Annotated in this window: 49 protein-coding genes and 1 riboswitch (1 of these 50 running past the window's edge); of the genes, 32 read left to right on the forward strand and 17 right to left on the reverse strand. The window is 35.3% G+C overall.

Annotated features, from left to right (window positions below):
- Positions 1–191 precede the first annotated feature (191 nt).
- Together H9636_RS11585 and H9636_RS11590 are read right to left on the reverse strand one after the other, a co-directional pair.
- Positions 192–749: a GNAT family N-acetyltransferase gene (locus H9636_RS11585; protein WP_191707744.1), complete on the reverse strand. Its 558-nt coding sequence runs from the start codon at positions 747–749 to the stop codon at positions 192–194.
- A gap of 109 nt (positions 750–858) precedes the next feature.
- Positions 859–1,530, reverse strand: a complete 672-nt coding sequence (locus H9636_RS11590) for a LytR/AlgR family response regulator transcription factor (RefSeq protein WP_191707745.1) — start codon at positions 1,528–1,530, stop codon at positions 859–861.
- Between the two features lie 217 nt (positions 1,531–1,747).
- Here H9636_RS11590 and aceA point away from each other — a divergent pair, with 217 nt between their 5' ends.
- The 3 genes from aceA (at position 1,748) to H9636_RS11605 (ending at position 6,109) form a co-directional block, all read left to right on the forward strand.
- The gene (gene aceA, locus H9636_RS11595; RefSeq protein ID WP_191707746.1) at positions 1,748–3,031 is read left to right on the forward strand and encodes an isocitrate lyase; all 1,284 of its coding nucleotides are present in this window, start codon (positions 1,748–1,750) and stop codon (positions 3,029–3,031) included.
- Positions 3,032–3,120: 89 nt separating this feature from the next.
- Positions 3,121–4,722, forward strand: coding sequence for a malate synthase A (aceB, locus tag H9636_RS11600; protein ID WP_191707804.1), 1,602 nt, complete (start codon positions 3,121–3,123; stop codon positions 4,720–4,722).
- Positions 4,723–4,930: 208 nt separating this feature from the next.
- Positions 4,931–6,109, forward strand: coding sequence for a pyridoxal-phosphate-dependent aminotransferase family protein (locus H9636_RS11605; RefSeq protein ID WP_191707747.1), 1,179 nt, complete (start codon positions 4,931–4,933; stop codon positions 6,107–6,109).
- A gap of 59 nt (positions 6,110–6,168) precedes the next feature.
- Here H9636_RS11605 and H9636_RS11610 read toward each other — a convergent pair whose 3' ends face one another.
- Genes H9636_RS11610 through H9636_RS11620 form a run of 3 tightly spaced genes read right to left on the reverse strand, consistent with a single transcriptional unit; the run spans position 6,169 to position 10,936 of the window.
- Complete coding sequence (locus tag H9636_RS11610; RefSeq protein WP_191707748.1) at positions 6,169–7,974, reverse strand: ABC transporter substrate-binding protein; 1,806 nt, start codon at positions 7,972–7,974, stop codon at positions 6,169–6,171.
- 24 nt (positions 7,975–7,998) lie between these two features.
- Positions 7,999–9,495 carry an ABC transporter permease gene (locus tag H9636_RS11615; protein ID WP_191707749.1) on the reverse strand — a complete coding sequence of 499 codons (1,497 nt, stop codon included), beginning with the start codon at positions 9,493–9,495 and terminating at the stop codon, positions 7,999–8,001.
- A gap of 1 nt (position 9,496) precedes the next feature.
- Complete coding sequence (locus H9636_RS11620; RefSeq protein ID WP_191707750.1) at positions 9,497–10,936, reverse strand: ABC transporter permease; 1,440 nt, start codon at positions 10,934–10,936, stop codon at positions 9,497–9,499.
- Between the two features lie 139 nt (positions 10,937–11,075).
- Here H9636_RS11620 and H9636_RS11625 point away from each other — a divergent pair, with 139 nt between their 5' ends.
- From H9636_RS11625 to H9636_RS11650, 6 genes are all read left to right on the forward strand, one after another.
- Complete coding sequence (locus H9636_RS11625; protein ID WP_191707751.1) at positions 11,076–12,821, forward strand: ABC transporter ATP-binding protein; 1,746 nt, start codon at positions 11,076–11,078, stop codon at positions 12,819–12,821.
- Positions 12,822–12,954: 133 nt separating this feature from the next.
- The gene (gene ade, locus H9636_RS11630) at positions 12,955–14,727 is read left to right on the forward strand and encodes an adenine deaminase (protein WP_225230193.1); all 1,773 of its coding nucleotides are present in this window, start codon (positions 12,955–12,957) and stop codon (positions 14,725–14,727) included.
- 272 nt (positions 14,728–14,999) lie between these two features.
- Positions 15,000–15,395, forward strand: coding sequence for a YkvA family protein (locus H9636_RS11635; protein ID WP_191707752.1), 396 nt, complete (start codon positions 15,000–15,002; stop codon positions 15,393–15,395).
- 45 nt (positions 15,396–15,440) lie between these two features.
- A complete protein-coding gene (locus tag H9636_RS11640; RefSeq protein WP_191707753.1) occupies positions 15,441–16,694 on the forward strand; it encodes a transglutaminase domain-containing protein in 1,254 nt (417 codons plus the stop codon).
- Between the two features lie 178 nt (positions 16,695–16,872).
- Positions 16,873–17,256, forward strand: a complete 384-nt coding sequence (locus tag H9636_RS11645; RefSeq protein ID WP_191707754.1) for a YkvA family protein — start codon at positions 16,873–16,875, stop codon at positions 17,254–17,256.
- 91 nt (positions 17,257–17,347) lie between these two features.
- The gene (locus H9636_RS11650; RefSeq protein WP_191707755.1) at positions 17,348–18,376 is read left to right on the forward strand and encodes a serine hydrolase domain-containing protein; all 1,029 of its coding nucleotides are present in this window, start codon (positions 17,348–17,350) and stop codon (positions 18,374–18,376) included.
- A 68-nt stretch (positions 18,377–18,444) separates the two neighbouring features.
- Here the strand turns inward: H9636_RS11650 and H9636_RS11655 are convergent, their stop codons facing one another.
- Positions 18,445–19,977, reverse strand: coding sequence for a methyl-accepting chemotaxis protein (locus H9636_RS11655; RefSeq protein ID WP_191707756.1), 1,533 nt, complete (start codon positions 19,975–19,977; stop codon positions 18,445–18,447).
- A 256-nt stretch (positions 19,978–20,233) separates the two neighbouring features.
- Positions 20,234–22,228, reverse strand: coding sequence for a methyl-accepting chemotaxis protein (locus tag H9636_RS19385; protein ID WP_191707757.1), 1,995 nt, complete (start codon positions 22,226–22,228; stop codon positions 20,234–20,236).
- A gap of 261 nt (positions 22,229–22,489) precedes the next feature.
- Here H9636_RS19385 and H9636_RS11665 point away from each other — a divergent pair, with 261 nt between their 5' ends.
- Positions 22,490–23,083, forward strand: coding sequence for a GNAT family N-acetyltransferase (locus H9636_RS11665; protein ID WP_191707758.1), 594 nt, complete (start codon positions 22,490–22,492; stop codon positions 23,081–23,083).
- A 54-nt stretch (positions 23,084–23,137) separates the two neighbouring features.
- On the forward strand, positions 23,138–23,446 hold the full coding sequence (locus H9636_RS11670) for a hypothetical protein (protein WP_191707759.1): 309 nt from the start codon (positions 23,138–23,140) through the stop codon (positions 23,444–23,446).
- Between the two features lie 87 nt (positions 23,447–23,533).
- Here the strand turns inward: H9636_RS11670 and H9636_RS11675 are convergent, their stop codons facing one another.
- The 3 genes from H9636_RS11675 to H9636_RS11685 all read right to left on the reverse strand — a co-directional run bounded on the left by H9636_RS11675 (position 23,534) and on the right by H9636_RS11685 (position 27,013).
- Positions 23,534–24,484 (reverse strand): N-acetylglucosamine kinase, encoded by a 951-nt coding sequence (locus H9636_RS11675; RefSeq protein ID WP_191707760.1) that lies wholly within the window; start codon positions 24,482–24,484, stop codon positions 23,534–23,536.
- A complete protein-coding gene (argH, locus tag H9636_RS11680) occupies positions 24,481–26,001 on the reverse strand; it encodes an argininosuccinate lyase (RefSeq protein ID WP_191707761.1) in 1,521 nt (506 codons plus the stop codon). Before argH ends, H9636_RS11675 begins: the two co-directional genes overlap by 4 nt.
- Positions 26,002–26,119: 118 nt before the next feature.
- Positions 26,120–27,013 carry an EamA family transporter gene (locus tag H9636_RS11685; protein ID WP_191707762.1) on the reverse strand — a complete coding sequence of 298 codons (894 nt, stop codon included), beginning with the start codon at positions 27,011–27,013 and terminating at the stop codon, positions 26,120–26,122.
- 340 nt (positions 27,014–27,353) lie between these two features.
- On the opposite strand from H9636_RS11685, the gene H9636_RS11690 reads away from it, so the two are divergent.
- Positions 27,354–28,298: a carbohydrate kinase family protein gene (locus tag H9636_RS11690; RefSeq protein ID WP_191707763.1), complete on the forward strand. Its 945-nt coding sequence runs from the start codon at positions 27,354–27,356 to the stop codon at positions 28,296–28,298.
- 87 nt (positions 28,299–28,385) lie between these two features.
- Here H9636_RS11690 and H9636_RS11695 read toward each other — a convergent pair whose 3' ends face one another.
- On the reverse strand, positions 28,386–29,105 hold the full coding sequence (locus H9636_RS11695; RefSeq protein ID WP_191707764.1) for a DUF421 domain-containing protein: 720 nt from the start codon (positions 29,103–29,105) through the stop codon (positions 28,386–28,388).
- Between the two features lie 134 nt (positions 29,106–29,239).
- Positions 29,240–29,920 carry a universal stress protein gene (locus tag H9636_RS11700; protein WP_191707765.1) on the reverse strand — a complete coding sequence of 227 codons (681 nt, stop codon included), beginning with the start codon at positions 29,918–29,920 and terminating at the stop codon, positions 29,240–29,242.
- Positions 29,921–30,246: 326 nt separating this feature from the next.
- Here H9636_RS11700 and H9636_RS11705 point away from each other — a divergent pair, with 326 nt between their 5' ends.
- The 8 genes from H9636_RS11705 to H9636_RS11740 all read left to right on the forward strand — a co-directional run bounded on the left by H9636_RS11705 (position 30,247) and on the right by H9636_RS11740 (position 37,212).
- Positions 30,247–32,655, forward strand: coding sequence for a Na+/H+ antiporter subunit A (locus H9636_RS11705; RefSeq protein ID WP_191707766.1), 2,409 nt, complete (start codon positions 30,247–30,249; stop codon positions 32,653–32,655).
- Positions 32,645–33,067: a Na(+)/H(+) antiporter subunit B gene (locus H9636_RS11710; RefSeq protein WP_191707767.1), complete on the forward strand. Its 423-nt coding sequence runs from the start codon at positions 32,645–32,647 to the stop codon at positions 33,065–33,067. The genes H9636_RS11705 and H9636_RS11710 overlap by 11 nt, the downstream gene beginning before the upstream one ends.
- A gap of 1 nt (position 33,068) precedes the next feature.
- A complete protein-coding gene (locus H9636_RS11715) occupies positions 33,069–33,407 on the forward strand; it encodes a Na(+)/H(+) antiporter subunit C (protein ID WP_122972699.1) in 339 nt (112 codons plus the stop codon).
- Positions 33,400–34,878, forward strand: coding sequence for a Na+/H+ antiporter subunit D (locus H9636_RS11720; RefSeq protein WP_191707768.1), 1,479 nt, complete (start codon positions 33,400–33,402; stop codon positions 34,876–34,878). Before H9636_RS11715 ends, H9636_RS11720 begins: the two co-directional genes overlap by 8 nt.
- A gap of 5 nt (positions 34,879–34,883) precedes the next feature.
- Entirely contained in the window at positions 34,884–35,366 is a 483-nt protein-coding gene (locus H9636_RS11725) for a Na+/H+ antiporter subunit E (protein WP_122972701.1), read from the forward strand.
- A complete protein-coding gene (locus H9636_RS11730; RefSeq protein WP_191707769.1) occupies positions 35,367–35,651 on the forward strand; it encodes a Na(+)/H(+) antiporter subunit F1 in 285 nt (94 codons plus the stop codon).
- The gene (locus H9636_RS11735) at positions 35,629–36,030 is read left to right on the forward strand and encodes a Na+/H+ antiporter subunit G (protein WP_191707770.1); all 402 of its coding nucleotides are present in this window, start codon (positions 35,629–35,631) and stop codon (positions 36,028–36,030) included. Before H9636_RS11730 ends, H9636_RS11735 begins: the two co-directional genes overlap by 23 nt.
- Before the next feature lie 363 nt (positions 36,031–36,393).
- Positions 36,394–37,212: a metallophosphoesterase gene (locus H9636_RS11740; RefSeq protein ID WP_191707771.1), complete on the forward strand. Its 819-nt coding sequence runs from the start codon at positions 36,394–36,396 to the stop codon at positions 37,210–37,212.
- A gap of 39 nt (positions 37,213–37,251) precedes the next feature.
- Here the strand turns inward: H9636_RS11740 and H9636_RS11745 are convergent, their stop codons facing one another.
- Complete coding sequence (locus tag H9636_RS11745; RefSeq protein WP_191707772.1) at positions 37,252–38,433, reverse strand: alanyl-tRNA editing protein; 1,182 nt, start codon at positions 38,431–38,433, stop codon at positions 37,252–37,254.
- A 223-nt stretch (positions 38,434–38,656) separates the two neighbouring features.
- Here H9636_RS11745 and H9636_RS11750 point away from each other — a divergent pair, with 223 nt between their 5' ends.
- The 5 genes from H9636_RS11750 (at position 38,657) to H9636_RS11770 (ending at position 43,925) form a co-directional block, all read left to right on the forward strand.
- A complete protein-coding gene (locus H9636_RS11750) occupies positions 38,657–39,634 on the forward strand; it encodes a BMP family lipoprotein (protein WP_191707773.1) in 978 nt (325 codons plus the stop codon).
- 13 nt (positions 39,635–39,647) lie between these two features.
- The gene (locus H9636_RS11755; protein ID WP_191707774.1) at positions 39,648–41,294 is read left to right on the forward strand and encodes a methyl-accepting chemotaxis protein; all 1,647 of its coding nucleotides are present in this window, start codon (positions 39,648–39,650) and stop codon (positions 41,292–41,294) included.
- A gap of 88 nt (positions 41,295–41,382) precedes the next feature.
- Positions 41,383–41,682: a DUF6509 family protein gene (locus H9636_RS11760; protein ID WP_191707775.1), complete on the forward strand. Its 300-nt coding sequence runs from the start codon at positions 41,383–41,385 to the stop codon at positions 41,680–41,682.
- A 273-nt stretch (positions 41,683–41,955) separates the two neighbouring features.
- The gene (locus tag H9636_RS11765) at positions 41,956–43,140 is read left to right on the forward strand and encodes a CaiB/BaiF CoA transferase family protein (RefSeq protein ID WP_191707776.1); all 1,185 of its coding nucleotides are present in this window, start codon (positions 41,956–41,958) and stop codon (positions 43,138–43,140) included.
- A 215-nt stretch (positions 43,141–43,355) separates the two neighbouring features.
- Complete coding sequence (locus H9636_RS11770) at positions 43,356–43,925, forward strand: hypothetical protein (protein WP_191707777.1); 570 nt, start codon at positions 43,356–43,358, stop codon at positions 43,923–43,925.
- Here the strand turns inward: H9636_RS11770 and H9636_RS11775 are convergent.
- On the reverse strand, positions 43,915–45,372 hold the full coding sequence (locus H9636_RS11775; protein ID WP_191707778.1) for a hypothetical protein: 1,458 nt from the start codon (positions 45,370–45,372) through the stop codon (positions 43,915–43,917). The genes H9636_RS11770 and H9636_RS11775 overlap by 11 nt on opposite strands.
- A gap of 512 nt (positions 45,373–45,884) precedes the next feature.
- Here H9636_RS11775 and H9636_RS11780 point away from each other — a divergent pair.
- Positions 45,885–46,814, forward strand: a complete 930-nt coding sequence (locus tag H9636_RS11780) for an AEC family transporter (protein WP_191707779.1) — start codon at positions 45,885–45,887, stop codon at positions 46,812–46,814.
- 111 nt (positions 46,815–46,925) lie between these two features.
- Here the strand turns inward: H9636_RS11780 and H9636_RS11785 are convergent, their stop codons facing one another.
- Positions 46,926–48,422, reverse strand: a complete 1,497-nt coding sequence (locus H9636_RS11785; protein WP_191707780.1) for a catalase — start codon at positions 48,420–48,422, stop codon at positions 46,926–46,928.
- 569 nt (positions 48,423–48,991) lie between these two features.
- On the opposite strand from H9636_RS11785, the gene H9636_RS11790 reads away from it, so the two are divergent.
- Entirely contained in the window at positions 48,992–50,065 is a 1,074-nt protein-coding gene (locus H9636_RS11790; protein WP_191707781.1) for a nitric oxide synthase oxygenase, read from the forward strand.
- 261 nt (positions 50,066–50,326) lie between these two features.
- A complete protein-coding gene (locus H9636_RS11795) occupies positions 50,327–51,049 on the forward strand; it encodes a cytochrome c biogenesis CcdA family protein (RefSeq protein ID WP_191707782.1) in 723 nt (240 codons plus the stop codon).
- A 115-nt stretch (positions 51,050–51,164) separates the two neighbouring features.
- Here the strand turns inward: H9636_RS11795 and H9636_RS11800 are convergent, their stop codons facing one another.
- Positions 51,165–51,722 carry a restriction endonuclease gene (locus H9636_RS11800; RefSeq protein ID WP_191707783.1) on the reverse strand — a complete coding sequence of 186 codons (558 nt, stop codon included), beginning with the start codon at positions 51,720–51,722 and terminating at the stop codon, positions 51,165–51,167.
- Between the two features lie 72 nt (positions 51,723–51,794).
- Complete coding sequence (locus H9636_RS11805; RefSeq protein ID WP_191707784.1) at positions 51,795–53,015, reverse strand: CynX/NimT family MFS transporter; 1,221 nt, start codon at positions 53,013–53,015, stop codon at positions 51,795–51,797.
- Positions 53,016–53,250: 235 nt separating this feature from the next.
- Between H9636_RS11805 and H9636_RS11810 the strand changes: the two genes are divergently transcribed.
- The 4 genes from H9636_RS11810 to H9636_RS11825 all read left to right on the forward strand — a co-directional run.
- Complete coding sequence (locus H9636_RS11810; RefSeq protein WP_191707785.1) at positions 53,251–54,699, forward strand: amino acid permease; 1,449 nt, start codon at positions 53,251–53,253, stop codon at positions 54,697–54,699.
- A gap of 143 nt (positions 54,700–54,842) precedes the next feature.
- A complete protein-coding gene (locus H9636_RS11815) occupies positions 54,843–55,523 on the forward strand; it encodes a hypothetical protein (protein ID WP_191707786.1) in 681 nt (226 codons plus the stop codon).
- Positions 55,524–55,707: 184 nt separating this feature from the next.
- Positions 55,708–55,809, forward strand: a riboswitch (purine riboswitch).
- A gap of 135 nt (positions 55,810–55,944) precedes the next feature.
- Positions 55,945–56,517: a xanthine phosphoribosyltransferase gene (locus H9636_RS11820; protein ID WP_191707787.1), complete on the forward strand. Its 573-nt coding sequence runs from the start codon at positions 55,945–55,947 to the stop codon at positions 56,515–56,517.
- A 35-nt stretch (positions 56,518–56,552) separates the two neighbouring features.
- Positions 56,553–57,671, forward strand: the 5' portion of a protein-coding gene (locus H9636_RS11825; protein ID WP_191707788.1) for a nucleobase:cation symporter-2 family protein. Its footprint extends 183 nt past the window's final position; only the first 1,119 of its 1,302 coding nucleotides appear in the window; its start codon is at positions 56,553–56,555; the stop codon falls past the right edge of the window.

A 57,671-nucleotide genomic window follows, 5' to 3' on the forward strand; every position in this document is an offset into this window, starting at 1 on the left:
GGAATCAAGGAGGCCCGAAGCGCAGTGTACTTCGTACATGAGCATCGGACCGACGCAGATGACGCAGTTTTCCGACGTGTCATCGCGCTTCGAGAAAGCATCGATGGTAGTTGAGGGCTGCCCCTGTGAGAGTAGGACATCGCTAGGCATTAAAAGACCACTGAATTTCAGTAGTGTTTTAATACATTTAGTTAATGTTCCTCTTTTAAAATGGAGTAAACTTTTAAATCTCTATGCTCACCTATAACAAACATAGATTTTCTTAGAACTCCTTCAAAGGTCATGCCACATTTTTGCATAACCCGCTCTGAGCCGATATTATCAACAAAACATCGTGCTTGAATACGAGTAAGGTCCATATGTTCAAAGCCAAATGAAATTATTCGTTTTGCAGCTTCCGTCATCACGCCTTTTCCCCAATATTCATGAGAAAGGGCATAGCCGATTTCAGCCGTTTTATGTTTCGTGTCCCATGTAATGAAATCAATGGTTCCAATGAAATTTCCATTTCCTTTGTCTTCGATACCCCAAGGAGATAGTTGATGAGTTTCATATCTTTCTAATGAAAAGTCGATAAAAGCCTTCGTATCATCAATCGATTTGTGTGTATCCCACACTAAATATTTTGTAACTTCATCATTAGAACAGTAATGAAACATATCATCCATATCATTGACTGTTATTTTTCGAAGAATTAGACGATCTGTTTCTAGTGTAGGGAGATTACTATAAATATCTTCTATTTTCATTACTTCACCTCATACTCCGTTTAAGATATCTGTAATTATAAACGACTCGGTACTCCCTAAAAAGATAGTTTTTACTAATATTTTACAAATCCATATTGATGGTAAAACCTCAAAACTCCAGTGCCCTTCTTAAGTCATGAATGTATGACTGGCTAACGGGTAATTCTGTTCCTGTTTTTAGTTCAACAACAAAGTTTGAGGATAAGTCTCGAGAAATTTTTTTTATATAGTAAATGTTTAATATATAAGATCGATGAATACGTAAGAAATACTCTGGAAGTTTAGTTTGGAGTTCCTTTAATGTCATGTTTGACTTATATTGTTCATTGTCCGTGTAAAACCACGTTTTCTTTTGCAAGCTTTCAATATAGGATATTTCTTTAATAGGAATTGGCGTCCAATCTTCATCTCCTTTTCCAGTTAAAAATTTATATGGCTGTTGTTTTTCCGGAAAATAAGTAGATGGCAAAATGATAATTAAGGCAGCATTTTGTTGATCAATCGTAATCGGATATCCCATTGTATAATAAGGTGCTCCAAGTGTAGATGTATCTAATATCAATTCAGTTTTTTTACGGTACTTCAATACCTGTGCAGCAATGCTTTCCGGATGAACAGATTCCCCTGTTTTTAAATGAATATGATGGATGCTAGGGCAATAGTAAATATACGTATTGTCTAAAGCAATAGCTAAAGATGCATCCTTTGGTATCCAGTCTTCTAAAATAAGTTTGAATTGCTCTAACCCCTCTTTAGATACATTCAAATTTCCTATTTCCATATTTAGAATCCCCCTAAGTGTAATTACAAAATCTAAATACTTCATCATGAAATAATACCAATCCATCCCAAATTTTTAATATTTCGTCAGAAAATAATGAAAAATAAAATACCCTGTTATATATTAATTTACAGTAAATACTTCTGTTATGGAACAGTAAATTAAAAAAATTTTTTTAACAGAGTGTATTTAAACAAAGGGGAAGGTGTGAACATTCATGTCAACAAGACAAGAAAAAATCAAAGCTATAAAGAAGGATTGGGCAGAAAACCCGCGTTGGAAAGGAATTGAAAGAACATATACAGCTGAAGAAGTTGTAAAATTACAAGGTTCTGTAGTAGTTGAGCAAACTTTAGCAAAAAGAGGTGCAGCACGTCTTTGGAAATCATTACATGAAGAAGACTTTGTTAATGCATTAGGAGCGTTAACTGGGAACCAAGCGGTACAGCAAGTGAAGGCAGGTTTGAAAGCGATTTATTTATCTGGTTGGCAAGTAGCTGCGGATGCAAACCTTGCTGGCCAAATGTATCCTGACCAATCATTATATCCTGCCAATTCGGTACCTCAAGTTATCAAACGTATTAATCAAGCACTACAAAGAGCAGACCAAATTGATCATGCGGAAGGTCGAAATGATAATTTTGACTGGTTTGCACCAATTGTTGCTGATGCAGAAGCTGGATTTGGCGGACCATTAAATGTGTTTGAACTTGTAAAATCAATGGTTGAAGCAGGTGCTGCAGGCGTTCACTTAGAAGATCAGCTTGCTTCGGAGAAAAAATGTGGTCACCTTGGAGGAAAAGTATTACTACCTACTCAAAACGCTGTTCGTAATCTAATCGCTGCTCGTCTTGCAATGGACGTAATGGGAGTAGATACTATTTTAATTGCTCGAACAGATGCCGATGCTGCAGATATGGTAACAAGTGATATTGACCCTCGAGATGCGGAATTTATTACAGGGGAACGCACGCCGGAAGGATTCTTCCGTACGAAAGCAGGCATTAAACAAGCAATTGCCCGCGGTTTAGCGTACGCACCGTATGCGGATTTAATTTGGTGTGAAACTTCTAATCCGTCCTTAGAAGAAGCGCGTCAATTTGCAGAAGGGATTCATGCGAAATTCCCAGGCAAAATGTTAGCTTACAACTGTTCACCGTCCTTTAACTGGAAAGCGAAATTATCGGATAAAGAAATTGCGGAATTCCAACGAGAAATTGCGAAAATGGGCTATAAATTCCAATTCGTCACATTGGCAGGCTTCCATTCACTTAATAAATCGATGTTTGAACTTGCAGTAGACTATAAAGATAATGGTATGGCTGCTTACTCGAAACTTCAACAGGCCGAATTTGATTTAGAAGCAAAAGGTTATACAGCTACTAAACATCAACGTGAAGTAGGTACTGGTTACTTTGATGAAGTGTCACAAACCATTTCTGGAGGTACATCGTCTACAACAGCGATGGCAGGGTCTACAGAAGCAGAACAATTCGTATAATTTTAAATGTAACGGTAATAGATCACCTCAAATTAGAGGTTTTGCCTAGGCGAAAATTGGCAATTTAAATAAGGGTGGGGATTATGAAAATGGAACAGGCAACATCACAAAAGCTTAAAATTGTTGGGGACCTAACAGAACAAGCAAAGGAAATATTAACGCCTGAAGCTCTTGAATTCATTGTTTCACTTCATGATAAGTTTGATGGGCGACGTAAGGATTTATTAGAAAAACGGAATGAAAAACAAAAACGACTTGATGAGGGAGAGCAACTAAACTTTTTACGAGAAACAGAGGAAATTCGTAAAGGTGATTGGACAATTGCTCCCCTTCCAAAAGATCTACAAGACCGTCGTGTAGAAATTACTGGTCCGGCAGTAGACCGTAAAATGGTGATCAATGCATTAAACTCTGGTGCTAAAATGTTTATGGCATGTTTTGAGGATGCATCGACACCAACATGGGAAAATATGATTGCTGGTCAAATAAATATGCGAGATTCTGTTCGTCGTACTATTGCGTTTACCCAAGAATCGAATGGGAAAACGTATAAACTTAATGAACAAACTGCTGTCCTTTTAGTTCGCCCGCGTGGTTTGCATTTACTTGAAAAAAATGTGCTTGTAAATGGAGAGCCTATGTCAGGAAGCTTCTTTGACTTCGGCTTGTATTTCTTCCATAACGTAAAAGAATTATTAGCCAATGGTTCCGGTCCATACTTCTATTTACCGAAGCTTGAAAGTCATTTAGAGGCTAGACTTTGGAATGATGTATTTGTTTTTGCCCAAGATTATTTAAATATTCCACAAGGCACAATTAAAGCAACTGTATTAATTGAAACAATCGTTGCTGCCTTTGAAATGGATGAAATTTTATATGAATTACGTGAGCATTCAGCGGGTCTAAATTGTGGTCGTTGGGATTATATTTTCAGCTTTATTAAACGACTACGAAATCAGCCGGATGTTGTTTTACCAGATCGTGGTCAAGTAACGATGACCGTTCCGTTTATGAAAGCTTATACATCTTTATGTATTCAAACTTGCCATAAACGGAATGCCCCTGCGATGGGTGGTATGGCAGCCCAAATACCAGTGAAAAATGACGAAGAGGCGAACAAACTAGCCTTTGCAAAAGTTGCGGAAGATAAACGTCGTGAAGCAACGGACGGTCATGATGGTACTTGGGTTGCTCACCCAGGATTAGTTCCAGTTGCGATGGAACAATTTGATGCGATTATGAAAACACCAAATCAAATTGATAAAAAACGTGAAGATGTAAAAGTAACGGCTGATGATCTCGTTGCTGTTCCAGAAGGGACGATTACAGAAGAAGGTCTTCGTATCAATTGTAGTGTAGGTGTTCAATATATTGCATCCTGGTTACGAGGAAATGGTGCCGCACCGATTAATAACTTAATGGAAGATGCGGCTACTGCCGAGATTTCCCGTACTCAAGTATGGCAATGGATTCGTCATGAAAAGGGAATTTTAGATGATGGTCGTAAAGTGACATTGGAGTTAACGCTAGAAGTCTTAGATGAAGAGCTTGCAAAAATTAAAGAAGCTGTTGGGGAACAGGCTTATAACAGTGGTCGATATGTAGAGGCGGCTGAACTGTTTAAAACTTTAATTGAGCAAGACAAGTTTATTGAATTCTTAACTTTACCGGGTTATGAAAAAATAAGCTAATAAACATAGGAATGAAGGTTGCCTCCTTTATATATTCCTTCGTTTAACTAAGGGGTTTATTTAATAAATATTTGTTCGACATGGGGATGGATGTCTTACTAGTTGTAATGAGCTAGTAAGACATTCTTTTTGTTTGAAAAGAGGGAAATCATCGACTATTGGAGAAAACATTAATTAAAGAAAACGTACATAAAGGGGAAGGTGTCACATGAAAAATAAAGAAATGCTTTTAGTACCTGGACCAACGCCGGTTATGGATGAAATTTATGATGCTTTAGCGAGTGAAACAAGAGGGCATACGGATCCACGGTTTGTAGCAATTTATCGAAATGCCATTGAACAGACGAAACAACTGCTACAAACGGATGGGGAGGTATTCGTTGTTGCGGGTTCCGGAACATTGGCAATGGAAATGGCGATTGTTAATACCGTTGGAAAAGGAGAAAGTCTTCTTGTTATAAGCCACGGTTATTTTGGTGATCGATTCAAACCTCTGGCAAAAGCTTATGGAATTGAAGTAGATATATTGCAAGCGGAGTGGGGCAAGCAAGTGGACCCATTACTAGTTGAGGAAACTTTAGCGCAAAAAGAGTATAAAGCGGTAACGATTACCCATGCAGATACTTCGACGGGTGTTATGTCAGATTTAGATACCCTCGTACCATTGATTAAGAAAACAGGTGCCCTAGTTATTTTAGATGGAGTTGTTGCTACAGCAGCCCTCGAAGAAAATATGAGTAAGTCATATGGAGGAAATGTGGATTATAAGATTGATATTGTATTAACCGGTTCCCAAAAAGCAATCGGAATTCCACCAGGGCTTGCGATTATTGCTTTTAACGAAACAGCTTTAAAAGCTAGGGATGCATTAGGTGATATTGCAGCCTATTACTGTGATATAAAAAATTGGCTCCCTATTATGCGGGATCCTTCAAAATACTTCGCAACACCACCAGTAAATTTAATTTATGCCTATCATAAGGCAATGGATATAGTATTAGAAGAAGGAATACAACACAGGGAACAACGTCATATCGCTTTTGGACGTGGAATACGTGCTGCCCTACGTACGTTCGGTATGGAACCTTTAGCCAGTGAAGAAGTGTCAGCTCCTACTTTAAGTTGTATGTTATATCCAGAAGGAGTAGATGATGCAGCTTTTCGAAAGTTGCTTTCTCATAAAGGAGTCATTGTCGCTGGAGCATTAGCCCACTTAGCAGGTAAAGCTTTCCGCATTGGTCATATGGGGAATACAACAGTGGAAATGTTAGAACAAGCAATTCGTAATATTGGTGAAGTGTTGCATGAACTAGGGTTAGAAGTGAATCAAGAACTGGCTCTACAAGCATTTAAAGAGGAAATATTAATGACTGGACAAACCCGTTAAAAATAAAAACTCGAGTATGTTGACATACTCGAGTTTTTTATATTGGTTAAAGGTGAATGTTATTTACTTTCATTATAGGCTTTTAAGAATTCCGTAACTTTTTCTTTATCTGCTTCAAGTTTTAAGCCAGTATCAATTAATGGCGATACTGTTGAAACGGCTGGACGCTTATTCCCTTGATAGTAAGTAATGAATTCTTCTTGGTTTATTGAGTAAAGAATAGCTTTACGTAAGTCAGCTGAATCTGAAACTTCACGACCTGATGTGTTGAACTGTAAGTAAGATACTGCATTGCTATCAGCTTGGTTTAAAGTTAAGTTTTTGTCCGATGTAACGACATCATATTTCGTTTCCGGTACAGATTGAAGTACATGAATTTCTCCATTACGTAATGCGGATAATGCACTGTCGTTATCATCAATAAAACGTACAGAAATATTCTTAATCTTTGGTTCATATTCGCTACCTACACGGTAAGCAGGGTTTTTCACGAATGTTGCTTCATAATCATTCTTTTTCACTAAAATGTATGGTCCACTTGCATATAAATGGTTGTTATAAGTGTTACCTTCTGTCACGGTTGCTTGGTCACCGTAGGCAACATCTTTATTTGGATCATAGTTTGCTACGTCATAAGTATTAATACTTGAAACTTGTTTTTCAGAAACGATACCACCGGATTGGTGAGCTAAATAGTTTAATACTTGTGGGAATGGGTTAGGCGTTGTAATTTTAACCACTTGGTATTTCCCAGAAGCATTATCAACATCCTCTTTCGAATCAACTAATTCTGTCACTGGTGCTGGTAAACCTTTTGATAAAGCATCTAAAATTGTTTCATCAGAACCTGCAACTTTTCCATTTTGTAATTCAGCTATATCCGTCACAATTTCTACTGTTTCAATATTTTCATGAATACTGTATGTGCGGTGATCTGGAACTGAATTTGGATCTTTTGCGCGGTTTAAAGAGAATACAACATCTTCCGCGGATACAAGCTCTTTCGTGTCAACTGCTGTATCGTTTTCCACTTTTGCAAAGTTAATATCATCACGTAAAATGAAGTAAAATTCAGAATTACCGTCCGCCATTACGTGGTTATAAGATAATGAACCGTCTGAAACGACTTTATCATCATCCGTTAAGTTTACTAAACGTACATACATGTTTGTATTTAATGTATTGATAGAACCGTCATTCCCTTTAATAGGATCAAGGGAAGTAAGCGTCGAAATTGCCTGATGTAATACAAGCGTTTCGCTTTCGTTTAGAGACTCATCATTAAAAGAAATGGATTCCCATACTTGTGCACGGGATTTAGGAAGACGAACCGTTTTAGGATTTACTTCCGCTGAATAAATACCTTGTGCTTTATTCGAAATATATAGGGGGGCAATATAAGCTTGATCAAATACTAAAAGTTGTTCAAGCTCTTTATAAGCTTCTTTTGCTTCATCGCCAGTTAATGTACTTGCTTTATCGATTAATTCATCTAATTTTGAATCACTAACAACACTGTAGTCACCGCCTGTTTTGAATAAACCACGCACAGCATAGTCAGGGTTACCTGTTACTGTAGTCCAACTAGATAGAGCGACATCGTAGTTACCAGCGTCTTTTTGAGCTGAAAAAGAACCATAATCTGGTTGAATATTTAACACTACATCAAAGCCGTTTTTCGTTAATTGGTCACGTAAAATATTTAAATCATTTTCGTTTGAAGCCATTCCTAAAATTTCAACAGACGGTTTTTCACCAGAAGTCGATGTATCAGCATCTCCTCCACCTTCTACATCCTTTTTCGTTTGTACACAGCCTGCAAGAGCGAGAACTGCTACAAGTAAAAGGGCAAATAGTCTTTTCATATTAATCCTCCAAAATATAGTTTTTTAGTTTGTTTTAGGGTCTAATGCATCACGTAAACCATCACCAAAGAAGTTAAATGATAGTACGAGTAACATAATGCAAAGCCCAGGGAAAATTGCTAAATATGAATGGGTTTCAAGGTAAGTACTACCGATTTTTAAAATATTCCCCCATTCGGGAATATGTGGTTCTACTCCTAAGCCGAGGAAACTTAAGCTGCTCGTTGAAATGACAGCTCCACCTATTGTTAAAGTTGCTTTTACAATCATCGGTGCTAACGAGTTAGGTACGATATGTTTAAAAATAATCGAACTATCGGAAGCTCCTAACGCTCTAGCGGATTCTACAAACTCATAGTTAGAGATTTGCATCACGGTTGCACGCATTGTACGTGCATAAGTAGGGATCGAACCAACGCTAAGGGCGATAATTAAATTCACCGTATTTGCACCGAACGCAGCGATAATGGCAATCGCTAATAAAATTCCAGGGATAGCATATAAAATATCTAGCAAACGCATGATGATGTTATCCGTTTTCTTTCCATAATAACCTGAAAGAGCGCCAAGTGTTCCTCCGATAACGGAAGGGATAACGGTAGCGGAAAAACCAACAATTAATGAAATTTGAGCTCCAAATACAATCCTTGAAAATAAATCACGACCGAAGTCATCAGTTCCAAGGGGATATTCAAGGGTAGGTGTTTGCAAAATAGCACTATAATTATTTTCAGTTGCAAAATCATAGTCAAAGGTCCAAGGACTTATAACGGATAATGAAAACATAAAAATAATAAAAAACAGACCAAATACAGCCATAGAATTACTTAAAATTTTTCGCCACATTTTTTGCCATTTTTCAATGGAAGAAGCATCTTTATTACGTGCTTTTTTGATTAGTCCAAATCCTAATAGAAAGGAAAATAAGTTCCCAGTTAGTAAAGGGAATAATAGAACAATCCCAATAGGTAACATCCATTTAGGAGCAAAGGTTGAACTTACAAGGTTGGCAACGAGTACAAGCATAACTCCATAGAAAATCGTTAGGGCAATAAATAGACTAATAGCTAATAAAAATGAATCAACGACATAAGGTTTAAATAGATTAAGACCGGAAATGCCAATAATCAGAATTTGAGTTAAAAAAGCGTAAATGGCAAAAATATATTCCGGCGTCTTATTTTTTGTTATAAGAGTAAATCCGTAGCTACTCGAAAAAATATTCCCTACAAGTATTGTGAATATTAAAGGGATACCGAGTAAGCGGGTACGCTTTTGGATTTCTCTACTAGTTGCTAAGTCTCTTTTTATCTGTTTCGAAATAAACCAAACATATAAAGTGGTTAAGAGATAAATAAGGAATAGCGTTAAAACAATAGGTCGAACGGTTTGGCTATTAAAATTAAAACTGTAAAGAAGAAACAAGAATGAAAAAATAGCAGAAAAGGATAATGTAAAATGAGCATTTCCATATTCCTGTGTTATTTTTAAAAGCAGTTTTCCATTTGAGATGACCTTCACATTACCCCTCCTTTTTCATTTTTGAGCGAATTCGTGGATCAAAGAATGCATAAGTAATGTCAATGATTAAGTTAACGATGGATATCGTAATAGCTATATAAACAACACCTCCTAAAATGGCAGGGATGTCTGGGATGAATTGTTTATCAACGATATAGCTTCCAATCCCACTAATATTAAAGACTTTCTCTGTTACGGAAGCACCGCCTAGCATTCCTCCAAACAATAGTCCAATAACAGTAATAATCGGAATCATCGCATTTCGAATCGCGTGTTGGAAAACGACTTTTCGTTCATTTAATCCTTTTGCTTTTGCTGTAATAATGTAATCTTCATGTATGACTTCTAGCATTGAAGAACGCGTCATTCGAGCGATGGACGCTGTTAAGGATGTTCCAAGAACAACGACTGGCAATACAAGTGATAACCAGTTTTGTGGATTATACGTTGCAGGGAACCAATTAAGCTCTAAAGAGAACGTTAAAATAAATATCAATCCTTGCCAAAAAGCAGGGATAGAAAGCCCAATTAACGCCAAAATCATAAAAGAATAATCTAAAAATGAGTTTGGACGGATAGCCGAAATGATACCAACTGGTATGGCAATGATAATGGCCATCAAAAGTGAAAATACAGCAATTTCGAGTGTGACAGGAAACTTATTTGCAATACTAGCCATAATATCTTCTTTTCCTGCAAAGGAAGTTCCTAAGTCGAAAGTAAATAGTCCAGAAAGGGAATGCCATAATTGAACGAAATAAGGTTGATCTAAGCCATAAAGTTGATTAAAGTTTTCAATTTGTTCTGGAGTTGCTTCGACCCCAAGAATATTTCGAGCTGGATCTAATGGTGAAATATAAAGAATCGTAAAAACAAGTGTTGCTACACCTAATATAACGAAAAGAGTTTGGATGACCCGTTCAAAAATGAATTGTACGAACGGATTACTATAAAGAAGTAAAAAACTATACATCAATAGCCCAGGTATAGCAGAAACAATTAAAAACTTTTTATTTTGTAAGAGATGGATAAAGAAATTTTGATACGTATATTCCTCTAATCCTAATAAGTCCACTTGTTTTTCTACTTCTTTTTGAAGCTTCTCTTGTACAAGCAGATCAACGTTCTTATTTATTTGTTCCTTTGATAAAGATTCATGAAAGAAGGAAGCTTTTCTATTTTCCTGTTCCAAAAATTGTTGCTTCCATGCTTCAACGTATCCCTTAGAAACAATTTCCTGTTTACTGTTTTCATAAGCTTTTCTGTAAGGCTGTTGGTATTGTTCTTTTTTCAAAAGGAATAGGATGAACGTTACGATATGTACTGGCAGCCCGAGTATAAATAAAAGCATCATATAGCTTCTTCTATTCGATAGTTTTTTAAAGGTACTGTCAAAAATGGATGTTGTTTTGGAAGAATGGGTAATTCCCTTTTGATTCATTGAAGTCCTCCTTTCTCGAAGAATATAAATATCTTTATCTTGAAATAAACGAATTACCATATTAAACTATTCCTAGTGGTATAGTATGATATGAGTAAATGATTGTCAATAAAATTTATTTTTATAAAGGAAGATAAAAATGAACAATACAATATTAGAGGTGAATAATCTCCGTGTTTCATTTATCGTCGACGATAAGGAGTTTGAAGCGGTTAAAGGCGTAAGTTTTCATGTCAATAAAGGAGAGACAGTCGGAATCGTAGGTGAGTCTGGAAGTGGAAAAAGTGTTACGGCTCGCTCTATTATGCGCTTACTTCCATCCCCACCTAGTTTCTTAAAGTCTGGTGAAATCCATTTCCGAGGAAAAGATTTAGTTGAACAGACCGAAAAGGAAATGGAATCTGTTCGAGGTCAACATATTAGTATGATTTTTCAAGACCCGATGACGTCTTTAAACCCAACTATTCGAATCGGTGAACAAATTTCAGAAAGTTTAAAAAAACACCAACAAGTCTCTAAAAATGAAGCATATAAAAAAACAATTGAATTGTTAGAGCTAGTAGGAATTAAAAATAGTGAAAAACGCTACATGCAATATCCTCATGAGTTTTCTGGAGGGATGAGACAACGGGCAATGATTGCGATGGCATTAGCATGTAATCCTTCATTGCTTATTGCAGATGAACCAACAACCGCATTAGACGTTACAATCCAAGCGCAAATCTTATCACTAATGAAAAGTATGCAGGAGCGTTTAGGTACGTCTATTATCTTAATTACTCATGATCTAGGTGTAGTAGCTGGAATGTGCGACCGAGTGATTGTAATGAAGGAAGGAGCAATTGTTGAAGAGGGAACGACTGAAGAAATTTTCAACAATCCTAAACATCCCTATACACAGCGTTTATTGAATGCACTTCCAAAACTCCATGAAAAAAAGGAACCAAAAAAAGCACCATTAAATAATATGGACTTTAATTTTTCTGAGCCTCTTCTCGAAATACAATCATTAAAAAAACATTTTGATCTTGGCCAAGGAGAAATATTAAAAGCGGTAGATGATTTATCCTTTGAAATTTATCCTGGGGAAACGTTAGGGTTAGTAGGAGAATCCGGTTCTGGAAAATCAACAACAGGGCGTACTATTCTGCAATTGCATGAACCGACTGATGGAGATGTTTTATATAAAGGAATTCCGATTACACGTTTGTCAAAAAAACAATTAAAAACAATGAGAAGACATATGCAAATTATTTTCCAAGACCCATACTCTTCCTTAAATCCACGGAAAAAAGTGTTGGATATTATAGGAGAAGCGTTAGATCTTCACGGGCTTGTGAAAAATAAAGAAGAGCGGAGAGCACGGGTTGAGGAGTTACTTGAACTCGTAGGTTTAAATAAAGCGCATGCTAGCCGTTATCCCCATGAGTTTTCCGGTGGTCAACGACAACGTATTGGGATTGCTAGAGCTTTAGCAGTGGAGCCAGACTTTATCGTCTGCGATGAACCATTATCTGCCCTCGATGTATCGATTCAAAAGCAAATTGTTGATTTATTAAAAGATTTACAGCATCGATTAGGATTAACATATTTATTTATTGCCCATGATTTATCAATGGTCAAACATATAAGTGATCGAGTGGCAGTTATGTATGGTGGTAAAATTGTCGAGTTAGCGGAAAGTGAAGAGTTGTATTCGAATCCTCAGCACCCTTACACAAAGAGCCTTTTACAATCGATACCGATTCCGGATCCAGCTATTGAAAAGAAAAAGAAGCGTCTTTTAGATAAAGAGTCGAGTGCAAATAAATACGATGTCCAAAATACTGTATTAAAAGAAATAGTTCCGAGTCATTGGGTAGCAGTGCCTCGACATGAATTATAAAAATAGAAATCTCTTTGAACGTGAGTTTGTTCAAAGGGATTTTTCATTTCTTCGGCAGTTATAATACGAAATTTATAAAAATATATTGTATGATAGTAAGAATAAATATTTCCATAGGGAAAGGGCTGTTAAAATGAGCGACCAAACGATGAAAAAATCCATCCAAATTTCTCAAAAGAAAATGGAAGCAGATTTTATTTTAAGAAATGCCTATGTAGCCGATGTCTTTTCTCTATGTTGGAGAAGGGCGAATATCGTTGTGGCAGAAGGGAAAATTATTGCCCTCGATGAAAAGGACGAGTTTACGGCAACCGTTGTAGAAGACGCAGAGGGGAAATACGTTATTCCTGGATTAATTGATGCACACATTCATATCGAATCTTCAATGTTAACTCCAACTCAGTTTAGTGAAATTTTATTACCCCATGGAATTACATCTGTTATTACAGATCCACACGAAATCGTCAATGTTTCAGGCTCTAAAGGAATGAAATACATGTTAGAGGATGCAGAAAATGCGGAAATGGACATTTATTTTATGTTGCCTTCTAGTGTTCCGAGTACTTCCTTTGAAAATTCTGGAGCCGTCATGAAAGCAAAGGATTTAGCACCCTTTTTGCAACATGAACGAGTCCTTGGATTAGCGGAAGTTATGGACTTTCCAGCCGTGCTAGAAACAGATTCGGAAATGTTAGATAAGTTAACCCTTGTTCAAAAAGTAAATAAACTTATCGATGGACATGGTGCTGGTTTAACTAAAGAACAACTTCGTGGCTATCGCGCTGCAGGTATTCAAACCGACCATGAATGTGTAACGGCAGAAGAGGCTCGAGAACGAATTAAACAAGGTATGTATGTATTGATGAGAGAAGGTTCGGCTGCAAAAAATTTAGTGGATTTATTGCCGGCTGTCACACCTGCCAATGCGCGGCGTTTTGCCTTTTGTACAGATGATAAACATTTAGATGAATTAATGGAAGAAGGCAGTATTAATTTTGCTGTTGCTCTTGCAATTAAACATGGTATGAATCCATTACAAGCGATTCAAATTGCAACATTAAATGCAGCAGAATGTTATCGTCTATATGATAGAGGAGCTATTGCAGAAGGATATGTTGCTGACTTTGTCATGCTCGATGATTTACAGACAATGAAAATTGCTACCGTATGGAAAAATGGGGTGAAGGTCGCTGAAAAAGGACAAATTCTTCAAAGTGAAAAACGAAAAACCCCGGTCGATCAAACAATCCTTCATTCTGTTCATATGGCAAAATTAACTGAAAAAGACTTGGCAATAACATTTAGTAAAGGGAATAGAGCAAATGTTATTGAAATTATACCAAATCAAATTATAACGAAACATATCGAAAAAGAAGTAGATATAGAAAATGGATATTTTGTTCCTTCTGTTGAAAAGGACTTATTAAAAATTGCGGTCATCGAGCGTCATCATTCTCTCGGTACAAAGGGATTAGCCATTGTTCATGGTTTCGGTTTGCAAAAGGGAGCCGTTGCAACAACTGTTGCCCATGATTCTCATAACGCTATTGTTGTTGGAACAAATGATCAAGATATGCTTGTAGCCCTTGAAGCATTACAAACGATACAAGGTGGGCTTGTTGTGGTAGATGAGGGGAAAGTAATCGGATCGCTAGCGTTACCTATAGCTGGTCTTATGACAACATTAAGTGCAGAAGAGGCAGTAAAAAAGCTGGAGGAAATACATAAGGCGCTGCACAGTATTCATTCAGATTTACATTTCCATTTCTTTTTAACTTTGTCTTTCCTGAGTTTACCGGTTATTCCAGAGCTGAAATTAACTGATACAGGATTATTTGACGTGAAAAATTTCCGACATATTCCGATTGAAGTACCGAAGCAGAACATGTCGAAAAAACTTGTTTAATTAGAGGTTATGTCTTTTAGGTAGCAATCTTTTACACGTCTAGGACAAGATACTATAATAGATATGTAACCATTCCTTCCTTTTAATAAAGGATCCAATAATTATTAAAACTTTAACTTTAGAACATTTTATGTACTAACGGATTAGTACTACAAAAGGAACTACTATTTTTTATAGGGAGTATTCTTTTATGTAGTACTTTTTTAATTAATTGGTAATGATAGTACTATGGAAAAAACAATAGGTTATCGTTTTTTAGAGGAGGAAGTTAAATGGAGGAAAACTTACAGTTAGAAACGACCATTAGAGGAAAAGAAAAACACTATTCACCAGATAATCTTTTAGTTAAAGTTAAAAAATACGGTATGAATTTGGGATTTAGAGCATTATATGGAGTTGCGATATTATATTGCGCTTTAAAAAGTCCAAATATGCCTAAAGAGCACAAACTTATGATATTAGGGGTGCTTGGATACTTTATCTTACCTATTGACCTTATTGCAGATATTTTACCAACTGTAGGTTTAGCTGACGATATTGTCATTATTACAAAGGCGATTTCCGTAATTTATTCTTCCATTACAGATGAAATGAAAGAAGAGGCCCATGAATTATTAAAGAAAATTTTTGGGGAGAAATATGAACCTAGTATTGAATATGAAATTTAACATTTAGTAATGCTAAAAGTCGAAATCATGTAGAGGTGATGTACTTTGTTAAAACGAATAACATTTCTCGTCATAGCCATCGTACTAATTAAGCCGATATATGATTTCGGCTCCAGATGGTACGATGATGTAATGCAATTTTTAAATGATCATGAAGTCAAAATAGAAGATGCAAGTTCCGATGTTTTATCTTCGGTTTCTTCTGCTAAAGAAACCCTTGTGAATACAGCGGCTAATACGCTTACTACGGTAGACGTTCAATTGCCCGACAGTGTTCAAACGACTGAGGAGTTAGCTGATAGTTTTTATTATTATTTAAGTCGTTGGGAAACAAATTTTGAAATTCATTATGTTGGTAGTACGACAGATATTGAAAACGTCATTCAAAAAGCAGTTGATGATGCTGCAAGCCGTGATCAATATATTTTCGGTCATTTAGCAGAGCGAACGATTGAATATGAATATAGTAGACTTGATGCCAAAATAAAAGTACATCAAACTTATTTAACGAATCCAGCCCAAGAGGAAATCGTCAATGAAAAGGTTGCAAGTATTCTTTCAACTGCCGATACAGAATCGATGTCGGATTTCCAAAAGGTGAAATTTGTTAATGATTATATTGTGAAAAATACGGAATATAGTACAAATACAACAGCAAGTCCCCATAGTGCATACGCAGTAATACAAGAAAATAAAGGGGTTTGCCAAGGATATGCCCTGTTAGCTTTAAAAATGTTACAAGCATTAGGGGTTGAAACAAAGTATGTAGTAGGTGAAGTATATACGGGAGGACATGCATGGAATTTAGTGAAGGTCGATGGTGAATGGTACCACCTAGATACAACGTGGAATGACCCGACACCAGATCGGAAAAATATCGTTCGTTACGAATATTTTTTAGTAAACGATGATAAGTTAAAGCTAGACCATACATGGATTCACTCCGATTACCCAGAAGCAAACAGTACCAAGTTTGAATTTATGGCTCAAATTGATCATGCCTATGAGCAGGATGGGGTTATATATTATAGTAATGTAGATGACAATAATTTGTTGTACCGAATGGATTTAAATACAGGTAAGGCGACACCACTAACAGATAGTCGTGCTCAATATATTGTAGGAGCAGGTGAATGGTTATATTTTAGTAACTATTCGAATGGAGCTTATTTAACGAAAATCCGAACGGACGGCTCGGATGAATCTACTTTATACCGAGGAGAAGTCGATAATTTATTTGTGGAGGATGGTTACCTATATTTTTCTACAGAAGAAGGCTTGAAGAAATTAGAGTTATAAAAAGTGAAGGCGACTACTAGTGGCGCCTTCTTTTTTATTTGGGTTAATGATTCAATCTGACAGTTTTTATATCCATATTTAATGAATACTTTAGGAAAGAAGGAATTAAGGAAGTTTATATTGAAATGATGATTTGGATTATTATATAGAAAAATTAATAGAAATGGATAAAGTAAAAATGTTTAAAAATATAAAAGCATGGGCGAAAAATTTAAAAAAACAAATATTTATTCTTTATTTTGCTTGTAAAGATCAAAGAGTACCTTGGTATGCAAAAACATTTACTATTTGCATTGTTGCTTATGCATTTAGCCCAATTGACTTTATACCAGACTTCATTCCAATTCTTGGCTATTTAGATGATGTAATACTTCTTCCACTAGGGATATTTTTAGCATTAAAAATGATACCGAAAAACATATTATTAGAAAGTGAAGTTCAAGCAGAAAAATGGATGAACAATGATAAACCGAAAAATTGGGTGGCAGCTTCAATCATCCTATTTATTTGGGCATTTATTGTGATTTGGGCTATTCTTAAAATTTATCGCTATTTCAATTAACGAAGGCATTAATCTCTGAAGGATTAATGCCTTTTTTGTGTAATTTATGCTATAGGTTGTCATTTTACAATCATCACTGGAGGTATTCATTTTGATTCTTACATATAAGTCGAAAAAGGATTTTCAACCCGTGTTAGCCCATGTGAAAAATACGTTTGAAAACGTCATTTGCTCAGGAGCGTCTGTTTTTGTCATCCATAATGATTCCATCGTATTAGAGGAGTATATTGGAAAGCAGTCTAATCATCCAATGGCGAGAGGGGTACAGAAAGATACACAATTTCATGTAGCATCTGTTAGAAAAAGTTATATTGGTTTTGCAGTAGCATACGCCATATATAATGGGTACATTCAAAGTGTTGATGATGAAGTATTATCCTATTTACCGGAGCTTGATGAGAGAATTTGGAAGGGGACGACAATTAGACATTTATTAACCCATACCCATGGATTAAATCAAAAGGGGAACAGTATATACCGAGAATATCCCGTAGGAGAAAATTGGACGTACAAACAAGTTGGAATCGAAGCGTTAACTAAAATTGTAAAGCGTACGACTAACAAATCGATATCCCAAATTTTGCATGACCAAGTTTTTACCCCTCTAAGCTTCTCTGAATCCGACTGGTATGCCGAAAAAAACGAAAAACTTGCAGCTGTTATTCTTCGACAGGAGGACGATGAACAGTGGAGAACGAGTAAGAGTACAGATGGAGATAAAATGAATATGTATGTGTCAGCACGAGAATTAGCGTATTGGGGTTACTTCCATCTGAAAGAAGGGAAATGGAATGGACAACATATAGTGCCAAAGGAAATCATACAGTTAGCTACTTCATTACACAGTCCTAATACGTTAGATAAAGATCTTCCCCAAAATGGTTTTCTATGGTTTGTAAAAGACCTCCCGGCAAAAAAGTCTGAGATTGGCATTACGGTTCCAAAAGGTTCATACCAAATACTGGGTTATACGGGAGTTACTCTATTAGTCATTCCACAAGAAAATGTTGTGGCGGTCCGTATGTTTAATAGTTTCGGCTCTCCTGAAGGGTATGATTATTTAGCAGATGTACAATCTTTCGGGGATACAGTAATGGCTTGTTTAGAAAATAGTGAATGAACTTATAAGAAGACGTCAGCCAGGAAATCTGGCTGACGTTTAAATTGTAAGGTTAGAGTCGTTAAATCCTAATCTTTTAAAGTTTCGATTACTTCCTCTAATTCATTAGTTAGGTCTTTTAAAATTTGGGCGATTTGAGCTACTTCATTAATATAAGTGAATTGTTCATTTGAACTTTTCACTACATTAGTAGTATTTCGCGATGCAGATGTGGCAATGTTCATACCCTCTAAAATAGAGTCAGAAATGTCATTCACCCGTTTACTAATATCAGTTATAGCAACGGATACACCCTTAACTTTTTCTTCGACATTAATTGTGGAATGAATGATTTCTTTAAAGGATTGATCTGCTTCCTTTAAATATTGAACGCCTACATTAAATCCGTCCTTTACTTCTGCCATTTTTGTCACTGTATGCTCAATGCCGGAAGATAAGTTAGAAACAATTTCTTTAATTTTATCAGTTGATTGTTTCGACTGGTCTGCTAACTTACGAACTTCATTGGCCACAACAGCAAACCCTTTACCGTGTTCTCCAGCTCTAGCCGATTCAATGGATGCGTTTAACGATAATAAATTTGTCTGTTCTGCTATAGCAGAAATCATTGTTAAGATTTGACTAATTGTTTTCGAATGAAGATGCAAATCATGAATAATTTGAACGGATTCATCGATTTTTTCGCTCGTTTTGGACATTTGCCTATTTAGATTAAAGATAGAATGAGAGCCATCTTTTGCTTGTAGTGAAGAATCTATACTTGCCTTGTCGACTTCTAAAGATAAGTTAGCGATATCTTCGACTAACTTCCTTACCTCTGATACTCTAACCACATTCTCTTGATATTTATAAAGTTGCTGTTGTGCACCTTCTGAAACTTCTTGAACATAGTTCGAAACATTGCGACTAATTCCTAATGTTTGTTCATTTTCCGCCACGAGTTGCTTGGATGTTTCTGCTAGACTGGACATCGTTGATGAAATACGTTGAATAATCCCTTGTGTCACCTGTTGTTTTTGACGTTCTTTTTCTATTTCTATTTCTTTTTCATACTTCTGAGAATTATAGATTTGCCATATGACTACACCTGAAGTTAAAACTAAAAATACGGCATGAACGATTACCATCGTTAGTGGATATTCCATTACGCCAAAGACAAAGAGGGGCGCAAATAGTAAACCAATTATATGCTGTAGCGTAAAAATAACCGTCATTATGATTACAAGGTGAATTTTTTGATAGTAAGCTAATATTGCTACTACCATAAAGATAGAAAAATGGAATTCTGACATACCACCAGAACCAGAAATTAAGGCAATGCTCCCAAAAGTTAATGTTAATGTGTTTAATAATGGTATCGCTTTGTGAATTCCTCCACTCAATTTGTATAAAATAAGAGATGTTATACATAGGAGTGTAGGTATAGCAACTAAAGTAATGATTCCAACATTGTAAATAGTGCTATTTGTCAATAACCCCAGACCGCATACTGAATTTCCAGACATTTTAAATGCATTCGTATACTTTCCTAACAATGTCACAGCAATAGACATGAACACTATTCCTAAAGCGATCTGGGTCATAGTTTGGTTCTTTTTCATAAGTCCCTTCTTTCCTAAAATGAAAACAAATTACTCCTTAAAAAGGAGTATCTGATTTACACATTTAATTGTATATTATTACCTATACATTAAGTGTTAATTTATGTCAATAAATAGTTTGTTTTGCCCTGCAATAAATGTTTCTTTCGACCTATAAAGGGGGTGTGTAATCACGAAATGAGAAAACAAAGAATAGTGTAACATTCTTGGTTTCCAATTATTAAACCGCATTTTTCTTCGTAAACAGAAAGGAAGTTTAGTTTATTTTAAATTTACTAATTGTAGTCGCTAGTTCGGTGCTTAAATGATTTAATTGCTCTGATGCTTCTGCAACAGATTGAATGGCAGTAAGTTGTTCATCACTAGAGGCACTTACTTCTTCGCATGCGGCTGCTGTTGATTGGGCTGTAAGGGACATTTCCTCAATCGTTTGAACTACCCGATCTTTAAAGGAGATAATTCCTTCCATTTCAGAGATAACATTTTTAAAGGTACCTTCCATATTTTCAATGAGAGAAGATAGATTTTTAAATAGGGAACCTGTATCTTCTACAACTGCTCCTTGATTATCAAAAGTGTTTTGTATTTCTTTCATTTGATTGGTCACTTGTAGTGATTCCGATTGTAATTCTTGAATCGTCGACTTTACTTGTTCTGTTGCAGATGCAGATTGTTCTGCTAATTTCCTTACTTCCTCTGCTACAACCGCAAAGCCTTTACCATGTTCACCTGCTCGGGCAGCTTCAATACTTGCATTTAAGGCAAGTAAATTTGTTTGAGCTGAAATCTCAGAAATCGTGTTCATAACTGTGCCAATTGCACCAACTTTATTTTCTAAATTGTTAATTGCATGGACCATATTTGTTAATTCAGATTTAGAATGATCAAAGGAGCCAAGTAAGTTTTCCATTTTTTCATGGCCGATAATATTTAATTGATCTGCTTCAGTTGCAATATCATGAAGAGAGTTTGTCTGGACCTTCATGCTATTTATTTTTTCGCCTAATTGGCCAGTTGTTTCGGTTACTAAATCGGCATTCTCAGAAGAAGTCGTTGCACCGATTGCAATGTCATTAACAGCTTTTGATACTTCCATACTAGAAGCACTTGTTTCTTCAGCTAAGGCACTTAAATGTTGAGATTGCTCTTCAACATGGCTTGATGATTCTTGAATCACCATAATAATTTTTTTCATATTTTTAATCATTGAATTAAAGTGTTGGGATAAGATACCAATTTCATCTTTCGATTTTATATCGATATTAACTGATAAATCTCCTTTTGATACTTCTTCCATAAGGTTACCTAATTGGTGAATAGGTTTTAAAGTGCGAGTAATGAAGAAGTATAAGACAACTAAAGTGATAATTACGATGCCAATAGCCACAACGATAATTACTTTTTGAAGACTATTTGATAATGCGTGAATATTATCCTTTTCATAAACTGCTGCAACTGTCCACCCAACCTCAGGTATTTTACTGTAAACGGTGATAGATTCTTCTCCATCAATTAAACTATGTAAATTGTTTAGTTCTTTCTTATCAGATTGAATTGTTTGAACAAATTTTTCTTCACTTAAATCTTCTCCCATTTTTGTAGGGTGAACGATAGCTACCCCTGTATTATCTAAAATGAATGGATAACCCTCATACCCTAATTCGATAGAAGATAGCATATCTGTTAATTGGGATAATAAAATGTCTACACCTAAAACCCCAATGACATCATCTCCATTTTTAACAGCAACTGAACCCGTAATCGCATACTCACCAGACACGCTATCTAGGTAAGGGGATGACCATACAAATTGATCCGGATGTTCAATGGCATTTGTATACCAAGGACGGGATTTAATATCTAAATCTGCTATACCTTCAAAATGCGGTTCAATAATCGTGTAATCTCCATCTGAAAAGTAGATACCTGATGCTGCATCATAGATAGATAAATAGTCAGCTAAATCTGTACGATAAAGGCGGTCAGCATGATCGTTATATACTTTAGAATTAGAGTGGAAGTTTTGCACGTCTGGAGAAGAGGCTAGTTTCAATATACTCTTCTCATAAGTAGATAAAAACGTCGTAATAGTTGAAGATAGTCCTTTAACAACAACTTCACTTTGTTGTACCGTGCTATCTTCGGTTTTGGAAGTAATTAATATAGAACTTATGGTAGATAATGTTCCTAAACCTAAAATAATGATAACTAGGACTATAGAAATAATCCGCCATCTAATTGAGTTCTTCACAGTAAAATCCTCCTAATATAAATTAATATAAAATTATTACTATAATACAAATAAATTTTCCGAATTGCACTAAAAATTTGTCTATTTTAGTAAGAAAAAACTTTTAAAAGAACTAATCGTAATAGATAAAGATTGATATGCTATTAGTTTCAAGCTGTTCAATGGGATGAAAAGATGGGAGTACAGGAAGGAGAAATCATTTCATCAATCGAATCATCCATATGTGAGACTATTTTCACTGTGAAGGAGATACATACAAAAATGAAAATAAAGAGTGAAATATTTTTAGAAGGAAATTCAATTGTTCTTATTCCCTTTGAAATGAAATATAAAGAACAATTGTTTGAGGCACTAAAAAGTCCGAAAGTATGGGAATATACTTGGCGAGAGGTTAAAACATTCGATGATTTTGAGCAAATTTTTATGGCTGCTATTCAAAATAAGCTGGATGGTGAACAAATTCCTTTTGTCATTCAAGATAAAGCTACTGCAGACGTAATCGGAACCACTCGAATTGGAGACATAGACCGTATTAATCGGAATGTAGAAATCGGTTGGACATGGCTTTCCCCTTCGTATTGGAGGACAGGGGTGAATACTGAATGTAAGCTTTTATTACTGCAATATTGTTTCGAAGAGTTACAAGTTATGCGAGTTCAATTTTCGGTTAGTGGACAAAATGTGCGTTCACAACAAGCGATTGAACGAATAGGGGCTACAAAAGAAGGAATCTTTCGTAAACATCGTATAAAGGCTGATGGGACAGTTCATGATAATGTATTTTACAGCATTCTTGACGATGAATGGAAAAGGGTAAAAGGTAATTTAATGGAATTAGTAAAAAGGAAATACTAATTTGAGTAGAAAAAATAGTTAAATTTTTTCTGAAACGTTTGAAAGGATGATTATGTGAAGAAAGTATTTGGACTTTGTTTTATATTAGCAGCGATACTCGTAATGTTTATTCAATCTGAAATGAAATGGAATGTAAAAGAAAAGGGGATAGAAGAGGTTCTAAGTGATTCTCTATTTGAAGACGCGGCAACGAAGTTTGGTTTACATGCTATGGGAGTATCCATGGAAGAACAAATTTTAACTGTGAGAATAGATAATGTCCAACATAAAGAGGACACATACGATTACTTTAAAGAACAACTAGATTCTAACGGTATAGCAGATTATAGAGTTGAAGTATTTGTTGATCAAATCGATTTATAGTTTGAATCGATTTAATAAATGATAATAGCAAATTTTGCAACAAAAAACCTGATTAGTATACTACTAATCAGGTTTTTACAAGTCGTTTTAAATTCCATTATCCATTAGACAATGGGTGGCTCTTTTTACAATATATTCAATCGGTTCTTCGTTACATAGTTCAATCGAAACAAAAGGAAAGGATTGGAGAATCGATTGCTTGAACAGGTTTAAAATCTTTGGATGATGTTTTAAAACGCCGCCATTTACATATAATGGCATTATTTCGTTTTGATAATGAATTTTATGCAAAATTGCGCTTACTAATAAAAAAAGCTCATAGGCGGCATTTTGTGCAATCATTATGGCGTGCTCATCACCGATGGATACAGCTTTTGGTAATATTGAGCTAATGCTAGCTAATTGAGCGTTTGTATAACTAGGGTGGTAGAGCCATGACATAAGCTCCCCCATCGATTTAATTTGTAGTTTCTCGAAGACAAGCTCTTTCAAAATCGTTGGTCCGTCAAGTAGACCATCTTCTATACGAAAAAGGGTGTTGACTATTTTTTGACCAATCCAGTAACCGCTACCCTCATCGCTTGCCCGGTGTCCCCAACCGCCTGTACGAACAACCTTCCCATTCCCATTAGTAGCAAAGGCAACAGAGCCGGTTCCCGAGATAACCAATGCTCCAGGATGATTTCCCACTAAACCAAGTAATGTGGCGTGGACATCATTTTCTACAATGATGTTTTCCGCACGAAATGGGGTTTTTTTCAAGCTTCGTTTTATAATGTCTCTTATAATCGCCAAATCTATTTCTGTATCCAATCCAGCAATAGCAAAGGCCGCAACATCTATTTGTTTTAAATTTATAGAACGATAGGCCTCAGAAAGTAATTTACTCAATACTTGTATGGCGACATCTTCTCCTACCGTTTGATAGTTAGAGCCCTTTGCTGTTTGTTCAAATAACTTTTTCCCTTTTGAGGATCGTACCGTTAAAGTCGTTTTCGTTGCACCGCCGTCGACAGCTAAAATGATTGATTCTTTCATTCTTTATTCCAACCTTCTAAAAACTGGCGCAGTTGCTCTTCACATCGTAAAATTTGTTCTTCCTTTTCCTTTACCCAATTTTCTAATAGTGGTGAAATCGCTTGTGCTTGGAGAAGGGAATTACGCATCGTTTCCGGTGCTGGACCGCCTTTAAGTGTACGAACTTTAACGAAGAAATCTGGTTTTAATGCATTATAAAATTGATCTTTTGAAATCTTTAAAGGTCTGCCTACTACTTCAAGGGATTTTTCATTAGCTAACTCCCAAGTTAAACTTTGAAGGGAATCCTTCTTCGCCTCTAATAAAGTTTTCACGCAACTACTAACAATACGATGGGATTGTCTAAACGAAATCTTCTCTGAACGAACGAGGGAGTCAGCCAACTCGGTAACGTTGGCAAAGCTATTTTCTGCCCGTTTTAATAGTTTCTCTTTATTAACATCCATGGTGACAACTAAACTACCAAAAAGTTTATAGATTCCACATAATTTTTCCACAGCGCGCCACAAGTAAGGTTGCATATCATCCTCGGTATCCACAATATCTCCAAAAGGTGTATTATGAATCATTTGTAAAACCGTTGAAGCATCACCTACAACTGAAGATAGTAGAGAACGTGTATGTTCAATAGATACTGGATTTCGTTTTTGAGGCATAATGGAACTTACTTGGACATAAGGGCTTGCAAGGCTAAAAGCGTTAAACTCTTGGGTTGCCCATTGTAAGAAATCTTGTGAAGTACGCCCAAGGTTCAAAGCAGCAAGTTGCACGACACTGGCAGCTTCAGCAATATAATCTGCACCTGCAACAGCATCCCACGCATTTTCGATTAATCCATCAAACCCAAGTAACACTTTCATCCGTTCCCGATTAATTTTAAATCCTGTTGTTGTAAGAGCTGCTGCTCCCATACTGCTTTGGTTAATCGTTTGAAAGGCTGCTTGCATCCGTTTGAAATCCCGTGTTAGTTGATCAATCACTGCTTTTAAATAATGGGCAAACGTTGTCGGCTGTGCTTGTTGTGTATGTGTGTAGCCTAACATAATGGTATCGATATGCTCCTCTGCAAAGACAATTAAAGAAGAGCGGAGAGCAAGCAATTCATTCATCAGTGAAAGTAATTTTTTTCGTAATGTCATGCGATAAATGGCTATTCCCATGTCATTACGACTTCTACCTATATGCAAATTACCAGCTACATCACCGGCAAGTTCAATTAATTTATTTTCTATGCGGAAAAACAAATCTTCAAATTGTGGATTGTAATCTCGATGTTCAAAGTAATTCAAATCAAGCTTCGCGATAGCCTGCCCGATTTGTTTTGCCTCATTTTTTGTAATCAGTTGCTGTTCTTCAAGCATTTTTAAATGAGCAATATGTATGTGGACCATCGCTCTTAAAAAGTGCTTTTTCGCTTCATCGTATGCAGGTTGAAGTACCATTTGACGATAACTATTAGAAGGAAAATGACTGCCCTCAATTTCTTTAATTCGGCTTTTATAATCTTGAAACATCATAGAATCGCCTCCGCAAAAATACCTTTCCAATTCTTATTCACATTATTTAAAAGATTACCTTTCAATTGGTACTCTTTTAACAAGAGGTCAAGAAGAAATGACTTATACTTATTAAATGTTAAGCTGTATTTTTTAATTGGGCTAGGACAGTTGGTAGTATCATTCCAATAAGTACTAATACAATACCGGAAATTTGTATGATAGATAATGTTTCATGTAATACAATAACGGACGCAATGACTGCTACAGGTAATTCCATCGCACTTAAAATTGATGAAAGTGCCCCACCTACCTTAGGTGCTGCAATGGAAAATAGGAAAATTGGTAAAATGATTCCGAAAATACCTAAAACAATCCCGAATATCCATAACTCTGTGCTAAATAATTTTCCGCTCCAAATTACCTCAGGTGCTGAAAAGATACAAATCGTAATGAAGGCTACGATGGACATAAAGAGGGTCCGAGTAACTGTTGTAATCCCTTCTACTTTTTTAGAATTAATTTGAATAAAAATCGCAAAACTAGTAGCTGCTATTAGACCATATGCCCATCCTTGCCAAGGGATTGCAGAAAGATCCGTATCCATCACTCCGGCAGCTAAAATAGTACCTGAAAATAAAAACAATAACGACATTGTTTCAAACCGATTTGGCCATCTTTTATGCAGTAAACAGTCAATCAATAGACCTATCCAAGTAAACTGGAAAAACAATACGACTGCCAGGGATGCCGTAATGTATTCTAAAGCATGTCCATAAACAATCCCTGTCGTCGCTGTGAAAATACCAGCTGAAAGAATTGTAATAAACCCTGAGAAGTTTAACTTAGGCATACTTCTTTGTGTCATGATAAATAATAGTAAAGCGATTAAAAACCCCATAAAATACTGGCTTGTTACTGCTTCGGGAGATGTGAATCCATAACCCATTGCCACTTTAATAATGGTAGATAATATGCCATAACTACTAGATGCGATGACGATAGATAATGGATAATAGAGTTGTAATTTCATGTTGTAATAACCTACATTTCTAGTTTCAATTTATTTTTCTTCATCATATGATAGAATGATTTATTTTAATTGTCCAAAGAGCTGATAAGAAAATTAAAAATATCCCCCTAAAATGATAGTTTTGTATTATATTACCACTAATGACGAGTAGAGGCCTTCTTTATAAGCGGTTTCCAAAAAATCTCTGTTATTTCCAACTTTAGTCTATACACAGGAAAAATTATAACAAATTATTGAAGGAAGATATGACCTTTTCACTGTCTGAATAGTTTTAAAGTTTCGATGTGGGTCAATTTTATGATACCCTTATTAAAGCAAATATTCGGAGGTCTAACTACTCATGGGTGAGTCAAATAAAGATTTCGTATTAGTTTACGGAGATGCTTTTGTTGATTTTATAGCGGATGATATAACGAACAAATCGTTTACAACATATTTAGGTGGAGCAACAGTTAATGTTGCAGCGGGAATTAGTAGAATCGGAGCACCGTCAGCTCTAATTACCATTACAGGTGATGATCGTACGTCGCAATTTGTGCAAACAGAACTTAATAAAGAAGGCGTGAATTTGGATTACGCAATCATGTTACCGGAGAAGCGAGTAAGTGGCGTTTACGTGCATTTAACAGCGGAATGTGAACGTATTTTCAAAGATTACGTGGACGAGACACCTGATTTACAAGTAACACCAGAGCAATTGAATGAAGAGGCTTTCAAAAGAGCTTCAGTATTTAATGTTTGTTCCGGTACAATGTTTCATCCAACAGCTCTTGCAACGACAAGAAAAGGTGTAGAAATGGCAAAAGAAAAAGGTGCAATCATTGCCATTGATGCAAACATTCGTCCGTTACGGTGGGGTAGTGAAGAAATTTGTCGTGAAACGATTATTTCATTTTTTGAAGATGCCCATATCCTTAAATTAACAGATGAAGAATTATTCTTTTTAACCGAAACGAATGATTTACATGAGGGTATTGCAAAGTTAAACCAATATTTAGTACCCATTGTATTAATTACAGTAGGGGCAAACGGAGCATATGCTGTCTTAAATGGTGAAACAATTCATGTTCCGACTGATAAAGTAAACGCAGTAGATACAACAGGATCTGGAGACGCCTTTATGGCCGGTGTATTACGTTTTGTTCACTTTAATGGCTTACCGACAACAAATGAAGATTTATTTAAATGCGTAAAATTTGGAAATAAGTTAGGAGCGTTGGCTGCTACTAAGCCAGGAGCACTAACGGCGCTTCCTCATTTTGATGATATAAAAGAGTGGTTATAAAAAAGGGTCGTCTCAAATGTAGAGACGACCTTTTACTGTTTATGGAATCATATCTAACTATGGAAATGAATATTTTAAAATAACGTATTATGTTTCCTTTTTTTCAGCTTGTTTATTCAGGCTAATATAAAGTGAACCATTTTCAAGATATTGGGCAAAATAAACGTTTTTAATATCTTTTACGTTTTTCTTTTTTAATTTATTTAATAGCCATTCCTCCGTTAAATTCAATTCATCTAAATTACTCTTATTTATTTTCCCATCTGAAATAAGTTCTGTAGGCATATGTGGAGGTAAAGAAACGTCAGCCTTTACATCTTGTTTAGTTGCTGTACTATTTGCCGGTTTTTTTAACACACTTAGTTCTCCGTTTGTTTCAAATACAGCATAGTGTACTTCATCAAAGGAGAAAATGCCTTGTTCTCTTAAAAGCATACCAAGTTCATCTATGTGGAGTCGTGCCTTTTTCATGCCACTTTTAATAATTGTTCCATTTTGGATTAAAATCGTTGGCCTGTCATCTACTAGCACGCGTATTCTAGAGGATTTTAGTGAAATAAAACTAATAAAAAGGGTAAGGAGTGCCCACCATATTAAAGAGGTAAACCCGTCCCAAAAATCTGTTCGATGTTGTGTAGAAACTTCAGCTGCAATCGATCCAATTGTAATCCCGGTGATGTAATGGAAAAAAGTTAATTGACTTAATTGTTTTTTTCCAATAACTCTTGCAACAATTAGGATAGTGGCAAAAGCCAAAGTGGATCGTAAAATCATTTCAAAAAAGTGAATATGTTCAAAAGCATGCATATGAATACTCCTTTCGTTCTAGTATTAAGATGAGCGAAAGATAAAAACTATATGCAGACTTTTCAAGAAGGAACAAAAAACAGCATCGCAATAGTTAGCAAATTTCTAACCATTGGGATGCTGTTTTAAAATATTTACTTATTTGAAATACCGTAAATGGAATGAATAAGGTGCGGATTACTAACGAATCCTTCTTTTATTTTCACTTCATGCATTCGATTTTCAAAGGAGAATTTGAAAATCCCGTTATCGAAATCTGTACCAATTTCTTTAAAGAAAATACCTTCAATGGACGGAAACTTAGGACATGTAAAAACAATTTTATAGTTTTCAAAGTCTTGAATGACATAAGCGCGTACGCCTTTTTCAAAAGTACCAGAAGCTTCATCTTCGATGGGACGTTTAACGGCCACGATATGGAAGTCAACGAAGGGTACTTCTTTTAGTAAAACATTTAAAAACGATCCCTTTGTAATTTCTTCCCATCTACTTTGGGCACTTTGCCCAACGATAATTTGTGTTACATTATTTTCCCTTGCAACTTCAGCAATAATTTTTTGAATAGGACGTTTTTCATTATCTTTAATAATAAATTTTTCTACTTCTAGTTCTTCTGCAAGTGCAGTCCATCTTTCAATGTAACCAGATTTTTCAGCATCAAACGCATCAAGGGGTTTTGTATCAACTGTTAATATATAAAGTGGACAGTCGAGTAACGTCGCAAGTTTATGGCCTCTACGAATAAGACGCTCACCATTTAGTCCGTAATAGACACATACTAAAATACTTTCATCCATTCTTTTAACATGCTTCATCGTAGTTTGCTCCTCTTAAAATTTGTTCATTATCAAAATATTAAAATTGCAAGTTTTTAGCGAAAAACCGTATAAAAAAGCTAAAGTGAATGCGAATTGAGTGCATCTAAGCCATTCTTACTGTATACTTAGTATTGTTATGTTTATTATTGTTTGATCAAATTATTATCAAAACTAACATTTTTGCAAAATAGTATAAATTGGAAATTCGTGCTTTATCTATATGACACATTATTATAAGTGAGTATTTTTGGAAGTCAAGTAGATATACTAATTCTAATTTTTAAATTTGCATGATGTTACAAAGAAGTAGGAGGTATTAGCTTGTGACAATTGATATTGCCATCATACTAACTCCGTTTATTATGGCAGCACTTATTCCCATTTTTTATAGGCGACTGAGGAAAAACATGATCGGTTGGGTCGTTCTTATAATTCCTGTTAGTTTATTCCTTTTATTAACTACGTATATCCCTCGTGTTGCAAAAGGTGAAGTTTATTCACATACATATGAGTGGATCCCCTCGTTTAATTTAAACTTTACGACTTACATAGACGGTTTAAGCTTAATTTTTAGTTTATTAATAACCGGTGTCGGAAGTTTAGTCATTTTGTATTCCATTTTTTATTTATCAGTGAAGGAATCCCTTCATCATTTTTACTGCTATTTATTGCTTTTTATGGGAGCGATGCTTGGTGTCGTTTTCTCAGATAATTTAATGGTTTTATACGCGTTTTGGGAGTTAACAAGTGTTTCATCCTTTTTATTAATTGCTTTCTGGCATCATCGAAAAGCCTCAAGAGCGGGTGCACGAAAATCAATGACGATTACGGTTTCCGGTGGCGTTGCCATGCTTGTAGGTTTTTTAATGTTGTATGCTATGTCGGGAACATTTAGTATTCGGGAAATTATAAATAATATTGATGTTATAAGTGGTCATGTATTGTTTATTCCTGCGCTATTATTAGTTCTTTTCGGTGCTTTTACAAAGTCTGCACAGTTCCCATTCCATATTTGGCTTCCTGATGCGATGGAAGCGCCAACCCCTGTAAGTAGTTACCTACACTCCGCTACGATGGTTAAAGCGGGAATTTATTTAGTGGCGCGTTTTACACCCATATTTGGTGGTGAAATGGTGTGGTTTTGGACTATCACTGGAGTAGGGTTAATTACCTTATTTTGGGGATCCTTTAATGCCGTTCGACAAGTAGATTTAAAAGCTATATTAGCCTATTCAACGGTAAGCCAGCTTGGACTAATTATGAGTTTGCTCGGATTAGGATCTGTTGCCGTCTATTTAGGTTACTCCACGGAAACCGTTATGTATACTCAAGCAACATTTGCTGCACTTTTTCATTTAATTAATCATTCAACATTTAAAGGTGCTTTGTTTATGATGGTTGGGATTGTTGACCATGAAATCGGAACAAGGGATATTCGACGTTTAGGTGGGTTAATGGCCATTTTACCTTTTACGTTCACCATTGCCATAATCGGTTGTTTTTCAATGGCAGGATTACCACCATTTAATGGTTTTTTAAGTAAAGAGATGTTCTTTACTGCAGTTTTAAACATTACTGAATTAAATATTTTCTCTATACACAATATTGGACTATTAATCCCAATCGTAGCATGGGTCGCTAGTGTTTTTACCTTTGTTTATTGCCTCATTATCGTAAGTAAAACATTTTTAGGGAGCATGAAGCCAGATATTGTAGAGAAAAATCCACATGAAGCACCCTTTGGAATGTTACTTCCTCCGTTTATTTTAATCGGTCTTGTTATTACGATTTTCTTCTTCCCCAATCTATTAGGGGAGTATATTTTGAAACCTGCTATGTTAAGTGTCTATCCGACATTTCCATCTGCCGAAGAAATGACACCCCATATTTCTGCGTGGCATAGGATTAACACGGAATTATTAATGACATTAGGAGTAGTCGTTTTAGGTATTATTTTATATCGTTTCTTAAAATACTGGTCAAAAATTTATCGTCTATTCCCGAAACAATGGACACTGAATGCTATTTACGAGAAAGTCATTACTTCCAGTGAAAATATATCAGAAAGTATTACGAAACGATATATGAGTGGACATTTAACGCATTACTTTGTCTATATATATGTGAGCTTTGTCGCAATTGTTGCGGGCACTTTTATTGCCCTTGATGCCTTTGAATGGAATCCCACTAACGATGCAGTGATTGAAAACTATGAATTAATTTTAGTATTTGTCATGATTTTTGCGGCAGTAGCAATTTTGTTTGCGAAATCTCGCATTACAACAGTTTTATTAAACGGTGTCCTCGGTTACTCCGTAGCCTTTTTCTTTGTTATTTTTAGAGCGCCAGATTTAGCTCTTACCCAACTTGTTGTTGAATCGGTCACAACCGCATTGTATCTAATTTGTTTTAAATTCCTTGCAGAGTTGAAACCAGAGCGATCTACGAAACGAGTTAAAATATCCAATGGGTTAATTTCTGTTTTTGTAGGAGCTACGGTTACGTTAATCGGTTTAACAGTAGTGAATTATGATAAGTTCAAATCGATTTCCTCCTATTTCGAGGATTCCTATAACCTTGCTGGGGGCAAAAATATTGTTAATACGATTTTAGGAGATTTCCGTGCCTTCGATACGATGCTGGAAGTTGTCGTTCTCTTTATAGCTGGCTTAGGAGTATTCGCACTCATTAAGCTAAAAGCAAAGAAAGGGGATGTAGATATTGAAAATTAATGATGTCATTTTAAGAACGGTTGTAAAAGGCGTTATTTTTATTATTTTAACCTTAGGTGTCTATCTCTTCTTTTCTGGTCATAATGCTCCAGGGGGAGGCTTTATAGGAGGACTTGTCCTAGGTTCAGGACTTGTTCTGCTATATATTACGTACGATTTGGAAACCGTGCATAAAAAAATGCCCTTCGATTTTAAGAAAGTTGCTGGTTTAGGAGTATTATTAGCAACTGGATCAGCCATTGGTTCTATCTTTTTTGATGCACCCTTTTTATCTCAAACGGATACGTACTTTACCTTTCCCATATTAGGAGAGAAACATTTAACTACTGTGACAGTTTTTGAAGCAGGGGTTGCTTTAACTGTTATTGGTACGCTTGTTACGATTATTTTAAGTATTAGTGAGGATGAGTAGAATGGAATCTTTAATGATGATATTAATTGGAATTCTTGTTGCTGTTGCGACCTATTTAGTCCTCTCAAGAAATATGATTCGAATCATTTTAGGGACTGCCTTGTTATCTCATGCTGTTCATTTGCTTATTTTAACAGTGGGTGGCTTAAAAAAAGGTGATGTTCCATTACTTAGTCAATCTGAGGGACCTTTCACCGATGCCTTGCCACAAGCTTTAATATTAACAGCTATTGTCATTAGTTTCGCAACAACCGCATTTCTACTTGTTTTGGCCTATCGGACATATAAAACGAATGGTTCGGATGATTTGCAAGAATTGAGAGGAATGCCTGATGAATAATTTACTTGTATTACCGCTAATAATTCCGATCATTACAGCAGTGGTTCTTGTATTTTTAAAGGACCATATTGTTCTCCAAAGAATTATTAGTTTTATTACGATGCTTTTTGTTACTGTACTTTCGTTCATTTTATTAAACATTGTTCAAACAGAAGGAATATTACGATTAGATTTCAGTGGATGGTTACCACCATTCGGCATTCTTTTTGTTGCAGATTCCTTTGCCATGATCCTCGTTTTAACAGCTAGTGTTGTGACGACGATTTGTCTACTTTATGCGTTTTCAACAATCGGAAATCGCCACGAAAAAATGTTTTTTTATCCCTTTGTTTTATTTTTAATTGCAGGGGTAAATGGCTCCTTTTTGACAGGTGACATTTTTAACTTATTTGTTTGTTTTGAAGTAATGTTACTTGCCTCTTATGTCTTGATTGCCCTTGGTGGGGAAAAGAGACAGTTAAGGGAGTCTTTAAAATATGTATTAATCAATGTTGTTGCCTCATGGATGTTTCTTGTGGCTCTTGCCTTTTTATATGGAACAGTAAAAACGTTAAATATGGCTCATATTGCAGTACGTGTTGCAGAGGCAGGACAGGACCCGTTACTTACAACAGTATCTATTCTCTTTTTAATTGTCTTTAGTTTAAAGGCAGGATTACTATTGTTCTTTTGGTTGCCAGGTTCCTACAGTGTGCCACCGACCGTAGTGCAGGCTTTATTTGCAGCTCTCCTAACGAAGGTTGGTATATATGCTCTTATTCGTACGTTTACTCTGATGTTCCCACTTCAACAGGATGTAACTCATACCATTATTGGAATTATGGCGGGCGTGACGATCATAGCAGGCTGTATGGGGGCATTATCAGGGCGTGATATATATACGATAGCAACATATAACGTCATTATTGGTGTTGGTTTCATCTTAATAGGTTTAGCTGTAGGAACAGAAACTGCTATGACAGGAGCTATTTATTATTTGATACACGACATGTTAGCGAAAGCTTTATTATTCCTATTAGTCGGAATGATGTTTTATATAACAGGAGAATCTGTTGTAAAGAAAATGAGTGGGCTTATTAAAAACTATCCTATTTTTGGGTGGATTTTCTTTATAGTTATGCTTGCACTAGCAGGTATACCTCCGTTAAGTGGATTCGTTGGAAAAGTGTTAATCGGACAAGGTGCAATTGAAGCAGGTTCTTACATTTTACTTGCCCTTGGTTTTGCCTCGAGTATTATCGTTTTATATTCATTACTGCGGATATTCCTAGCATCCTTTTTTGGTGAAACTACTATTAGTTTGGAAGATAGTAAGCCAATTCCTAAAGGCGCCTATTGGTCTTTTATTTTGTTTACTATATCGATTGTCTTTGTCGGTATGGGAGCCGAATCATTGGCGGTTTATGTAAAGGATGCAGCGGAAACATTAATGAATCCTTCAATTTATATTGATGCTATTTTAAAGGGGTGAGGTAAATGTTCGGGCAGTTTTTACTCAATTTATTCATAGCACTACTATGGCTGTTATTAGTCGATGAACCAACCCCTCAATTAACGACCTTCTTTACTGGATTTATTGTTGGGATCGGTATTTTGTATGTGATGCATAGATTCTTTGGTACCCAATTTTACTTAAGAAAATTATTTAAAGTACTTTATTTAATATTGCTCTTTATTAAAGAATTAATCATATCCAGCTTTTCAGTGATGAGACAAATATTATTTCCGAAATTACAAATCAAGCCGGGTATTTTTACGTACAAAACAAATTTAAAAGGAGAATGGGAAGTGACAACGTTAGCCCTTCTTCTAACGCTTACACCTGGATCTGTCGTAATGGAAGTTTCAGAAAGTGGAGATGTGTTTTATATTCATGCGATGGATATAGAAGAATCTAAGGAGTCGGTTATTCGATCGATTGGCAAGTTTGAAAAAGCAATTATGGAGGTGACGCGGTAGATGAAAGAAACAATACTCTTACTAGCGTTAATACTATTTATGGTGGCCATAGCATTAGTACTTTATCGTGTAATTGTAGGGCCTACAATGCCAGACCGTGCCATCGCTTTAGATACAATTGGAGTGAATTTGATTTCTTCCATAGCAATTGTTTCGATTATTCTAAGTACGACCGCATTTTTAGAGGCCATTTTAATTTTAGGAATTTTAGCGTTTATCGGGACAATTGCCTTTTCGAAATATATCGAAAGGGGTGTCATTGTTGAGCGTAAAGGAGATTCTTGAGTGGGTTGCGGTTTTACTTATATTATTTGGCTCAATCGTAAGCGTTATTAGCGCATTAGGATTAATTAAATTACCGGATGTTTATACAAGGTCGCACGCTGCATCAAAAAGTTCCACATTTGCCGTTTTAGCTTGTTTATTAGGAGCGTTTATTTACTTTTGGGTAGTGGATGGCTATGTAAGTATTCGGTTAATTTTAGGGATTATTTTCGTCTTTATTACATCTCCAGTTGCGGGACATTTAATTTGCCGTGCAGCATATCGTGCCAATGTACCGTTAGCTGAAGGTTCAGGAGAAGATGAATTAAAGCCAGTTCTATTTGGTGGAGAAGGTGTAGTAGGTTCCTCTGTTGATTTGGAAGAAGGTACTGAAAAATAAGTTATCCACATAACGTTACCATTCGCTTTTTATAAAAGTGAATGGTTTTTTTAATTTGTGAATAACTTTTTTCATTTTCGATTGGAAACGAAAAATAATGTGTGGACAAATGGTGTAACTGAGGATAAAGCTGTGGAGAAACTGTAATAAGTGGATAGCTTTATTAATCATTGTGGATAATTATTAGTAAGAAATACAGTGGAGGAAAACTCCTAACTTACTAGTATTTTTATATAGAGGAAAATATATCTGTTTATTAGTTTAACGATTCTCTACTTGAATGTGCCAAACCATGTTAATATTATTGATGAAGGTGATTTAATCATTTACCCATCAACTTATTAACGAATCGAGCGAAATGTTTTGAAAAGAATTTTAAAATTATTTTTATTTATTATCGGAATCTATTTATTTTTATATATAAATAACCATTGGATTGTGACAACTGAACATGTTTATGAATCGGAAAAAGTTCCTGAAAACTTTGATGGTTTTCGTATTACCCAAGTATCGGATTTACACGATGCCGTCTTTGGTGATAACCAGCACAATTTAGTAAAGGAAGTACAAAATACAGATCCAGATGTCATTTTCATTACAGGTGATGTCATTGATAGCAATCGTTATGATTTAGAGCAAAGTTTAGATGCTGTCCGTCAGTTCGTAAAGATTGCCGAAGTTTATTATGTTATTGGAAATCATGAAGTAGCTACGAACAAAGTAAATGAAATTTATGAGGCTTTAAATGCGCTAGGAGTTCATGTTATGCCTAATACGTCTGTAACTCTTAAAAGAGAAGGGCAAAGCATTACTGTTGCAGGAATTGAAGATCCGTTAAACGGATATGATACACAAAGTATGTTGAACCAAGCATTGTCGTCTGTAAATCGAGAGAATCTAACGATTTTATTAGCCCATCGTCCTGAACAATTTACTACTTATGTTGAAAATAATATTGATCTTGTTTTCTCTGGCCACGCCCATGGAGGTCAAGTACGGATACCGGGTATTGGTGGACTGGCTGCACCTGGCCAAGGTTTCTTCCCAAAATATACAGCGGGAACCTATGAAGCCGATGAAACTGTTATGAATGTCAGTCGTGGGTTAGGAAATAGTGGTTTTCCATTCCGTATTTTCAATTTACCTGAAATAGTTATCGTTGATCTTAAATCGAAATCATAAACAGTAATAATGGCGAGCCGTATATGCTCGCCATTTCCGTTATATGTTTTTTTTCATTTCTTCCAGTAAATCTTGGGCGGAAATACTTTTTTCTCCACCGCCTTGAACAAAGGTGTCATTCCCACCACCTTTACCATTGATTAAGGGTAAAATGGCAGTGGAAATTTCTTTCATACTTTTTTTCACGTTAACCCCACGGGCTGCAATAAATTGGAGTTTATCTTCGTTGTTTGCAACGAAAAGGCAAATTAATTCACTATGTTGACTTACTACAGCGCGGCCAAGCTTTTGTAATGTTTGAACAGTACGGTTTTCGAAGGTGCAAGCAACGATGTTATTTGTACGATTTGCTACAAGCTCTTTAGCTTCATATTCTATTAAATGATTTTGAGCATCTTCTAAAGCTTTTTCAGTCGCTTTTACCTCATTTAATACTTTCTTAAGAGCTGTTGCGGCCGTCTCTTCCGGTACACTTAATTGTCTTGCCACATCCGATAAAACATTTTTTCGCATAGCGAGCTGTTTTAGCACACGATTCCCACAAACAAAGGATACACGAGTATTCTTTTTCATTTTTTCGGTTCCCAAAATTTTAATGGCATTTACTTGCCCTGTAGACGTAGGGTGAGTACCGCCGCAGCCGTTATAATCATAGTCGGGGATAATGACTAAACGAATATCTTCATCAACGGAAACGTCTTTACGTAATGGGTAATTAGGAATCTCTTCTTTTGTAATCCATTTTGTTTCAACCGGGCGATTTTCAAGAATGATTTCATTTGCTCTTTTTTCCACAAGGGCAAGCTGTTCGTCGGTTACTTGTTCCGTTGCTAAATCGATTGTTACAAGCTCACTTCCTAAATGGAAACTAACTGTTGGGATATCCATTAGTTCTACAAAGGCAGCGGTTAAAATATGTTGACCACAATGTTGCTGCATATGATCGAATCTTCTTTCCCAATCTAAGACGCCTACTACCTCTTCCTTAAGAGAATTAATATTCCCTTCAATATAATGATGGATTTCATCATCTATTTTTTCCACATCAATGACCCGAAGGTTTTCAATAAAACCTGTATCATGAGGTTGTCCCCCGCCTGTTGGATAGAAAGCTGTATTAGAAAGGACTACATATGGTCTTTCCCCGTTGATTCCAGTCCGGATAACTTTAGCTCTGAACTGCTTCATCATGGAATCTTGATAATAGAATAATTCCTTCATGATTATTAACTCCTTTTTTGTTTCCAGTTAAAACTATTTTTACATATATATTAGAAAGTGTCACTTAATGGCGAACTTTATCTTTTTTATTACTATTTTTACATTTTCAATGTTTTCATTGTGAGTATAGTATTGTAAACTAATAGAGCATAAAATAGTAAATTTATACGTATTTAGCCAAAAAATAATAATTAAATAAGGTACAAAAGTAGGGGTGTTGAAAATGAAAAGAATTATCTTTTTGGTATCTTTTATCATTTGTTGTCTAGTGCTAACTGCATGTTCGAACGATGAGAAAAGCACTAAAAATGAACAAATAAAGGTTGGAATTATGTTATCTGATGCAGGGCTAGGCGATCAATCCTTTTCAGATATGGGCTTTATGGGGCTTGAAAAGGCTCGAGATGAACTCGGAATTTCATTTGATTATCGTGAATTGAAAGATACGGAAACGTATGAAAAAGGACTTGAACAATTAGTTCAAGAAGGAAACGATTTAATCATTGGACTTGGTTTTTCCATTCAAGAAGACTTGGAAAAGGTTGCAAAGAAATATCCGGATAGTTCTTTTTTAATTATTGACTCCCAATCAGAGCTACCGAATGTTAATTCCATTACCTTTAAAGAAGAAGAAGGTTCATTTTTAATTGGAGTAGTAGCAGGAATGAAAACCAAGAGTGATACGGTTGGATTTGTTGGTGGAGAAGAAGCTGAACTTATTAAAAAATTTGAAAAAGGATTTGTTGAAGGTGTAAAAGCTGTAAATCCAGATGCAAAAATTCTCTCAAAATATTCGGGTACCTTTGGTGATGATAAATTAGGAGAAAGTATAGCGAGAGAAATGATTGCTTCAGGGGCAGATTACATTTATCCAGCTGCAGGCTTTACTGGGGTAGGCGTCATTTTAGAAGCGCAACGCCAAGGAGTATATTCCTTTGGAGTCGATAGCGACCAGTTTTATCTGGCCGAAAAATCGGTTGTTTCTTCAATGGTTAAACAAGTAGATGTAGCTATTTATGATACGGTAAAAGAGTTAGTAGAAACAGGGGAAATTGCAGAAAAGGATAAACAACTTGGGCTAAAAGAAAATGGAGTGGCTATTGCACCGATTCGCGCCATTGAACTTATCCCTTCAGAACAAACAAAGATTGATCAATTTATTGAAGACATTTCAAACGGTAAAATCACCGTTTTAGAGTAGGAGCGATATAAAGATGAAGTTGAAACCAAAAATATTACTATTAGCTATTGTTCCTTTAGTGTTTTCTACTTGTATTATTGGGTTTAATATTAGTCAGTTAATTACGTTGAAGTCTTCTACTGAAGAAGTTGTGGATTCGCTTATCACAGTTGAGGAGTTAAATAGTTCTGCTAAAGGTCTTCAAAAATCTTTAAGTGGATATGCTCTGAATGTATCTGAAAGTAATAAAAATGATATTAAGCAAGATTTGGAATCGATTCAAACGATATTTAATGAATTAGTACCTATGTTAAATAAAGAGCAACAAACATACTCAGAAAAAATTAAAAGTAAATATGAAGAAGTTTTAGGTGAATCGACGAAGGCAGTAAATGAAAACAACTTAGCGGAAATTAAAAGACAATCGATTCGTACAAAAGGTTTAATTAATGATGTGATTGAATTGAAACGAAATATTTCAACTCAATATACAAACATGCAAGAAGATTTACAACAAAATATAAACCAAATTATTTGGATTTCCGTTATTTTATTAACTTTACTTTTAATTGAAACGATTGTAGGTTCCTACATAGCAGTTAATCGACTAGTTAAACGTATTTACAAAGTTATTCATAATGCAGAAGAAATTGCGAGTGGCAATTTAGGGATTGAAATAGAGGACAATAAAAATAAAGATGAGATTGATTTTTTACAAACTGCATTTAAGAAAATGACCAACAACTTGAGAGAATTCCTTACCCATGTACAAGATAGTTCTAGTCAAGTAGCAGCTTCTGCAGAAGAGTTGATGGCAAGTGCAGATGAAACGATGAAAGGTGCAGAATTAATTTCTGCATCGATTCAAGAAGTATCAAGCGGGGCAGAAAAGCAGTCAATGATGTCCATTGAGTCCACACAATCAGCGGAAGATAGCTTAGTGGCGGTGAAGGAAATTTCCCAAAAGGCCACTTTAGCACAACAATTATCCATTTCAACAGGCGAGAGAACAAAGCAAGGTTCGAACTATGTGAAAGAGACTGTTTTACAAATGGAGAGAATCAATCAATCTGTTGAAGAGACAGATGGCGCTTTAATTACGTTAAACAATCAAACAAAAGAAATTGTGCAAGTATTGTCTAAAATTACAGAAGTAGCTGATCAGACAAACTTACTTTCTTTAAATGCATCGATTGAGGCAGCTAGAGCTGGAGAAGCAGGAAAAGGTTTTGCTGTTGTAGCGGATGAAGTGAAAAAGTTGGCAGAACAAACAAGAAGTTTAGTATCAAGTATTACAGAAATTGCAAAACAAATTGATGTAGATACAGAGAAAACAGTTAGTTCTATTAATGATGTGAAAGAAAGGGTCAATACAGGATTAAAAATTGCCTCTGATACGCAAACTACTTTTGATGAAATTTTATTAGCGGTGCAAGACGTTCAAACGCAAGTAAATCATATTACAGTGGTAACAAATGAAATTGAACAGGGTGTTTCAAAAGTATCCAATCATTCAAAAGTAATGTCTGAAGTGTCAAAAGCAACTTCAGATAATTCCTCTTCTGTAGCAGCAACGTCTGAGGAGCAACTGGCATCGATGGAAGAAATTACGGGAGCTGCCGTTTCTTTAGCTCATCTCGCAGAAGAATTACAAAAGCAGTTGTCTAAATTTACAATTTAATGAGAGTACGTGTATGATAAAATAAACTAGCCAAAGAAGCAGGTATAATGATGCTTTAGGAGCTTTAAATAGTAAGGGAGTATCGTTTATGGAAATTACACAATTCTCACTGGAAGAAATAAAGGATCCAACGAATATCATCGAAGGAAGACGTTTTGAATTTTTACTGGACGTTGAAGTAGATGAGGAAGATGAGCTTTATTCTGAAGCAGGTATTGAGGTTCGTGTTTTGATTGGACAAAAGTCAGAAGGCGAAACGTATTTACTAAATTATTTTATCAAAGATAAAGGGAAAAACGACTATTTGGACTTTGCACTAGAAGAAGATGAGGAAGCTATTATTTTGGAATTCTGTAAAGAACAATTGTTAAATGAAGAAGTAGAATAAGGAGAAAAGGGGCACAAAATTCATTGTGCCTCTTTTTTTTCGGTATTAAAAGACCTTTCTTTTTCTTTTCGATAAGCATATTCCTCTATTTTGCTCCATATAATTCTCAGATAATTTTAATAAATCTAATGAAAATGTATAATTTTAAGAAAAATACTGTTATAATACTGATATTATTTATTTAATCTGTATTAAAACAGATTTTAATTTGTTGTAACAAAAAAGATGGAACGTTTGTGTAATACTGATTTTCCAATTAAAGGGGATGGGAAAATGACAGTTTTGAAAGGGTTAAAAATTCTCGATTTTTCACCAATGTTACCAGGGTCATTTACAACGATGATGTTTGCCGATTTTGGGGCGGATATTATTCACGTTGAATCATCAAGAAGGGTGGATTTAATGCGAATAATGCCACCCTACAACGAGCAAAAAGAATCGTATATACATCAACATTTAAATCGTTCTAAGAAATCGCTTACATTAAATTTAAAAACAGAAGAAGCTGTTGAGATTATTAAATCGTTAATTCGTGAGTATGACATTATTATTGAAGGATTCCGACCTGGTGTGATGAAACGGTTAGGTTTGGATTACGAATCACTTAAAACAGTAAATCCGAAAATCATTTATTGTTCGATAACTGGATATGGCCAAACGGGACCTTATAAACATCGACCTGGACATGATAATAATTATTTATCTATAGCAGGTGTTCTAGATCATTCACGTTTGAAAGGCAAAAAGCCTGTAGCTATGGGAATACAAATTGCGGATATTGCTGGAGGGACTTTACATGCAGCGGTAGGGGTGCTAGCTGCAGCTTTACACAGAGAACAAACCGGAGAAGGAAAATATGTTGATGTTTCAATGACTGATGCAGCATTCACCTTCAATGCTTTATACGGTACTTCTTTTTTAGCAAGTGGGCATTTACCAAAACCGGAGGAAGAAATACTAAATGGAGGCACATTCTATGATTATTATCAAACAAAGGATGGCCGTTATTTTTCAGTGGGCAGCTTAGAACCACAATTTAGAAAGTTACTTTGTGAAGCGCTAGAAATTCCAGAATTAATTCAAAGTACTTTCAATGATTCCTCCTATACACAAAAACGGTTTAAAGAAGCGGTGAAAGATGCCTTTTTAACCAAAACATTTAATGAATGGTTAGAAGTATTTAGTGAAGAGTTTGAGGGTTGTGTAGAACCTGTTTTAAACTTCGAAGAGGCATGTTATCATCCACAAATTCAAGCTCGTAATATGATTGTTGAAGTTCCGGAAAAGGACGGGAAAATGCAAAAGCAGATTGGTACGGCGATTAAATTTAGTGAAGTTGAACCAACGTATCAATTTGTAGGGACAAAACTTGGGGAACATACTGAAGAAATTTTAGTACAACTTGGATATTCAAAAGAACAGATTCAACGTTTTAAAGAAAAGGGAGTTCTGGAATAATTCATCATTAAATGGCGGATTTATGAAAAGAGTTGTCTCATTTTTTAAGAGATGACTCTTTTTTTGAAACCTTTCCAAATTAGAAACGTATTTCCATATAAGTAGGTCTATAGATTTAAGGAATTCTTAATAATTTTCAGTAAGAATTCTTCATAATTATTTACTAGTATAAATAATACTAGAACATGGTTTTTGGCTTTTAGGAGGTACGCACAATGGATAAAGTAGTTTATATTGTTTTGACCGAAACGAAAACTCTTTTATCAAGGGCTATTCATTTATATACACAGCATAATTTTACTCATGTTTCTATCTCATTCGATTCGGAGCTACAAGAAATGTATAGCTTTGGAAGGAAAAGAGAAAATAATCCGTTTATAGGGGGATTTGTTCATGAAAATCCTTCGTCTAATTTATTAGGCGAAGCAAACTGTGCTATTTATGCTTGCACTGTTACAAATGAACAATACACAACGTTAAAAAATAGTATTCAATACTATAAACAGTTTAAGGATGCCTATAAATATAATTTTATCGGATTGTTTGGAGTCGTTTGTCGATTAAAATTAAAAAGGGAAAACGCCTTTTTTTGTTCCCAGTTTATTGCAACGTTGTTTGAACAAGTAGGGCTTTCCCTATGTGGTCGATGTCCGTTCTTTATAAAGCCGAATGATTTTATGGACTTTCCATATTTATCATTAGTTTATGAAGGAAAAATTAAAAATTATATTTGTGATAACGAAAGAAACTCAAAACAAATCTCGTTTCCTTATTTTATTGCTTAATTTGTACATATTGAGAGACAAAGTCTCTTAAGTCATCAAAATGGGGAATGATTTTCAAATATTTATTATAAATTTCCATTAACTTCTCAAAAAGCTCGTATTGTTCTGTTGCAAAAAGTGCCTTTAATAAATTGCATAAATGTCTAGACGTCATCTCCGAAATCTCATAATATGGACCTTCCTTATTTTGGTAATGTTGTAACCAAACTTCAATCGAATGCCATACATATTGAGGGGAGTTATGGACAATGTAGGCAAGATCCCTTTGAACAGTTGCTTCAATTTTAAATAATGATTCTTGTTTCATTTCAGGTATATTGAAATACTCATAAATGCTTGTACAAGATGCAATTTCATGCTGTTGAATTAATTGGACTACTTCATTAAATTGTTTATTTTGAACAAGGGCATCAATTAATATAAAAAAGATATGTTCCAAATAGTTTTTGTCATATCGTTTTACAAGTGTTGATGGCTCAGGCTTTAAGCTGGGCAATACATCACTATATTCCAATAATAATTCAATAGCATGGTTAATTAACCGGTCTTTTGTAATTAAATATTTCCCATATTCAATTACTTTTTCTACATGACTTTGTTTGTAAGCGGTAATCGCTTGTATATAGATTAGAAGCGTATACTCCTTTTCAGATAAAGCCCATTTTCCTTTTCCCCAATTAATAATAATCTCTTCAATCATTGTATTTAATTTACGAAAATGTCTTTTTCCTCCGTTATAATGAACGATCAAATTAAACAAATGAAACTCTTTTAATTGGTAGGAACGAATATTTTCATTATCAATATAGGATATTAGTTGATTTATAATAATTACCGATTGATTTAAAGTGTGAAATTGTTCCAGCAAAGACTTGAATTGCTTCAATAATTGAGTCGCATTTTGAATGTCTTCTACTGGCGTTTGCATAAAGATCGAATAAATTTTTTTCGCAAACAACATATTCCAAAATGGGGAACGGTCATTGTATATAATATGTAAAAAATACTTTTTTCCAATTTTATATAAATGAATTTGTCTTAATCCACCTACGGACTTTGAAAGTTTAACCTCTTTTCCGAATACTAGACTAATGAGGTTTTCAAATTCCATTGTATTATGTACTAACAAATAATCAAAAAGGGCTTTTGTTCCTTGTGGTGAAGAGAAGTAGGAGATTAGCCGCTGATTTGCATTTTCAAGATCAAGTGATGTTTTTTGTAAAGTTGCATGTAAAAATAAATCAACTTCTCCCCAATGTTTTTGAGCTATGGATACGACAAGATCTTTAGCTTTTTCAAAGTTGACTAATAGAGGTTCTGTAGGGAGTATAGCACCGAAAATGTCGACATCGATTTCTTTTGACTGAAAGTTAAAAATAGCGTCTTCAAGAGGTTGTCCTATTAACCCCTTTGATTCATTGAGGAGTTGCTCATCAATTTTTAGCATACTTATCTTCCTTCCAATGAAAAATCTTAACTAAAATATATCAAATATTTATATATCGTTATTGAAAAAATCTAAAGTATCTAAAAACTTCAAGGGGGTAGGGTCGTTTAAGGCAATTACCTTACTTTTTAGAGCTGTTCATTAATGTCATAGCTGATAATATTGTTGCAATGTAAATGACACAGTAAAAATCGCGTTTCCCACTGGTAATTCGCCTGTAGCTGAATACGTTCTAATCAAATTAATGGTGAAGAGTACCGAGATAAAAAGACAGATGTAAAAGTGTCTTTTATTTTTACGTTCTTTCATTTATGGACCCCTTTTATTTCAAATATTTACTTTGATGGTAACAAGCAAAATGAATCGTGGCAATTGATTCGTCTTTTTATCTACAATATTTGTAAAGAAAGTTGTAGAATAAAATTAACATTTTCTGTTATGGAAAAGTAGAACGAACGAGTAAATTTCTACATCAAGTTAGAAAAGAGTAAATCGAGAGGATTTGAAGATCAATGAATTATTTATCTATGATATTCTTCCAAATTGTAGCTCCTATTCTTTTATTGTTAGCAGTAGGGGTAGGATTACAGAAGAAATTTAACTTTAATTTAAAAGCGATGTCCCAATTAATTACCTATTGTTTTATGCCTATAGCGGTTTTTCTTAATATCTATGAAACTTTTATTCAAATGTCGGTACTAGGACATGTAGCATTATTTATTTGTCTTTTCATTGGTAGTCAAATGCTGTTAGGTCATTTTATAGCAAAGGTATTGAAGTTAAATCGAATGGAATCTGCTGTTTTTAAAAATAGTGTCGTCTTAATTAATTCTGGTAATTACGGTATTCCTGTTGCGCAAATGGTGTTTGCGACACAACCAATCGGGGTTGCTATACAAGTGATCCTCGTTATTTTTCAAAATATGGCTACCTATACATATGGATTATACAATTTAATTTCTACAACGAAATCGGGTGCTGCAATCGTAAAAGATTTTCTTAAAATGCCGATTGTCCATGCCCTTGTGATTGGTGTTCTTTTAAATGTATTGAATATTGAAATTCCCCAATCTATTCGCATACCCCTTGACCATATAGCAGAAGGCTTTGTTGCCTTAGCTCTTATTACCCTCGGAGCCCAGTTATCACAAATCGAAGTGAAAACCATTTTCCGTAAATCAATATTAATTAGCTGTTTTACGAGATTAATAATTGGCCCAGCGGTGGCATTGCTAATTATTTATCTTTTAAAAATTGATGGGGTAGTAGCCCAATCTCTGTTAATAGCAAGTTCCTTTCCAACGTCTCGGAATAGCTCGAGTCTCGCCCTTGAATACGATATTGAGTCCAATACAGCTGCGCAAACCGTTTTATTTTCTACAATCGTCAGTTGTTTAACAGTAACTTTTGTCATTTATCTATCTACAATGTTATTTGGATAAAATAAAAGCTTCGTAATTCGATATATCGAATTACGAAGCTTTTTTGGTTGGATTGGATATCAATGAAAAAGTGGGTCTGAATAGGAAACTTAAAGTTACCTATACGGACAATTATTGACCTACTTTAGTTAAATATGGATTTGAAAGGTCCATACCGTCTAAAGTTAGACCAAGAGCTTTTGCAACACCTTCACCGTAAGCTGGATCAGCTAAGTAGCAGTGTAAGATGTGGCGACGTTGAATGAATTCTTCAACACCTTGTAGGTTAGCAGCAGTGTTTTCGAATAAACGTTGTTGCTCTTCTGCTGTCATTAAGTTGAATAATTTACCTGGTTGTTCGAAGTAGTTGTTATCATCTTCACGGAAATCATAAATATCAGCTGCACCATCTAAAGCTAAAGCTGGATCTTTGTATTGTGGTTGAGCTTGTAATGCACCATAGCTGTTAGGGTAGTAAGAAATAGCACTACCGTTATTACCATCAACACGCATTGCACCGTCGCGGTGTGAAGCGATGAATGGGCAACGTGGTTTGTTTACTGGAATTTGATAATGGTTTACACCTAAACGGTAACGAGTTGCGTCTGCATAAGCGAATAGACGAGCTTGTAACATACGGTCAGGTGAGAATGAAATACCAGGAACTACGTTAGATGGAGCGAATGCAGCTTGCTCTACATCAGCAAAATAGTTTTCTGGGTTACGGTTTAATTCGAATTCACCAACAGGAATTAATGGATATTCTGATTTATACCATACTTTTGTTAAATCGAATGGATTATCTTTGTGATTACGAGCTTGTTCTTCTGTCATCACTTGGATATACATTTTCCATTTAGGGAAATCGCCTTTTTCGATAGATTCGAATAGGTCGCGTTGAGCAGATTCACGGTCTTGACCGATTACTTTTGCTGCTTCTTCATCAGTTAAGTTTTTAATACCTTGTTCTGTACGGAAGTGGAATTTCACATATACGCGCTCACCAGCTTCGTTGATCATTGAGTATGTGTGAGAACCGAATCCGTGCATATGACGGTAACCATCTGGAATTCCACGGTCAGACATTACGATTGTTACTTGGTGTAAAGCTTCTGGTAGGCTAGTCCAGAAATCCCAGTTACTATTAGCGTTGTGCATGTTAGTTTTTGGATCACGTTTAACAACGTGGTTTAAATCCGGGAAGTGTAATGGATCGCGGAAGAAGAATACAGGTGTGTTGTTACCAACTAAATCCCAGTTACCTTCTTCAGTGTAGAATTTAAGAGCGAAACCACGAATATCGCGTTCTGCATCTGCTGCACCGCGTTCACCAGCTACTGTAGAGAAACGAGCGAACATTTCTGTTTTCTTACCAATTTCAGAGAAGATTTTTGCTTTTGTATATTTTGTAATGTCATGAGTTACAGTGAAAGTACCAAATGCACCTGAACCTTTTGCGTGCATACGACGTTCTGGAATAACTTCACGGTTAAAGTTAGCTAATTTTTCAATTAGAAAAACATCTTGTAAAAGAATTGGGCCACGACGACCTGCTGTTAATACATCGTCATTACTTACAACTGGAGCACCAGTAGTAGTAGTTAAACGTTGATCGTTTTTAATTGTCATGTATATACCTCCTGAATTTTATAACTTTTACAATTGTAACTATACCAAAACTAAATCATAATTGCTACTAAATTATAATAATTCTTTTTAAGAAATTTATCTATTTAACGAATAATTCAAACGAATTGTAGCCGAGGAAAAATGAATTAGTTTAATGTAAATGTGGTGGTTTCTTCTTGAAGCCTTTCTCTATATGGGGTTTTTAGTATAATCGAAGATTCTAGTACATGAGGTATTTATGTTTAAATGTAAATTTTTCATTTGAAATGGAATACAGAATTTACAAAAAAATTAAAAATGAGCTAATCTTATTGAAAATAAGATGTTCTAATTGAAAATCTGAAGGGTATTTTTTCTTTATCATTCTCTCCTTTATTATATAAGATAAGTAGATAAATTGGAAAGAAATTAGCAACTTTAAATGGGAGGTATTTCTTTGGTAGATAAAGTTCCCACAAAGAATATGTCTATTGTTAGTCATATATAAAAAATACATCTTTTAAGATAGATTTCATTTATTGAGATGTTAAAAGTGGTTCCTCTAAAATAACGGTATGGAGGAGCGTAACATGACATCATCATTTGAATCAACGGGAAAAATACTTAAGGAAGCCGAAGATTTTTTAACTTTATATATACAGGAAACGGGTTTATCAGAAGATTGGTTGCATAAACGTTTAAATGATATAAAGTTTGCTGGGAGTTATAATCCGACGACAGAGGAATTAGTTTTTGGTGCTAAAGTTGCCTGGAGAAATAGTAATCGTTGTATCGGGCGTCTGTTTTGGAAGTCGTTACATGTTATTGATGAACGGAATTTACAGACGGCTGAAGAGATCTTTCATGCCCTTATTCGCCATATACGCTATGCAACAAATGATGGGAGGATTAGACCTGCTATCACAATCTTCAAACAACAGAGAGTAAGGATATGGAATGACCAATTAATTCGCTATGCAGGTTATGAAATGTCTGAAGGTTTAATAGGAGATCCATATTCTATTCCTTTTACGAAGGTTTGTATGGAATTAGGTTGGAGGGGTGCTGGTACTCCCTTTGATATATTACCTCTTGTCATCCAAGTTGGGGATAGTAAGCCTTCTCTATTTGAAATTCCAGAAGAAATCGTATTAGAAGTGAATATACGGCATCCCCAATATAAACAAATTTCTCAATTGAATTTAAAATGGTATGCAGTACCGATTGTTTCCAATATGAAGTTAAGTATTGGTGGGGTAGAATTTAAAGCAGCGCCTTTTAATGGTTGGTATATGGGGACAGAAATTGGAGCGCGGAATTTTGCAGACGTTAATCGTTATCATTTATTGCCGAAAGTTGCAGAAGCAATCGGATTGGATACCAACTCCAATATGACATTGTGGAAGGATAGGGCCCTTGTTGAGTTAAATGCGGCAGTACTGCATTCATTTAAGGAAGATGGTGTCAGCATAGTGGATCATCATACGGCAGCGCAACAATTTCAATTATTTGAGAAACAGGAAGAACAAGAGGGGCGAAAGGTGACAGGGAACTGGTCATGGTTAATCCCACCAATGTCTCCTGCTACAACACACATTTTTCATAAACCGATTGAAAACCTCATTAAAAAGCCAAATTACTTTTATCAAAATAGACCTTTTTAATTTTAAGGTATCTAAATTTTTGGAGGCTAGGACTTGGTTTTCCTAGCTTTTCTTTTTAAAAGTTATCGACAACTATAAATTTCTCGAATCAAAATAACTATTAGTCAATATACTCTTTTTTTTAAACGCCAACATTATATTATTAGTAGATTTCAATCAAAAAATTATAAATGGGAATGATATAATTATTCGAGGTAACGGTATGCACCATTTCAGGTAACCTTTGGTAAAGATTCAACTTACTATCATTTGGAGGTATTTATGCAAGCGGATATATCCATTTTCCTTTGTTTTGGAGCAGGGCTTTTAACTTTCCTTTCTCCATGCGTGTTTCCCCTATATCCTGTCTTTTTATCGTATATAACGGGTTTAAGTGTAGATAAAATACAAAAGGGAGAAATAGGCGGGCAAAGAAAGGCAATTTTTCATACAATTTGTTTTTTACTAGGCTTTTCCATTATTTATTTAGTTTTAGGTTTTGGTACTACAGAGGGTGCTACTTTTATTGAATCTTGGTATTTACAGTACGGAGATTTAGTGCGACAAATCGGAGCTATTTTAATGGTTGTTTTTGGCCTGATTACGCTTGGGTTATTACAACCGAAATTTTTTATGAAGGAACGCAAAGTTCATATTCAAAACAAGCCAGCGGGATATTTCGGTTCATTAATTATCGGGTTAGCTTTTGCTGTCGGTTGGACACCTTGTACAGGACCTATATTAGCTGCTACTTTAACCCTTGTGGGAACAAATCCTACACAAGGTTTATGGTATATGGCAGCCTATATTTTAGGTTTTAGCGTACCCTTTCTTATCATGGCCTTTTACTCAACAAAATTTACTTGGATCAAAAAATATACGGGTACGATTATGAAGATAGGTGGGGGAATTATGATCATAATGGGGATTATTCTTTATTTTGATAAATTTACAATGATCAATGCTCTGCTCCAACCGATATTTGGCGATTTTCAAGGTTTTTAATAATTGCTATGGGGAACCTAAACAATAGATATTACTAGCATCTAAAAATAAAAAATCTGCTAGACTTAAAATGTTAAGAGAGCAGATTTTTTAATTTATTGGACTTTTATACTGTCTATCTTTTCCTTAAAATTATATCGATTAATTCATCTCGATCAATTAAATATACATCGTTCGTTTCGGCTAATTTTTCCGCTTGTCTTGTAAAATAGCTATTCGTTACAACCCAGGCTTCGGTCGCATCGTACATTTTCAATGCGCCAATAATTTCTTGTACCGCTTTTACTCCAACAGATCCTGAATAACGTTTCGCTTGGACAGCGATGATATCATTTCTATCTTCAAGAATTAAATCTGCACCGTAATCACTTGAAGCTTTTGTATAGGAAACTTTATAGCCACGCTTTTGGAATAGATAGCCTAAAAATTCCTCAAACTCCTCACCGGTCATTTCATCAATTTCCTTAATACCTGCTTTTCTTAGCCTTGCATAGCCTCGAGTCTTTCTCCAAATTTTAAAGCTAATAATGAAGATTAGGAAAAGTATTATAGAGAAAATGGCGCCATCAATAGAATTTGTATAGTACCAGCCTATATATCCAATGATAGCAAGGATGATAATGGGAAATATTCTAATTTGTTTTTTCTTTTTCTTCTCTTTGTGCTTTCCCAAAATGGTTAACCCCTTTTACGTTACTATTTATAACATTGTAACATAAAAGGGGTACGTATGTTTGTATCGATGCTATAAATAGCGATCTTTTGCACTAAAGTAAGCAGAAAAACATAAAATAATCGCAACGATGATAAATAAACCGTTTGGTACATGCCAACTATTAGCAGTATCATGTAAGTAACCAAATAATACGGGTCCTGCGGCTGCAAGTAAGTATCCGACAGATTGGGCAAAGCCGGAAATTTGTGCAGCAGCATAAGCTGTTTTTGTACGTAATGTAAATAACATGACTACGGTACCGAAGGATGCACCTCCACCTAGCCCAATTAAAATCATCCATAAAACTGTAAAGTCGGTTAATTCAAAAAAGACACCAGTAAAGCCGAAAATATAGAACGATGTAAAGAGGATAACAATTGGCCGCTGTGTACGTAATTTCTCTGCAATGATAGGAATAAGAAATGTCATTGGAATTTGGGACATTTGCATAACGGAAGTCATCCATCCAGCTTTATCTGCACTAAATCCTTGCGAAATTAAAATTTCAGGTAACCAAGCAGCAGAACAGTAAAAAATGAGGGACTGTAAGCCCATAGAGACAGCAATAGCCCATGCTAAAGGTGATTTCCAAAGTTTTGTTTCGTTCTTTGTTGTATTATTTTTAGAAATGTTGTTTAAATTCACCTTTTCACCACGGAGAAGGGGAATCCAAGTAATTAACGTAATCAATGTTAAGATAATGGGAATAGCTAATGCACCTTGCCAACCGAAGCTTGAGTTTGAAGCGATTGGATTGCTAATTCCTAAGGCGACAGCAGCCGAAATATTCATTGATACAGTGTAAATACCTGTTAATAAACCAATATGGAAAGGGAATTTCATTTTAAAAAAGCTTGGAAATAATACGTTCCCAAAAGAAATTGCAACACCAATTAAAATGGTTCCGATGATTAAAAGGGATGTACTGCCAATTGAACGCAAAATAATACCAATCGTTAATAATATAATGGAGTAAAATAAAGTCCACTCCATCCCGAACTTACGGGAAATGCGTGGGACAAAAGGTGAAACAATGGCAAAGGCTAACAGTGGAATAGTTGTTAAAAAGCCGGCTAATACATTCGAAATACCTAAACTATCCCGGATAAATGAAATAATAGGACCAACACCTGTTAATGGTGTTCTTAATGTACTTGCGAAAAAAATAATCGCAACGACAAAAAGAATTGTAGTTGTAGTGGTTGTTTGTAATTTTCTATTTCGATCATCAGCTGGTTTTACATTAGTCATGATGGGACCCTCCAGTATGTATGTGAAAATTCTACAAATTAGAAAATATAAATTTTTGTGTTAAACTATGAAACGAGCTAATCTTTATCATACAACTTCTTCCATGTTTATGGTAGTGTGATAAAAATTAAAAGTGCCATCCATTTGTGATGGCTGTTATTTTTTAAACAGTTAAGTTTGTAATCGAATTATTGTACATACTTTAAGTAAGCGTATATTAAAGGAGATTTTCAACATGAGTGACAAACAATCAAATCAAAGTCAGCCTGAACTAAAAAGGGCATTAAAAAGTCGCCATATAACAATGATTTCCCTTGGAGGAACAATTGGGACAGGCTTATTTTTAGCAAGTGGAGCTTCCATAGCCCAAGCTGGTCCAGGTGGGGCACTAATTGCATATGCTCTTATTGGGATAATGGTCTATTTCCTTATGACAAGTCTAGGGGAAATGGCAGCGTATATGCCGACATCGGGTTCATTTAGTACATATGCGACGGAATTTGTAGACCCTGCCTTTGGATTTGCCATGGGTTGGAATTATTGGTATAACTGGGCGATTACAATTGCTGCGGAAATCTCTGCTGTAACGCTCATTATGAAATTTTGGTTTCCAAATAGTTCATCCGCTCTTTGGACAGTTTTATTTATTATAATCATTTTAACTTTTAACATATTGTCCGTTAGAGCTTATGGTGAAAGTGAATATTGGTTTGCCATGATTAAAGTGGCTACCGTTATTGTTTTTATCATTGTATCCTTTTTAATGATATTTGGTATTTTAGGCGGTCACGATCCAATCGGATTTGAAAATTTCTTTGTTGGAGATGCACCGTTTAATGGAGGATTCCTTGCTATTTTCGGTATCTTTTTAGCTGCCGGTTTTTCATTCCAAGGAACTGAACTTTTAGGGATTACAGCAGGAGAAACGGATGATCCTGGAAAAAACATTCCGATAGCTGTTCGCTCAGTATTTTGGCGCATTTTACTATTTTATATTTTAGCTATCCTTGCAATTGGATTATTAATTCCTTACACTGATTCGCGCCTGCTTTCTGAAGATGTAGCAGTGTCACCCTTCACGTTAGTATTCGATAAGTTAGGAGTTGCATTCGCTGCTTCAGTAATGAATGCGATTATATTAACTGCCATGTTGTCAGCGGGAAATTCAGGTCTTTATGCATCTTCACGTATGCTTTGGCAGCTTGCAGTGGATGGAAAAGCGCCGAAAATTTTTGCGAAACTAAATAAGCGAGGAATTCCGGTCTACGCATTGTTAGCAACATTAGCAGTCGGATGTTTAGCCTTTTTATCTTCATTCTTTGGTGATGGCGCTGTATATATGTGGTTATTAAATGCTTCAGGTCTTTCAGGTTTTATTGCTTGGATTGGAATAGCGATTAGTCATTATCGTTTCCGTAAAGCGTATCAATTACAGGGCCGTGATTTAAGCTTGTTACCATATAAAGCGAAGTTATACCCATTCGGACCTCTATTTGCTCTTGTTGTATGTATCATCGTAATCGTCGGTCAAAACTACACAGCCTTTATTGGTGAATCGATCGACTGGTATGGAGTAGCAGTTTCTTATATTGGGATACCATTATTTTTAGCATTATGGTTAGGTTATAAAATTAAATATAAAACGAAGGTTGTCTCATTAAAGGACTACGATTTCGATAAATAAACTCTTTATAATAAAAATCGGCAAAAGGATTTGCCGATTTTTTTATTGTTTTAAGAATTAAAAATTACATCTTTAGGGAAAGACTTTCCTTGTTATAATGGACATAATAAATAAAAAGTGCGATAAGTAAAGGATGTTGAGATATGTCAGTGTCGAAGGGTTTTTTTAAAAAAATACAACAATGGGCAGTGGACAAACAGTCTGATAGCATTGCCTTTTTACCTTTTCAAGGGGACGGAAATCCATATAAATCAAAGGTTTTTTTAGTAGGTACAAAACCTGAACTTGAATTTCATATGGATGCGGGAGATATTGAAATCTATGCGGATTCTTTAGTCGATAGCAGATTATTTCATGACGTTTTCCATGATGAAATGTCCCGTGAATATATAGGATCTATCAACTTTGCAAAATGGGTGAAAGAACATTTGAATGAGTCAGTTACTTTATCAAGCATAAACTGTTACATTTCAGATCCCGCTAATTTGAAACAGTTGAAAAAAAGCAAAGACCCATTATATATTCAAGGATTCGAAGTGTTTCAACAAGTGTTACATGAATTTGAACCATATATTTTAATTCTTCATGGGGCTTCTACCTTTAAGTTGTTTTTAAATCAATTCCAACATCAACTAGTAGATTTTAAAGAGCAGGATTTAAAAGAGACGGTTGCTAATTTAGAACAAAAAGGTGTAATTGCTAAGTTACCCCTGAATAATGGAAGATATATAAATGTTCTTGTATGCAGAAGTATGGGATATTTCGGTAAGGAAGGAAACTCCTTTGGTCACTTAAAATCGACTCTTAATATGTTATTACGTTAATTTCTTCATATCAAGAGGAGGAAATGAAAGTTTAAAAGGCGAACATTACTTTAAAAAATACCTCTAATTTGTCTAATTTCCGAATAATTAGAATCATTTTATTATTTTACGGGTTATTGCATTTCATTTTCTCCGTGTTTATAATTGGGACATTCTTAACAATCTTTACAATTAGCTTTTCTATTAAGCTATTAATATTTTCACTCATATAATGGCGGGAATATGGCTCGCAAGTTTCTACCGACTTACCGTAAATAAGTCGACTATGAGAGGCAACGTTTAGATTACGATTTCCGTATAGGGAAATTCGTATTCTATTAACTTTCGACTTTATTACTCGAAAGACTTGTTCCACTCATAGCGGGATAAGTTTTTCGAGTTTTTTATTTGCTCAAAAACAAAAAGGAAGGGAATTTCATTTATGCAATTATTAAAAGATAAAATCCTTAAAGAAGGACGCGTTTTATCAGATACGGTTTTAAAGGTCGATTCATTTTTAAACCATCAAATTGATCCATTATTAATGAAAGAAATAGGGGAAGAATTTGCTAATCGCTATTCAGATGAAGTTATTACCAAAATTTTAACGATTGAATCTTCAGGTATTGCGCCAGCTACTATGTTAGGTTTAGTTATTGGGGCGCCAGTTGTTTTTGCTCGTAAAAGAAAATCATTAACTTTAGCTGACAATCTTTATTCTTCTAAAGTTCACTCCTTTACAAAAAACGAAACAAATGAAATTTCGGTTTCTAGAGATTTCTTATCACCAGACGATAATGTGTTAATTATCGACGACTTTTTAGCGAACGGAGAAGCGGTAAAAGGATTATTAGATATCGCACAGCAGGCGGAAGCTAATGTAATCGGAGTAGGAATTGTTATTGAAAAAGGATTCCAACAAGGTGGACAACTTTTACGCGAACAAGGCATTCGTGTTGAATCATTAGCCAATATTAAATCGTTAGCAAATGGACAAGTAGAGTTTTTTGATTAATAAAACAATTAGAAACTAAGGAGGATTTTGTTCAAATGAACAAAGCAAAAGTTGTAACGCTAGGGATTCAACATTTACTTGCCATGTATGCTGGTGCCATTTTAGTACCAATTATTATCGGTGGGGCATTAAAATTTAGTACGGAACAGATGACTTATTTAGTTGCAATCGACATTTTAATGTGCGGTATTGCAACACTTATACAAGTAATGCGCGGAAAGTTTTTCGGAATTGGTTTACCAGTCGTGTTAGGCTGTACCTTTACAGCGGTGAGTCCGATTATTGCCATTGGTTCGGACAAAGGTGTAGGAGCTATTTATGGAGCGATTATTGCTTCGGGTATTATCGTGATATTAATTTCTGGGGTATTCGGTAAGTTAGTAAAATTTTTCCCTCCAATCGTTACAGGTTCTGTTGTTACAATTATTGGGATTTCCTTAATTCCAGTGGCGACAAACAATATGGGTGGTGGGCAAGGAGCTGCTGATTTCGGTTCTGCATCAAACATTACTTTAGCTATCGTTACATTAGTCGTTATATTACTCATATATCGTTTTACTGCTGGATTCATCCGTTCCATTTCCATTTTATTAGGTTTAGTAGTTGGTACAATTATTGCTGCTTTTTTAGGGAAAGTTGATTTCTCTCCAGTAAATGAGGCATCTTGGTTACATATGGTTCAACCGTTCTATTTTGGAACACCAACTTTTGATGCAAGTGCAATTATTACGATGACCCTTGTTGCGATGGTCTCATTAGTAGAATCATCAGGTGTTTATTTTGCGTTAAGTGATATTACGAAAACGCCAGTTAATTCAAAAGATTTGTCCCGTGGCTATCGTTCTGAAGGGTTAGCTTCCATTATTGGGGGAATTTTCAACGCATTTCCATATACAACTTTTTCTCAAAATGTCGGGTTAATTAAAATGACAGGGGTAAAAGAACGTCGTGTTATTTTTGTAACAGGAATTCTCCTTGTACTACTAGGATTTTTACCAAAAGTAGCCGCATTGACAACTATCATACCAACTGCGGTTTTAGGTGGTGCGATGCTTGCGATGTTCGGTATGGTAGTAACCCAAGGGATCACGATGCTAGCTCCTGAAATTATGCGCTCACCAGAAAATGCAATGGTAGCTGCCATTGCCATCGGT

The organism is Ureibacillus galli, assembly GCF_014836845.1.
GTDB classification, from domain to species: Bacteria; Bacillota; Bacilli; order Bacillales_A; family Planococcaceae; genus Ureibacillus; species Ureibacillus galli.

Coding starts and splice junctions, on each gene's coding strand:
- H9636_RS11585 (WP_191707744.1), bottom strand. CDS start 749: ATGAAAATAGAAGATATTTATAGTAATCTCCCTACACTAGAAACAGAT.
- H9636_RS11590 (WP_191707745.1), bottom strand. CDS start 1,530: ATGGAAATAGGAAATTTGAATGTATCTAAAGAGGGGTTAGAGCAATTC.
- aceA (WP_191707746.1), top strand. CDS start 1,748: ATGTCAACAAGACAAGAAAAAATCAAAGCTATAAAGAAGGATTGGGCA.
- aceB (WP_191707804.1), top strand. CDS start 3,121: ATGGAACAGGCAACATCACAAAAGCTTAAAATTGTTGGGGACCTAACA.
- H9636_RS11605 (WP_191707747.1), top strand. CDS start 4,931: ATGAAAAATAAAGAAATGCTTTTAGTACCTGGACCAACGCCGGTTATG.
- H9636_RS11610 (WP_191707748.1), bottom strand. CDS start 7,974: ATGAAAAGACTATTTGCCCTTTTACTTGTAGCAGTTCTCGCTCTTGCA.
- H9636_RS11620 (WP_191707750.1), bottom strand. CDS start 10,936: ATGAATCAAAAGGGAATTACCCATTCTTCCAAAACAACATCCATTTTT.
- H9636_RS11625 (WP_191707751.1), top strand. CDS start 11,076: ATGAACAATACAATATTAGAGGTGAATAATCTCCGTGTTTCATTTATC.
- ade (WP_225230193.1), top strand. CDS start 12,955: ATGAGCGACCAAACGATGAAAAAATCCATCCAAATTTCTCAAAAGAAA.
- H9636_RS11635 (WP_191707752.1), top strand. CDS start 15,000: ATGGAGGAAAACTTACAGTTAGAAACGACCATTAGAGGAAAAGAAAAA.
- H9636_RS11645 (WP_191707754.1), top strand. CDS start 16,873: ATGTTTAAAAATATAAAAGCATGGGCGAAAAATTTAAAAAAACAAATA.
- H9636_RS11655 (WP_191707756.1), bottom strand. CDS start 19,977: ATGAAAAAGAACCAAACTATGACCCAGATCGCTTTAGGAATAGTGTTC.
- H9636_RS11665 (WP_191707758.1), top strand. CDS start 22,490: ATGAAAATAAAGAGTGAAATATTTTTAGAAGGAAATTCAATTGTTCTT.
- H9636_RS11675 (WP_191707760.1), bottom strand. CDS start 24,484: ATGAAAGAATCAATCATTTTAGCTGTCGACGGCGGTGCAACGAAAACG.
- argH (WP_191707761.1), bottom strand. CDS start 26,001: ATGATGTTTCAAGATTATAAAAGCCGAATTAAAGAAATTGAGGGCAGT.
- H9636_RS11685 (WP_191707762.1), bottom strand. CDS start 27,013: ATGAAATTACAACTCTATTATCCATTATCTATCGTCATCGCATCTAGT.
- H9636_RS11690 (WP_191707763.1), top strand. CDS start 27,354: ATGGGTGAGTCAAATAAAGATTTCGTATTAGTTTACGGAGATGCTTTT.
- H9636_RS11695 (WP_191707764.1), bottom strand. CDS start 29,105: ATGCATGCTTTTGAACATATTCACTTTTTTGAAATGATTTTACGATCC.
- H9636_RS11700 (WP_191707765.1), bottom strand. CDS start 29,920: ATGAAGCATGTTAAAAGAATGGATGAAAGTATTTTAGTATGTGTCTAT.
- H9636_RS11715 (WP_122972699.1), top strand. CDS start 33,069: ATGGAATCTTTAATGATGATATTAATTGGAATTCTTGTTGCTGTTGCG.
- H9636_RS11720 (WP_191707768.1), top strand. CDS start 33,400: ATGAATAATTTACTTGTATTACCGCTAATAATTCCGATCATTACAGCA.
- H9636_RS11725 (WP_122972701.1), top strand. CDS start 34,884: ATGTTCGGGCAGTTTTTACTCAATTTATTCATAGCACTACTATGGCTG.
- H9636_RS11730 (WP_191707769.1), top strand. CDS start 35,367: ATGAAAGAAACAATACTCTTACTAGCGTTAATACTATTTATGGTGGCC.
- H9636_RS11745 (WP_191707772.1), bottom strand. CDS start 38,433: ATGAAGGAATTATTCTATTATCAAGATTCCATGATGAAGCAGTTCAGA.
- H9636_RS11750 (WP_191707773.1), top strand. CDS start 38,657: ATGAAAAGAATTATCTTTTTGGTATCTTTTATCATTTGTTGTCTAGTG.
- H9636_RS11755 (WP_191707774.1), top strand. CDS start 39,648: ATGAAGTTGAAACCAAAAATATTACTATTAGCTATTGTTCCTTTAGTG.
- H9636_RS11760 (WP_191707775.1), top strand. CDS start 41,383: ATGGAAATTACACAATTCTCACTGGAAGAAATAAAGGATCCAACGAAT.
- H9636_RS11765 (WP_191707776.1), top strand. CDS start 41,956: ATGACAGTTTTGAAAGGGTTAAAAATTCTCGATTTTTCACCAATGTTA.
- H9636_RS11770 (WP_191707777.1), top strand. CDS start 43,356: ATGGATAAAGTAGTTTATATTGTTTTGACCGAAACGAAAACTCTTTTA.
- H9636_RS11775 (WP_191707778.1), bottom strand. CDS start 45,372: ATGCTAAAAATTGATGAGCAACTCCTCAATGAATCAAAGGGGTTAATA.
- H9636_RS11780 (WP_191707779.1), top strand. CDS start 45,885: ATGAATTATTTATCTATGATATTCTTCCAAATTGTAGCTCCTATTCTT.
- H9636_RS11785 (WP_191707780.1), bottom strand. CDS start 48,422: ATGACAATTAAAAACGATCAACGTTTAACTACTACTACTGGTGCTCCA.
- H9636_RS11790 (WP_191707781.1), top strand. CDS start 48,992: ATGACATCATCATTTGAATCAACGGGAAAAATACTTAAGGAAGCCGAA.
- H9636_RS11795 (WP_191707782.1), top strand. CDS start 50,327: ATGCAAGCGGATATATCCATTTTCCTTTGTTTTGGAGCAGGGCTTTTA.
- H9636_RS11805 (WP_191707784.1), bottom strand. CDS start 53,015: ATGACTAATGTAAAACCAGCTGATGATCGAAATAGAAAATTACAAACA.
- H9636_RS11810 (WP_191707785.1), top strand. CDS start 53,251: ATGAGTGACAAACAATCAAATCAAAGTCAGCCTGAACTAAAAAGGGCA.
- H9636_RS11815 (WP_191707786.1), top strand. CDS start 54,843: ATGTCAGTGTCGAAGGGTTTTTTTAAAAAAATACAACAATGGGCAGTG.
- H9636_RS11820 (WP_191707787.1), top strand. CDS start 55,945: ATGCAATTATTAAAAGATAAAATCCTTAAAGAAGGACGCGTTTTATCA.